Source organism: Vibrio sp. RW (assembly GCF_027587105.1).
In the GTDB taxonomy this organism is placed as follows: domain Bacteria; phylum Pseudomonadota; class Gammaproteobacteria; order Enterobacterales; family Vibrionaceae; genus Vibrio; species Vibrio toranzoniae.
This window is the reverse complement of record NZ_JAPPTM010000003.1, coordinates 230,424-288,094: the sequence shown is the minus strand read 5'-3', so window position 1 is coordinate 288,094 and position 57,671 is coordinate 230,424. Positions and strand designations below refer to the sequence as shown.

46 protein-coding genes and 1 pseudogene (1 of these 47 only partly in view) are annotated in these 57,671 nt (G+C 44.2%); 32 read left to right on the top strand and 15 right to left on the bottom strand.

Annotation, left to right across the window (positions count from 1 at the left end; genetic code table 11):
- Both putA and OCT63_RS04270 read right to left on the bottom strand, forming a co-directional pair.
- A protein-coding gene (gene putA, locus OCT63_RS04275; protein WP_161679568.1) for a bifunctional proline dehydrogenase/L-glutamate gamma-semialdehyde dehydrogenase PutA crosses the window boundary here: on the bottom strand, nucleotides 1-973 show its 5' end (the start). 2,165 nt of this gene lie to the left of the window's left edge; 973 of the gene's 3,138 nt are visible here — the first part of the coding sequence; it begins with the start codon at nucleotides 971-973; its stop codon lies beyond the left edge, outside the window.
- Between the two features lie 181 nt (nucleotides 974-1,154).
- Nucleotides 1,155-1,979, bottom strand: coding sequence for an AraC family transcriptional regulator (locus tag OCT63_RS04270; protein WP_161749379.1), 825 nt, complete (start codon nucleotides 1,977-1,979; stop codon nucleotides 1,155-1,157).
- A 481-nt stretch (nucleotides 1,980-2,460) separates the two neighbouring features.
- Here OCT63_RS04270 and OCT63_RS04265 point away from each other — a divergent pair, with 481 nt between their 5' ends.
- Both OCT63_RS04265 and OCT63_RS04260 read left to right on the top strand, forming a co-directional pair.
- Nucleotides 2,461-3,564, top strand: a complete 1,104-nt coding sequence (locus tag OCT63_RS04265; RefSeq protein WP_161671882.1) for a PEGA domain-containing protein — start codon at nucleotides 2,461-2,463, stop codon at nucleotides 3,562-3,564.
- A gap of 192 nt (nucleotides 3,565-3,756) precedes the next feature.
- Nucleotides 3,757-5,583, top strand: a complete 1,827-nt coding sequence (locus OCT63_RS04260; protein ID WP_269983277.1) for an SUMF1/EgtB/PvdO family nonheme iron enzyme — start codon at nucleotides 3,757-3,759, stop codon at nucleotides 5,581-5,583.
- 122 nt (nucleotides 5,584-5,705) lie between these two features.
- Here the strand turns inward: OCT63_RS04260 and pdxH are convergent, their stop codons facing one another.
- On the bottom strand, nucleotides 5,706-6,341 hold the full coding sequence (gene pdxH, locus OCT63_RS04255) for a pyridoxamine 5'-phosphate oxidase (protein ID WP_017057710.1): 636 nt from the start codon (nucleotides 6,339-6,341) through the stop codon (nucleotides 5,706-5,708).
- A gap of 166 nt (nucleotides 6,342-6,507) precedes the next feature.
- On the opposite strand from pdxH, the gene OCT63_RS04250 reads away from it, so the two are divergent.
- From OCT63_RS04250 to OCT63_RS04225, 6 genes are all read left to right on the top strand, one after another.
- Nucleotides 6,508-8,451 carry a sensor histidine kinase gene (locus tag OCT63_RS04250; protein WP_269983276.1) on the top strand — a complete coding sequence of 648 codons (1,944 nt, stop codon included), beginning with the start codon at nucleotides 6,508-6,510 and terminating at the stop codon, nucleotides 8,449-8,451.
- Between the two features lie 37 nt (nucleotides 8,452-8,488).
- Nucleotides 8,489-9,784, top strand: a complete 1,296-nt coding sequence (locus tag OCT63_RS04245; protein ID WP_269983286.1) for a sigma-54-dependent transcriptional regulator — start codon at nucleotides 8,489-8,491, stop codon at nucleotides 9,782-9,784.
- A 111-nt stretch (nucleotides 9,785-9,895) separates the two neighbouring features.
- Nucleotides 9,896-11,287: an HlyD family type I secretion periplasmic adaptor subunit gene (locus OCT63_RS04240; protein WP_060469148.1), complete on the top strand. Its 1,392-nt coding sequence runs from the start codon at nucleotides 9,896-9,898 to the stop codon at nucleotides 11,285-11,287.
- Between the two features lie 59 nt (nucleotides 11,288-11,346).
- Complete coding sequence (locus tag OCT63_RS04235; RefSeq protein WP_060469147.1) at nucleotides 11,347-12,015, top strand: transglutaminase-like cysteine peptidase; 669 nt, start codon at nucleotides 11,347-11,349, stop codon at nucleotides 12,013-12,015.
- Nucleotides 12,016-12,020: 5 nt separating this feature from the next.
- On the top strand, nucleotides 12,021-13,931 hold the full coding sequence (locus OCT63_RS04230; protein ID WP_161749376.1) for a bifunctional diguanylate cyclase/phosphodiesterase: 1,911 nt from the start codon (nucleotides 12,021-12,023) through the stop codon (nucleotides 13,929-13,931).
- A gap of 18 nt (nucleotides 13,932-13,949) precedes the next feature.
- On the top strand, nucleotides 13,950-16,064 hold the full coding sequence (locus OCT63_RS04225; RefSeq protein ID WP_060469145.1) for a type I secretion system permease/ATPase: 2,115 nt from the start codon (nucleotides 13,950-13,952) through the stop codon (nucleotides 16,062-16,064).
- A gap of 127 nt (nucleotides 16,065-16,191) precedes the next feature.
- Here the strand turns inward: OCT63_RS04225 and OCT63_RS04220 are convergent, their stop codons facing one another.
- The 4 genes from OCT63_RS04220 to OCT63_RS04205 form a co-directional block, all read right to left on the bottom strand.
- Nucleotides 16,192-17,862 (bottom strand): DUF342 domain-containing protein, encoded by a 1,671-nt coding sequence (locus OCT63_RS04220; protein ID WP_269983275.1) that lies wholly within the window; start codon nucleotides 17,860-17,862, stop codon nucleotides 16,192-16,194.
- 387 nt (nucleotides 17,863-18,249) lie between these two features.
- Nucleotides 18,250-20,421, bottom strand: coding sequence for a GNAT family N-acetyltransferase (locus OCT63_RS04215; protein ID WP_269983274.1), 2,172 nt, complete (start codon nucleotides 20,419-20,421; stop codon nucleotides 18,250-18,252).
- A gap of 93 nt (nucleotides 20,422-20,514) precedes the next feature.
- A complete protein-coding gene (locus OCT63_RS04210; RefSeq protein ID WP_060469142.1) occupies nucleotides 20,515-21,489 on the bottom strand; it encodes a ParB/RepB/Spo0J family partition protein in 975 nt (324 codons plus the stop codon).
- Nucleotides 21,490-21,494: 5 nt separating this feature from the next.
- Nucleotides 21,495-22,712 carry a ParA family protein gene (locus tag OCT63_RS04205; RefSeq protein WP_017057700.1) on the bottom strand — a complete coding sequence of 406 codons (1,218 nt, stop codon included), beginning with the start codon at nucleotides 22,710-22,712 and terminating at the stop codon, nucleotides 21,495-21,497.
- A 1,248-nt stretch (nucleotides 22,713-23,960) separates the two neighbouring features.
- On the opposite strand from OCT63_RS04205, the gene OCT63_RS04200 reads away from it, so the two are divergent.
- Entirely contained in the window at nucleotides 23,961-25,940 is a 1,980-nt protein-coding gene (locus OCT63_RS04200) for a replication initiator protein RctB domain-containing protein (RefSeq protein WP_060469141.1), read from the top strand.
- Nucleotides 25,941-26,331: 391 nt separating this feature from the next.
- On the opposite strand, the gene OCT63_RS04195 is transcribed toward OCT63_RS04200, so the two are convergent.
- From OCT63_RS04195 to OCT63_RS04185, 3 genes are read right to left on the bottom strand one after another with little or no spacing between them, the layout of a single operon-like run.
- Complete coding sequence (locus OCT63_RS04195; protein WP_269983273.1) at nucleotides 26,332-26,814, bottom strand: transcriptional regulator; 483 nt, start codon at nucleotides 26,812-26,814, stop codon at nucleotides 26,332-26,334.
- On the bottom strand, nucleotides 26,811-27,743 hold the full coding sequence (locus OCT63_RS04190; RefSeq protein WP_269983272.1) for an ATP-binding cassette domain-containing protein: 933 nt from the start codon (nucleotides 27,741-27,743) through the stop codon (nucleotides 26,811-26,813). Before OCT63_RS04190 ends, OCT63_RS04195 begins: the two co-directional genes overlap by 4 nt.
- 9 nt (nucleotides 27,744-27,752) lie before the next feature.
- Nucleotides 27,753-28,577 carry an ABC transporter ATP-binding protein gene (locus OCT63_RS04185; RefSeq protein ID WP_269983271.1) on the bottom strand — a complete coding sequence of 275 codons (825 nt, stop codon included), beginning with the start codon at nucleotides 28,575-28,577 and terminating at the stop codon, nucleotides 27,753-27,755.
- A gap of 360 nt (nucleotides 28,578-28,937) precedes the next feature.
- Here OCT63_RS04185 and OCT63_RS04180 point away from each other — a divergent pair, with 360 nt between their 5' ends.
- Nucleotides 28,938-29,132 carry a PA3496 family putative envelope integrity protein gene (locus OCT63_RS04180; RefSeq protein ID WP_004732575.1) on the top strand — a complete coding sequence of 65 codons (195 nt, stop codon included), beginning with the start codon at nucleotides 28,938-28,940 and terminating at the stop codon, nucleotides 29,130-29,132.
- A gap of 190 nt (nucleotides 29,133-29,322) precedes the next feature.
- On the top strand, nucleotides 29,323-29,877 hold the full coding sequence (locus tag OCT63_RS04175; protein WP_161679581.1) for an NADAR family protein: 555 nt from the start codon (nucleotides 29,323-29,325) through the stop codon (nucleotides 29,875-29,877).
- Between the two features lie 211 nt (nucleotides 29,878-30,088).
- On the opposite strand, the gene OCT63_RS04170 is transcribed toward OCT63_RS04175, so the two are convergent.
- Complete coding sequence (locus tag OCT63_RS04170) at nucleotides 30,089-30,847, bottom strand: substrate-binding periplasmic protein (RefSeq protein ID WP_269983270.1); 759 nt, start codon at nucleotides 30,845-30,847, stop codon at nucleotides 30,089-30,091.
- A gap of 88 nt (nucleotides 30,848-30,935) precedes the next feature.
- On the opposite strand from OCT63_RS04170, the gene OCT63_RS04165 reads away from it, so the two are divergent.
- Complete coding sequence (locus tag OCT63_RS04165) at nucleotides 30,936-33,344, top strand: response regulator (protein WP_269983269.1); 2,409 nt, start codon at nucleotides 30,936-30,938, stop codon at nucleotides 33,342-33,344.
- Nucleotides 33,345-33,461: 117 nt separating this feature from the next.
- Here OCT63_RS04165 and OCT63_RS04160 read toward each other — a convergent pair whose 3' ends face one another.
- The gene (locus OCT63_RS04160; protein WP_060469133.1) at nucleotides 33,462-34,190 is read right to left on the bottom strand and encodes a UTRA domain-containing protein; all 729 of its coding nucleotides are present in this window, start codon (nucleotides 34,188-34,190) and stop codon (nucleotides 33,462-33,464) included.
- Between the two features lie 211 nt (nucleotides 34,191-34,401).
- Here OCT63_RS04160 and OCT63_RS04155 point away from each other — a divergent pair, with 211 nt between their 5' ends.
- The 10 genes from OCT63_RS04155 to maiA all read left to right on the top strand — a co-directional run bounded on the left by OCT63_RS04155 (nucleotide 34,402) and on the right by maiA (nucleotide 44,230).
- Nucleotides 34,402-35,526, top strand: coding sequence for an ABC transporter substrate-binding protein (locus OCT63_RS04155; protein WP_269983268.1), 1,125 nt, complete (start codon nucleotides 34,402-34,404; stop codon nucleotides 35,524-35,526).
- 61 nt (nucleotides 35,527-35,587) lie between these two features.
- A complete protein-coding gene (locus OCT63_RS04150; RefSeq protein WP_269983267.1) occupies nucleotides 35,588-36,475 on the top strand; it encodes an alkaline phosphatase family protein in 888 nt (295 codons plus the stop codon).
- On the top strand, nucleotides 36,472-37,365 hold the full coding sequence (locus tag OCT63_RS04145; protein WP_269983266.1) for an ABC transporter permease: 894 nt from the start codon (nucleotides 36,472-36,474) through the stop codon (nucleotides 37,363-37,365). Before OCT63_RS04150 ends, OCT63_RS04145 begins: the two co-directional genes overlap by 4 nt.
- Nucleotides 37,365-38,150, top strand: a complete 786-nt coding sequence (locus tag OCT63_RS04140; protein WP_004732591.1) for an ABC transporter permease — start codon at nucleotides 37,365-37,367, stop codon at nucleotides 38,148-38,150. Before OCT63_RS04145 ends, OCT63_RS04140 begins: the two co-directional genes overlap by 1 nt.
- Nucleotides 38,150-39,169: an ABC transporter ATP-binding protein gene (locus OCT63_RS04135; RefSeq protein WP_004732593.1), complete on the top strand. Its 1,020-nt coding sequence runs from the start codon at nucleotides 38,150-38,152 to the stop codon at nucleotides 39,167-39,169. Before OCT63_RS04140 ends, OCT63_RS04135 begins: the two co-directional genes overlap by 1 nt.
- 1 nt (nucleotide 39,170) lies before the next feature.
- Complete coding sequence (locus OCT63_RS04130; RefSeq protein ID WP_269983265.1) at nucleotides 39,171-39,830, top strand: HAD family hydrolase; 660 nt, start codon at nucleotides 39,171-39,173, stop codon at nucleotides 39,828-39,830.
- A 415-nt stretch (nucleotides 39,831-40,245) separates the two neighbouring features.
- Nucleotides 40,246-41,319 (top strand): 4-hydroxyphenylpyruvate dioxygenase, encoded by a 1,074-nt coding sequence (gene hppD, locus OCT63_RS04125; protein ID WP_161685513.1) that lies wholly within the window; start codon nucleotides 40,246-40,248, stop codon nucleotides 41,317-41,319.
- Nucleotides 41,312-42,442: a homogentisate 1,2-dioxygenase gene (locus tag OCT63_RS04120; protein WP_161671897.1), complete on the top strand. Its 1,131-nt coding sequence runs from the start codon at nucleotides 41,312-41,314 to the stop codon at nucleotides 42,440-42,442. Before hppD ends, OCT63_RS04120 begins: the two co-directional genes overlap by 8 nt.
- A gap of 12 nt (nucleotides 42,443-42,454) precedes the next feature.
- Nucleotides 42,455-43,492 (top strand): fumarylacetoacetate hydrolase family protein, encoded by a 1,038-nt coding sequence (locus OCT63_RS04115; RefSeq protein ID WP_269983264.1) that lies wholly within the window; start codon nucleotides 42,455-42,457, stop codon nucleotides 43,490-43,492.
- Between the two features lie 54 nt (nucleotides 43,493-43,546).
- A complete protein-coding gene (gene maiA / locus OCT63_RS04110; protein ID WP_269983263.1) occupies nucleotides 43,547-44,230 on the top strand; it encodes a maleylacetoacetate isomerase in 684 nt (227 codons plus the stop codon).
- Between the two features lie 115 nt (nucleotides 44,231-44,345).
- On the opposite strand, the gene OCT63_RS04105 is transcribed toward maiA, so the two are convergent.
- Entirely contained in the window at nucleotides 44,346-46,346 is a 2,001-nt protein-coding gene (locus tag OCT63_RS04105; protein WP_269983262.1) for an acetoacetate--CoA ligase, read from the bottom strand.
- Nucleotides 46,347-46,545: 199 nt separating this feature from the next.
- Here OCT63_RS04105 and phhA point away from each other — a divergent pair, with 199 nt between their 5' ends.
- The 4 genes from phhA (at nucleotide 46,546) to OCT63_RS04085 (ending at nucleotide 48,936) form a co-directional block, all read left to right on the top strand.
- Complete coding sequence (gene phhA, locus OCT63_RS04100) at nucleotides 46,546-47,340, top strand: phenylalanine 4-monooxygenase (protein ID WP_060469118.1); 795 nt, start codon at nucleotides 46,546-46,548, stop codon at nucleotides 47,338-47,340.
- Nucleotides 47,330-47,668, top strand: coding sequence for a 4a-hydroxytetrahydrobiopterin dehydratase (locus OCT63_RS04095; RefSeq protein ID WP_060469117.1), 339 nt, complete (start codon nucleotides 47,330-47,332; stop codon nucleotides 47,666-47,668). Before phhA ends, OCT63_RS04095 begins: the two co-directional genes overlap by 11 nt.
- A gap of 245 nt (nucleotides 47,669-47,913) precedes the next feature.
- Complete coding sequence (locus tag OCT63_RS04090) at nucleotides 47,914-48,123, top strand: DUF3283 family protein (protein WP_046222971.1); 210 nt, start codon at nucleotides 47,914-47,916, stop codon at nucleotides 48,121-48,123.
- Between the two features lie 96 nt (nucleotides 48,124-48,219).
- On the top strand, nucleotides 48,220-48,936 hold the full coding sequence (locus OCT63_RS04085; RefSeq protein WP_017057670.1) for a YebC/PmpR family DNA-binding transcriptional regulator: 717 nt from the start codon (nucleotides 48,220-48,222) through the stop codon (nucleotides 48,934-48,936).
- 126 nt (nucleotides 48,937-49,062) lie between these two features.
- Here the strand turns inward: OCT63_RS04085 and OCT63_RS04080 are convergent, their stop codons facing one another.
- Nucleotides 49,063-49,320, bottom strand: coding sequence for a DUF2798 domain-containing protein (locus tag OCT63_RS04080; protein WP_269983261.1), 258 nt, complete (start codon nucleotides 49,318-49,320; stop codon nucleotides 49,063-49,065).
- Between the two features lie 83 nt (nucleotides 49,321-49,403).
- Between OCT63_RS04080 and OCT63_RS04075 the strand changes: the two genes are divergently transcribed.
- The 5 genes and pseudogenes from OCT63_RS04075 to OCT63_RS04055 all read left to right on the top strand — a co-directional run bounded on the left by OCT63_RS04075 (nucleotide 49,404) and on the right by OCT63_RS04055 (nucleotide 55,315).
- Nucleotides 49,404-50,324 (top strand): LysR family transcriptional regulator, encoded by a 921-nt coding sequence (locus OCT63_RS04075; protein ID WP_269983260.1) that lies wholly within the window; start codon nucleotides 49,404-49,406, stop codon nucleotides 50,322-50,324.
- The gene (locus OCT63_RS04070; RefSeq protein ID WP_269983259.1) at nucleotides 50,321-51,196 is read left to right on the top strand and encodes an NAD(P)-dependent oxidoreductase; all 876 of its coding nucleotides are present in this window, start codon (nucleotides 50,321-50,323) and stop codon (nucleotides 51,194-51,196) included. The genes OCT63_RS04075 and OCT63_RS04070 overlap by 4 nt, the downstream gene beginning before the upstream one ends.
- A gap of 361 nt (nucleotides 51,197-51,557) precedes the next feature.
- Nucleotides 51,558-53,080: pseudogene (locus OCT63_RS04065) on the top strand (M20 family peptidase).
- Nucleotides 53,081-53,173: 93 nt separating this feature from the next.
- The gene (locus OCT63_RS04060) at nucleotides 53,174-53,782 is read left to right on the top strand and encodes a DUF3299 domain-containing protein (RefSeq protein ID WP_060469113.1); all 609 of its coding nucleotides are present in this window, start codon (nucleotides 53,174-53,176) and stop codon (nucleotides 53,780-53,782) included.
- Between the two features lie 249 nt (nucleotides 53,783-54,031).
- Nucleotides 54,032-55,315, top strand: a complete 1,284-nt coding sequence (locus OCT63_RS04055; RefSeq protein ID WP_161685494.1) for a serine hydrolase domain-containing protein — start codon at nucleotides 54,032-54,034, stop codon at nucleotides 55,313-55,315.
- Nucleotides 55,316-55,642: 327 nt separating this feature from the next.
- Here OCT63_RS04055 and OCT63_RS04050 read toward each other — a convergent pair whose 3' ends face one another.
- A complete protein-coding gene (locus tag OCT63_RS04050; protein ID WP_161671905.1) occupies nucleotides 55,643-56,392 on the bottom strand; it encodes a hypothetical protein in 750 nt (249 codons plus the stop codon).
- Between the two features lie 316 nt (nucleotides 56,393-56,708).
- Between OCT63_RS04050 and OCT63_RS04045 the strand changes: the two genes are divergently transcribed.
- Nucleotides 56,709-57,608, top strand: coding sequence for a LysR family transcriptional regulator (locus OCT63_RS04045; protein WP_060469110.1), 900 nt, complete (start codon nucleotides 56,709-56,711; stop codon nucleotides 57,606-57,608).
- Nucleotides 57,609-57,671 lie beyond the last annotated feature (63 nt).

The following is a 57,671-nucleotide window of genomic DNA, read 5'->3' as shown; positions in this document are numbered from 1 at the left end:
CCCAACCTTTCACAAGGTCAGTGCGGTACAGTTTTTCGAATAATTTTAGAGAAAGCTCTAGGCGATCGGCTTCTTCCGCATCAATCGTAATCGCAACATCAAGCTCTACGGCGCGGCGCAATAGCTGCTCTAGCGTGTCGCACAGTTCCGTCAATACGCGATCTTCGTTCGCCACTTCATAACGTGGATGAAGTGCAGAAAGCTTGATAGAAACCGATGGTGCTGGGCTCGATTTTGAAGATACGTAGGTATCTCGACCTACGGCTTCAATCGCCATTAGGTAATCTTTGAAGTATTTGTTTGCGTCTGCCGTAGTCAGTGCCGCTTCACCTAGCATGTCGTATGAGTAGGTAAAACCTTTGTCACGCATAGACTTACCGTTCTTTTGTGCTTCAGCAATGCTGCGACCAAGAACGAATTGGTGACCCATCACCTTCATCGCTTGGTGCATCGCTTTACGAATCACCGGCTCAGAAAGCTTGTTCACTAAACGGTTTACTGCTTGACCCGCACTCTGCTCATTAGATGAAAGTCCAACCACCTTGCCCGTTAGCATTAGGCCCCAAGTGGATGCGTTAACAAAAACCGAGTCAGAATTCTTCAGGTGAGATTTCCAATCCGCAACACTGAGTTTGTCACGAATCAGCGCATCAGCCGTTGCTGAATCAGGAATACGCATCAAAGCTTCCGCCAGACACATCAGCAAGATGCCTTCTTGAGTATCTAAGCTGTATTCAAGCAACAAGGCATCGATCATCTGGATAGAAGTCTTATCCGTTCGGATAGATTCGATCAATGATGTCGTTTTGTCTGCGATTTGCTTCTTTTCAGACTCAGAAGGGGTAGCTAGTGGCAGGAGCTGCTCTAGCCATTGGGTTTCATCCACCATATACAATGGTGAGATAAGCGACCATAGATCATCAAGCGATTGCTCATTGAATTCTGGTTTTAACACATCAGTAGCTGTAAACATGCGTTTTCCTTAATCTCACACCCGAAAAGAGTTCGGGCTCTCTACAATGGCAGCAGTGTATTTTGAGTATATAAGGATTACTTGTCAAAAACTCCGGGTTTTTTGCCAAAAACTCGCTTTATTAACAAAACAAACACAACGTCACATATGAAACTTTAATATAACCTGGCGTTTCGTTCCATTATTTAACAGAAATTTGCTTTTTGTATTGAGATGGTGACATGCCTTGAAGGCGCGAAAAGGTGTGAGTAAAAGAGGATTGACCGGAGAAACCAGCAAGTTCTGCTACCTGACCAAGGCTAAGATTACCTTGTTCGATTAAGCGGCGGGCGCGATCGATACGCTTACCCAACACATATTGATGAGGAGTAATACCCATTTGCTCTTTGAATAGCATATGGAATTGGCTTTCCCCCAAGAACACACTGCCTGCTAACTGCGCGACTGAGATCTTATTTGCGAGGTGTTGCTCGATGTAACGATCCAATGCATCAAGATCAAAACGTGAGTCTTTTATTGAAGTTTCAAATGTTGAGATGTGTCTTTGCATCAACGCTATCACCGTATCATTACACGCACGACTCAACAGGAGATCATCAGGGCTGGCCTGCATCTCTTGCACTAGCATATGAATAAGCTTTTGAATTTGCGCGTCTAATTGGAAGTAGACATTCGATGATGCTAACTGGTTTATCTTCTCTAGCATCAAAGGGTCATTATCGGTTGGCATAGGCATATTAAGCACGAGAATATCCGATTGACCGACCACTCCCCCGAAAGCATGATCAGAGCTAGCCGTTACCACACAACCTTGCCCAGGCCCGACAAGATTACCTTTCCCGTTGATCTCAAACTCAGCCCGTCCTTTTAAACCAATGACTACCTGCGAATAATGGTGATCGTGGCAATCCATGTGAGATGGCAAAGTAATGATCTCAGCCGGACGAGGCGCAGTAAGGCCTATCGGAGACAAATCTAGGTTTGGCAAAGGTAAAGATTTTGGCATGGCATCAAAATACTGAAGTCGACATATTAATAATACTACTCTGAAATCTACTTAAGATGAATTTGTAAATGATCATGAGAGTCATTTCTTCACACTTTACGAAAAGATCACTACCGTGATCGTTGTGATCATGCCTCCGGAAAGATGATCATGAGTGTATAAACTACGGCCATTGTAGAACCAATCGTTCCGGTAAGTTTAGGGGCTTAAAAGTACTCACACAGACCGTCAAAGTGATTCATAGATGAGAACGTAACATCAGCACAATCACGCCAAAATTTTCTTATATAGCTCAAATAATTAACCTTTAACCCGTAAAAAGTGTATCCGAAGTACCGAAACTTGGCTTTTGAGTAGATTGGATGGCAATAAAACGGTATAAAGACGGGTACTGTGTTAATTGATAATAACTAGTGACTCACAACTAGAAAGTTGACACTTTATTAACGAGCCAATTTCAATCTATAAGTTGCAGGGACCTATGACTAACTTTCGAATTTCAGCGCTTTTACTTGCGCTATCCCCTCTTTGGGTATCTGCATCGTTATCCGCTGAAGAACTGAATCAAGTCGATCCCGTTTCAGCTATCGATGCAAAGCTAACAGAGAAAAACTCAGATATTGAGCGTATTTCAGCAACCAAAGTATCGGCGACTGAAAACTTAAAACAACTACAAAACCAAAACACCAAGTTGTTACGCGAAGGTGAAGAACTGAAGGCAAAACGCAACAGAGCTAAGTCTGTGCTAGACAAACAGTACAGTCGCTTGCTTGAAGATCCAGATACTGATTTGGTTTCTTTTCAGAAAAGCTACCAAGATGCTTGGGCAGCCGTGAAAGAAAACCAATCGTCTCAGCTAGATAACCAACAAGCGATGAACGAGAGCGAGATTCACCTTTCTCAAATCAAGCAAAAACAAGCTCGTCTAAATAATGAGCTGGCTAACTTGAGAGAATCAAAAGTTGCAGCTCGAGTTAAACGTATCGCCACAGAGCTTCGTGAAAGTGCTGTTCTTGAAACCAGCTACACCACCACATGTTCATCAACAATGACACTGGGTGAGTGTACTGCTCAAGGCAAGCACTTAACAAACCAAAAAGCAGTACAGACGTTTAAGTCTCAATTACTTGATCAGCTCACAGAAAGTGCACTCGCGAAACAAAATTTACAAGGTGTTCAGCTGAATATCCATGTTCAAGATAGCCAAGCGATCAAGAGTGGCTTCTCTGGTAACAATTCATACTTCATGCAGATGCAAGCTCAACTTCAAGCTAAACCTGAAGCGGTTGCAGCGTGTAACTTATTGAATGTCTCAACACGCTACTGTTTAACAGGCAGTGACGCAGCTGTAGTTAAAAAAAGTGACAAACAGTGGGCTAATGTGACGGTACGATCTGATCAATACAATGACTCAGTCACCATCAACGGCATTAAGTACGGCAGCACACCTATTGAGGTTGCTCTACCAAGCGGTCGTCACCAAGTAACTATTTCAAAAGAAGGTTATGAGTCTTACAACCGCACTGTAACCATCAGCGGCAGCGATACTATTTGGGTTAAACTCCTTCCTAGCAAGGAAAGTTAAATTCCCTCTCTATAATGAGAGAGAGCTCAGTCGATATAAAAAGCTAAGCTCGATATAAATAGCCGTGCCTATTTCACAAAGCTGAATGATGACTCGCCATTTTGTTGATAGTTATAGAAAGTAGCTACAGACGAAATGGCGTGTTAGTTTAGATTATTCGATTAACCTAACTTACGATTGAAGTAGCCCAACATGCGCCAAGGTTTCCCCACTCTACTATTTGCACTTGCTCCCTGCTTAATGACGCCTGCTGTTTTTGCTGAGACGCCACCAGCGATCGCAGCGTCTGTCACCGATATTGAAAGCTTACTTTTCGAAAAACATGCCGATTTAACGTCTGTTAAAAAGAAAATGTCTGAGAAACAAAACCTAGTCGACAATCAGGCACAGCAAGCCGCGCGTCTCGCTAAGTTATCAGCTCAAGCAGAGCAAGCACTCGCAAAGGCAAAAACTGACCTAGAGCAAGATTACTCGCGCATGATTGATGAGCCAGATTTCGATATTTCTCCAGCTCAAAACCGATTCCAAGACGCTTGGAAGGCCGTAAAAGAGAGCAAGCTTGCGATTTCAGACGCAGAACAGAAACAGCAAGGCTTAGCTATGGAGTTAGAAGCTATTCAAGCAGAGAAAACAGCTGTAGAGGCTTCAATCGCAAATCTAGGTCAAGACAAGTTAAGAGCAAGAGCTGAGCGACTAAGAAACGAGATAACTCAAGCCGAAGAACAAACGGTCAGCTTTACTAACCGTTGTAGCAATGACATGACATTGGCGCAATGTTCAGAGCAAACCGTGACCTTAGCGCTTCAAAAAGCGGTGAAACAATTTCAGAAAAGCCTTGTGGACAACGCGACTGAATCAAAAGCGGTGAGAGAACATCTCGCATCTGCTTCACTAAACATTCACGTTCTGCAGCACAAAGTAAAATCCTCTGGCTTCTCTGAAAATAATCGTTACCGAGCGGTTATTGCTGCAAACCTAGAAACGCGTCCAGACAAAAATACACCTTGCCGTCTACTTGATATTCAATCGTCCAACTGTTTCACGCAAAGCGAGCAACAAACCAACGATCAACAAAAAGAAGTCGCTTGGGTCAACTTAGTGGTTCGCTCAAATAAGTACAACGACAAAGTTTCTATCAACGGCGTGAACTATGGCAGTACTCCGGTTGAAGTGATGTTACCAACGGGCCCACACATAGTCACGATAGTGAAAGAAGGCTACCTTCCTTTCAATCAAGAATTGAAGATAACCCGCGATCACAACCTAAGAGCGGTATTACAAGCCAAACAGAACTCATTGAACGTTGGCACTAAGTTTGCCGACCCAATGGGGAGCAACCTTCAGAGCCCAGAAATGATTGTTGTCGGCTCTGGTCGTTACCTGTTGGGCGAACACAACGCCAAGCAAGTCACAATCAAACAACCATTTGCATTAGCAGCAACGCCAACCCGTGTTCAAGATTTTAAAGCGTTCGTTGAAAGTACTGGCTACCAGACAGACGCAGAGCTGATGAATACTTGTGATCAGTTCGTCAATGCCGAGATCACGACGGTTTCTGACAACGACTGGCAGAGCCCTGGCTTTAAGCAAGCGAATAACTCTCCTGTCGTTTGTGTGAGCCAAAACGATGCCAAGGCTTACACGCGTTGGTTATCTGACAACACAGGTTTCACCTACCGCTTACCAACGCCACAAGAATGGGAAGCCGCTGCAAGAGCAGGTCAAAATACCAACTTCTGGTGGGGCAATGAATTTCGTTCAGGTAAAGCCAATACCGGCTGGGCTGGTACTCCTTGGTCAAACGTCAGTACGTCCCCGGTTAAGTCATTCTTACCAACACCAACGGGCTTCTACGACATGGTGGGGAACGTATGGGAATGGACAGCCACTCAGAAAGGCTTAGCGAAAGGTGGCGCATGGAGCTTCTCGCCAGACGAAGCAAAAGTGTTTAACGAACTGTATGTACCACCGTCAACGGCCGCGAACTACTTAGGATTCAGAGTATTACGAGAGCTGTAAGCTCTCAGGGTTTACTTTAAATAGCCAAGTAGTGTCTCTATATCGAAAAAATACCGTTGATGTGAGTAAACACAAAATCAACGGTATTTTTATTTCGATGAAGCAAACTAAGGTTAATGAGACTAAGGCGCTAGGCGATCAATGTCCCAGCGGTTGTCTTGACGTGAGAACAAGAAGCGGTCATGCAGACGGTGTTCGCCACCCTGCCAAAACTCGATGCTATTAACGCGCACTCGAAATCCCCCCCAGAAAGAAGGGACTGGGATCTCTCCTTTCGCAAACTTCTGTTTTAGCTCTAGATACTTACCCTCTAGAATCCCACGAGCAGAAATACGACTACTTTGTTTACTGGCAATAGCGGCTAACTGGCTCTCTTTCGGACGAGACGAGAAGTACTTCATGTTTTCCATCGCAGTCAACTTTTCCGCCGTGCCGGTAATGTGAACCTGTCGTTCTAACGGGTGCCAAGGGAAATGCAGGCTGATCTTGCTGTTGTGCTCAAGTTGGTGCGCCTTACGACTACCTAAGTTGGTATAAAAAACGAAGCCATCTTTATCCACATTCTTCAGCAAAACAATTCGTTGGAATGGCTGACCATTTTCATCAACCGTAGCAACTGTCATGGCAGTAGGGTCAGTCAACTTAGCTTCAATGGCTTGCTCTAGCCATAGATTGAACTGCTCAATCGGGTCTGCGGCCAAGTCTTTACGTCTCAATCCACCCTTAGCGTATTCGCGACGAATGTCTGTCAGTTCCATTTGATTGCTCCTTTTAATTTTTTGTGATTTTGCGCCGTAATGCTTTGAAACACAAGTCTCAGCCTTGGTTTTGTCTCAAAGAAGGTTCGCTGTGTTAACGAGATCTCGGTACTCTAGACACCATATTGATAATCTTTATATAAACCGATTATAAGCTGAGATCCTAGTGACTAAGATACTGCCTAACCTGATGACCCCTTTTGTTTTACTCTCATTGTTATTGGGAACAGCAGGACTCACCGCCACTCACTTTTTAGCAGTGAAATTTCAAGAAAAAGCCGTTACACAACAACTTAACGAAGCTGCAAATAAAGCCAATCTGCAAATCGATTCTGAGTTGGATAAGTTCAAACAAATCCCAGATTTACTCAGTCACGATCCACGCCTACTTTCTTATTTTGACCAGTCACCACAGTCAGATAGGATGACCACAACACAACTCAATAAGCTGTTGTTTGAGTGGTCGAATCAAAGCCAGGCCGATACCATCTATATCCATAATCCAAGCGGCACAGTGGTCGCTTCAAGTAATTATCAAAAAGCGCAAACTTTTGTCGGTGAGAACTTCTCGTTTCGCCCCTACTTTGCCTCTGCGATTAAAGGCAACAATACGCAATATGTCGCGCTCGGTGCTCGCTCGAACGTGCGAGGCTATTTTTTATCTTCACCGCTGTATATCGCGAAGGAAGTTGTGGGGGTTATTACCGTAAAGGTGAGTTTAGAGAATCTCGAAAACATCCTAACCAGCGACGACTTTGAGATCATAGTACTCGACTCGAACCAAGTGGTTTTTCTTTCGAGCCAGATTCACTGGCTTTATCACTCATTACTGCCATTAAGTCAGCAGCAGCAACAAGATATCGTCCTTCAACGCCAATACGGTCAAAGCCAAATTTCGATTATCGAAGCCTTTCGCTCTTCAAGCGTTGCGAAAGAAGTTAACGAAGCAAATCAGAGCAATGGTATTCCAGCAAACCAAGTGCAAAAACACCTCACAGCGAATCAATTATTTAAGCTTGGTAATTTCAACCTTTACCCCACAGAAATTAGCCACAACCAATACCAAGTAATTGCTTTAAAAGAGACTAATGCTGAAATCCTTAAAGTTCTACAGATTGACATAATCTTTGTCGTCATTTACAGCTTGGTGGTGCTCATTGCTTGGTCGTGGCGTCAGACCTATGTAGCGAAAGTGGCGTTAACTCGACTCAACCAAAACTTAGAGCAAGCCGTTGATAAACGCACCCAATATTTAAAACAATCTAACCAGCAGCTTCAGCAAACCATCTTTCAATATCAAGAGTCTCAGCTAAAGCTTAAACAGACAGAGCAAGAACTGACACACACCGCCAAACTAGCCGTGCTTGGGGAGCTGTCAGCCAGCATTAATCACGAAATCAACCAACCACTTGCTGCCCTGAGAACCTACAGCGAGAACAGCGTAAAGCTGCTTGAAATGGGACGTTCCGACTTAGTCAAAAACAACCTAGATAAAATGATCGCTTTGAATGCATCTATTACAAAGATCATCACCCGCCTTAAAGTTTTCACCCGTAAGGTCACCAAACAGCAGCACCATAAAGCAAATCTTCATCAAGCGATAAACAACGCCACCACTATTCTCAGTACATTGATGATCAAGCACGGCATTACCCTTAGATTAAGTACAGTACCAAATGACATTAATATTGCCATTCACCCTACAGAGCTTGAACAAGTGTTGGTTAATCTCATTCACAACGCTATTCAAGCACTTCAACAGCAATGCCTTGAACAGGAAACCTTGAAAGAACAGCAAGCCCTGGGCCACCAAACAACGTTAAATTTGCATCAGCTGGCTAGCCCGCAAATTGGCGTTGAATGGCAACTGCAAAATGGTACATGCCGGCTGATCATTTGGGATAACGGAATTGGCATTACTGATGATAAACTTGAGCAACTCTTTGATCCATTTTTCACCACCAAACCAGAAGGCTTAGGGCTGGGACTCTCAATATCGAAACGGATTATTGAAGCGTATCACGGCACGATTAGAGCAACACAGCGAGCGCCCTCAGGCATGCTATTCTCGCTAGATATTCCACTTTATAAAAAGAGGGCTAACGCCTAATTTTGACCGACAGTTAAGGACTCGGCTCTTGCACTCTATGACCAAACTCTATTTTGTAGACGATGAACCCGCCATCCGAGACTCCGTAGAACAAGCGATGCTCATTGAAGGCATCGACATTGTCTGCTTCCCAAATGCCATTGAGGCGCTAAATAAAATTGAAGTGACACAGGCAGGCATAGTGATCACTGATATTCACATGCCAGTGATGAATGGTATTCAATTTACTCAAAAGTTGTTAAACCAAAACCCCAACTTTCAAATCATCGTACTCACAGGACACGGCGATGTACAAACTGCGGTGTCTGCAATGAAATCCGGCGCTTATGATTTTTTCGAGAAACCGTTTGTTGTTGATGCTCTACTTACCACAGTAAAAAAAGCCGCCGACAAACTCGCCTTGGTTGAAGAGAATAATCTATTAAGAAAAGAGTTAGCAATGCAGAATCAGGTGGGGCCGAAACTCATTGGCCAATCCCCTTCTATGCAGAAATTACGCCGTGAGTTAATCACTCTAGATTGCAAACAAAACCCGTTGTTGCTGTTTGTCGGTGACGTCGGAACGGGCAAAAGAATTACTGCGCAGTACACACATGACTTACACAGCCATCAAACGGCCGAGCTTTGTCCTATTGCCGCGTTCAATTTACCACGCAGTGATGAAGCGTCATTTCATCAATTTGTTTTGCAGCTATTTCTCAAATATCAGGGCGGAACACTCTATATCCATGAGACAGAGGTATTAACTCAGGAGCAATGGTTATGGTTAGCAAACCTAAAACCCACTCTACTTCGTGAAAACTCATGCAAGACCAATGCAACCTGTATCATTATAGCAAGCACAATAGTTCCAACTACAATTATAAATGCACTGCGCCGCTTTGATTTACTACCCTTGGCACAAAGGCCAGAAGATATTGGCTCTTTGTTCAAACATTTTGCTCGTGGTGCAGCAAGCCGCTATCAACTGCCGCCGCCAGTTATCACAGAAAAAGAGATTCAACGGCTAATAGCCACTCATTGGAGCGAAAATATTCGACAGCTTCGTCAACATGCTGAACTCAGAGTGTTAACTCAAGTAAAGCAGCCAGCGCTCGGCAATGATGAAAACGAGCAAAGTGATGCGCACCAATTTGATACGAGCATTGAGGAGCAACAACTATCATTAAACCAACGTACCGATAGCTTTGAGCAAATTATCTTGGTTGAGGCATTACATCGCCATCAAGGGCGGTTAAAAGAGGTACAACAAGAACTACAAGTGTCGCGAAAAACACTTTATGACAAGCTAAGAAAGCATCAGCTCGATAAAACGGATTTCAAAAACCGATAAGAATTGAAAGATATATAAATTCAAATATTTAAAGGTGCAAAATCTTAACATTTATCAAAAGTAAGAATACACTCAATGAGCTTGTACTTTATTTAGTAACCAAGGACTGTCATGAGCCAGAAGAATTACAGCAAACTGAACGACACCGAACTTGAGTATGCCGATGATAAAACAGCGGCACTGCTACTCAATACGCCCACCAGTGCGCGTATCATGCTGTGGATGATCGTGTTGTTTTTTATTGCTGCTATTGCTTGGGCCTCTTGGGCTGAAGTCGATAAAGTCACCGTTGGTCAAGGCAAAGTTATTCCTTCGTCCCAAATCCAAGTTGTCCAAAACCTTGAGGGTGGCCTAGTAAAAGAGATATTAGTTAGAGAAGGTCAACGCGTTAAAAAAGGTCAACAGCTTCTCTTGATCGATGACACTCGATTCCGTTCTGACTTTCGTGAACGCGAACAACAAGTCGCCAACTTAACAGCCAACGTGCTGATGCTTTCTGCTTCATTTAGCAGTGTGATCATCAACGAAGAATTCTCCGTCGAAAACTGGGAGCAAAGTGTCTCACTCGACTACGGTAAATTAGCCTTCCCTCCAAAGTTCTACGAGCTTCATCCAAAACTGGTTAACCGCCAAAAAGCAGAATATCGCCAAGACCTGAACAATCTAAAAAATCAACTTTCCGTTTTTGATCAACAGGTTGAGCAGAAGCAACAAGATCTTATTGAAATAAAAGCTCGCGTCGATAACTTAAGACAGAGTTACCGATTCGCCCGCCAAGAATTAGAAATAACAAAGCCGCTTGCTGACGAAGGGGTTGTGCCAAGAATTGAACTGCTCAAGCTTCAAAGGCAAGTAAACGATACTCGTCGAGAAATGACCTCTAGTGAACTCAAAATTCCTCTACTGCGCTCCGCAATCAAAGAGGCCATGCTAAGTCGTATTGATGCAGCGCTGAGCTTCCGCTCAGAACAACAAGAAAAACTGAACCAAGCACAAGACAAACTCTCAGCAATGACCGAATCTTCGGTTGGCCTGGAAGACAGAGTCAATCGTACCGTGGTGGTATCCCCCGTCACAGGCACAGTAAAAACATTGGGCATTAATACCGTTGGTGGAGTCATTCAGCCTGGTATGGACATTGTTGAGATTGTACCAACTGAAGACTCGCTACTAGTTGAAGCAAAAATAGCTCCGCAAGACATCGCTTTTCTTCGCCCAGAATTGACCGCTATTGTTAAATTTAGTGCTTATGACTTTACTAAATATGGTGGATTAGAAGGCGTGTTAGAACACATCAGCGCCGATACTACACAAGATGAAGAAGGCAACAGTTTCTACATCGTGCGTGTACGTACTGAAAAATACAGTTTCGGGCACAACGAAGAGCTGCCTATCATTCCGGGAATGACGGCCTCTGTCGATATCATCACAGGTAAAAGAACCGTGCTTGAATACATGTTGAAACCGATATTAAGCGCTCAAAACAACGCATTAAAAGAGTAAGGACGTTTGATGTTTAATAACGCCTTGCAGCATACAACGAATAGACAAGAGCAAAGACTATGAAGTCTCGAGCCTCGTTATTGTTGCTAGTACTCACCTCTTTTACCTCTGTGGCGCTCAATAAGAGTGATCAACGATGGATAGATGCCGTCTCTGAAACCTACGGAGAGAGAGCAGGAAAACGAGTGGCAACGTGGCGTTCAAATATTGCGTCATACGAAGGGTTGAGGGAGACAGAGAAACTCGAATCCATTAATCGGTTCTTCAACCAAATGTACTTTGTCGATGACAGAGTACTGTGGGGTAAAAACGACTACTGGGCGACACCACTGGAGTTTTTAGGCAGTAATGCCGGTGATTGCGAAGACTTCACTATAGCAAAGTACTTTTCTTTGCTTGAACTGGGTGTCCCAGATAAGAAACTACGATTGGTGTATGTAAAAGCACTTGAGTTAAACCAGTTCCATATGGTGCTGGCGTACTACTCTACACCCAGTGCGGAGCCACTCATTCTGGACAACTTAAATCCTGAAATAAAACGCGGCTCTAAGCGACAAGATCTACGACCGATTTACAGCTTCAATGGTAGGAACCTTTGGTTAATCAAGTCGGCAGCAGGCAGCGGTAAGTTAGCAGGTAAATCTTCAAGGTTGAGCTTATGGAACGACTTACGTTCTCGTGAACGCTCTCTAAAATTAAATAAACCCATTATAAATTACGATGAGTAAGTACAATGACTTTATATAAACAGCTTGTGGTCGGGATGGTTGCGGTGTTCATACTGCTGATGACATCAGTTTTTATGATCGAATTCAATACTACCCGTGGATACTTAGAGGAGCAGCAACGCTCTGAGGTAAGTAATACCATTAATACTGTTGGGCTGGCCCTTGCCCCTTACCTAGAAGAAAAGGACAAGGTGGCCGTAGAGTCTGTCATCAACGCCCTGTTTGATGGCAGTTCTTATTCAGTCGTTCGATTGATTTTCCTAGACAGTGGTGATGACATTCTCCGCTCATATCCTGTTAAACCTACAGGCGTACCGCAATGGTTTACTAATCTGAATCTGTTTGAACCTGTTCATGATCGCCGTGTGATAACCAGTGGCTGGATGCAGCTGGCGGAGGTCGAGATTGTCAGCCACCCAGGTCCCGCCTATGATCAACTTTGGCAAGCATTCACCCGCTTATTGACCACCTTTGGCGCGATCTTCCTGCTGGGTTTAGTTTCTATCTCTTGGATCCTTAAACGAGCATTACGTCCGCTCTCTATGATCATTGCTAAAATGGATCAGATTGCGAAAAATCAGTTTGGCGAACCACTGGCCCGTCCTAAGACAAAAGATCTAACCTTAGTTGTCGATGGTATCAACCACATGTCGACTCAAGTTGAATTGGCCTTTAAAAATCAGGCGAAAGAAGCACAGAAGCTGCGTGAAAGAGCGTATATCGACCCTGTATCTCAATTAGGTAACCGTGCTTACTACATGTCCCAACTAACTCAGTGGTTAGAAGAATCCAGTTTGGGCGGTTTAGCAGTACTAAAGGCCGAGTTCATTAGCGAAGAGTACGATGAAAAAGGCTACCAAGAAGGTGATGCCTTGGTTCACCAATTGGCCGAACAGTTGCAAGCTTCAATTTCATCACCAGATATCACCATTGCTCGTATTTCTAGCGACGAGTTCGGCTTCATTATGCCAAACATCGATGAGAGCGAACTTAAACTCGTCGCGAGTAGCATTGTAAACTGCATTCAAGGCCTTGGCTCAGATCCAACAGGTATGGCTAATCCACACCTTGCATTGGGCGTCACCTACAGCAACACCCGTAAAACCAGTACTGAAATCATGTCGTTAGTCGATAACGCGCTCTCAAGTTCCAAGGCTAACCGTGAGCTTGCTTATGGTTATGTCACAGCAGACGACCATGGCGCCGTGATGGGTAAACAACAATGGCGTATGCTAGTTGAAGAGGCGATCATCAACGACCTAATTACTTTCCGTCTCCAAGCGGCAAACAATGCTTTTGGTAAAACGTATCACCAAGAGGTGTTTTCTGCGATTGAGAAAGAGGGGGTTCGTTATGGTGCCAACCAATATCTATACGCACTAGAACAACTTGAAATGAGCCACATTCTCGACCAATACGTTATCGAGAAAATGATTGAAAAGCTCAATGCAAACGAGGTGACGAGCCCGATTGCTATCAACATTTCACCAAGCAGTATATCTCAACCAAGCTTCATCCGTTGGATCGGTAAAATGCTTGAACAAAATGCTTCAATCGCTCACCTGCTGCATTTTGAGATTCCAGAAAACTGCTTCATTAATGTTCCGCACTACACAGCGCTGCTGTGTAACACCATTCGCAACACTGAAGCCATGTTTGGTGTCGATAACTACGGACGTAACTTCCAATCGCTGGATTACATCAACGAGTACCGTCCAAGCTATGTGAAGCTAGATTACCTGTTCACGCATAACCTTGATGATGAAAAACAGAAGTTTACCTTAACATCAATATCTAGAACCGCTCACAACTTAGGCATAACCACCATTGCGTCTCGAATAGAAACTCAGACTCAGCTAGATATCCTGTCTGATAACTACGTAGAAGTGTTCCAAGGCTTCATTGTTGATAAATAGTTGTAAGGGTTATATCGCATGCAAGATCCACTATTAAACTCACTGATCTACGTTAGCCGATATTACGGATTAGCTAACTCACCCGAAGCGTTGATCAATGGGCTGCCACTATCAGACGGTAAGCTAACCCCTTTCCTATTTCCACGTTCTGCTGAACGTGCGGGGTTAGTGGCAAAAGAGAACCGCTCCGACTTAGAAAATATCCCTCACCTGATTCTGCCTGCCGTTCTATTGCTAAAGCAAGGCGAGGCATGCGTTCTCAACAGTATCGACATTGAAAAACAAGAAGCTGAAATTATCACAGCGGAGAGTGGAATGGTGCCTATCATCATTCCTGTCGAAGAGCTGAAAGAGCAGTTCATTGGTCGTTACTTCCTAGTAAAGAAACAGTTTCGCTATGACGAACGATCACCCGAAGTGTTAAAGACTCGTAAAGGACACTGGTTTTGGAGCACCATTTGGGAGTCTAAAAACATTTATCGTGATGTGTTGATCGCCTCTATTCTGATCAACATCTTCGCCATTGCTGCGCCAATGTTCACGCGTTTGGTGTACGACAAAGTGGTGCCCAACCTCGCATTTGAAACGCTCTGGGTGTTGGCGAGCGGTATTTTTGTGGTCTTCCTTTTTGACCTGCTTTTAAAATTAATGCGAAGCTACTTTATTGATGTCGCTGGTAAAAAATCCGATATCCTAATTTCCTCAAAATTATTCAGTAAAGTATTGGGCATTCGTATGGAAGCAAAACCAGCTTCTGTTGGCGCTTTCGCAAAAAATCTGCAAGAGTTCGAATCAATTCGTGAGTTCTTCACCTCTGCAACCATCGGCTCGTTAATCGACTTACCCTTCGCAATCATGTTTTTGGCTTTAATCTGGTTGATGGCAGGAAACCTTGTGTTTGTTCCTGTCACAGGTGTAGTCATTCTGGTCATCTATGCACTGTTAATCCAGGGCCCATTGCGTCGCACGATAGAAGAAGGCTCTCGTCTCGCTTCTCAAAAATACGCGAACTTGATTGAGAGTTTGGCAGGACTAGAAACCGTTAAACTGTTCAGTGCTCAAAGCCAGTTTCAATTCCGTTGGGAAGAAGCCGTTGCTCACATGGCGAATTGGAACATTAAAAGTCGCCGCATTACCGACAGTATCCAAAACACCGCTGGCTTTGTTCAGCAAAGTACCAATGTCGGGATGATCATCTTTGGTGTGTACCTAATTGCAGAAGGTGAACTCACCATGGGTGGATTGATTGCAGCAACGATGTTGAGTGGTCGTGCGATTGGTCCTCTGGTCCAATTATCACTACTTTCAACTCGTTATAACCAAGCAAAATCATCGATGACCTTGATCGAACAAGTAATGTCGATGCCAGACGAGCAAGAAGAAGGTAAGCGTTATATTCACCGTCCTATTATTCAAGGTCATATTGCGCTAGACAAAGTGACTTTCCACTACCCAGACGCTCCAATGGCTTCTATAAGGGATTTGACTCTGAATATCACTCCAGGTGAAAAAGTGGCCATTATTGGTCGTATTGGTTCAGGTAAAACGACTTTAGAGCGCCTGATTATGGGCCTATACAAGCCCACAGAGGGCCATGTCCGTATTGATGACACAGATATGGAACAACTACACCATGTCGATGTACGACGTAATATAGGCTGTGTACCACAAGACAGTAATCTATTTTATGGCTCAGTAAGAGACAACATTACCTTGGGGCGTCCTTTGGTGGATGACCGTGATGTGATGGATGCAGCTAATCGTGCAGGTGTGACAGCTTTTACTCAGCAAGATCCTGCTGGGCTAGAGCGTCAGGTCGGCGAGGGGGGAGGATTGCTATCAGGTGGCCAACGTCAATCTGTCGCGATTGCTAGAGCCTTCCTAGGACGACCACCGGTCTTATTGATGGATGAGCCAACCAGTGCCATGGATAACCGCTCAGAAATGCACATCAAGCATCAGCTTAGCCAATTGTTACCAAGTGAGACCTTGATTCTAATCACTCATAAGACTTCAATGTTGGACATTGTAGATAGAGTGATTGTCATGGAAAAAGGAAGCATTATTGCCGATGGTCCAAAAGCGCAAGTTTTGTCAGACCTCAAACAAGGAAAAGTAAGAGCAGCAAGCTAAGCCGGTCTCAAATAAACGACCCAAAATTTAAGACATAAGTAAAAATAAAGAGAGGGAGCATCAGCTCCCTCTTTTTATTTATTCAATTAGATAGAAAAGTAAATCTGCCTTATTCAGCAGTGTTCAGTCACAAGGAGATATCTTCTTGTTCCATCTTGAACGTACATTGGATCTCGTATTGATTGAATGAGAAGACACTTCCGCCATGCGTTCGTTTGGTTGTGACCGTCTCATCACCAAACTGAATCGTGACTCGGGTATATACTTTTTCATGAGCCTCGACTGTACACTCAGCAAGGTTTGTTTCAAATTCTGCCTCTAGCGTGTCCAGCTGTGACTTGGTGCTTTCAATCGCGTGATTGTTCTTTTCTCGTTGCTGTTCAATGGTCAACGCTTGCTCTTCGCTTCTCTCAGCTTTTGGTTGCTTTTTGAATTCTAGCTCTTGGCGAATCACATCCATGGTTTGTTCTTGGGCGTGTTTATAGGTTTCCTTCAACTCGGCTATCTTTTGTCGGTATCCATCGTAACGTGCAAAGCCGTGAACCTTGGTTGCGGTATCTCCCTCAACCCCTAAGAAAACACATTCCACTTTTCCGCCGACTTTAGCAGCACCGCCACTGAGTGTACCGTGCTTCTTCAAAGCATCCATCACGATAAGATTCTTGCCACATCGAATGTCATTACTCATGCTATGTACGCCAAGTCGAATATCATTCACCGTTTGTAGCTCCGCATTCTGCGCATAACTTGCGGTGATGGAGCCTTTGCTAAATACCTTGCAGCTTTTAGGATCGCCCTCTTTGGTCGTGTGGCCAATAATTCCTTTCGCGACTTTAATATCTCCTTGAGCTTGAACTTCTGCCGATTCGATAAAACCACCGACAGTAATACTTCCCGTTGCCTTAACTATCATCCCCGGTTCAATATTTCCAGAAACAAACACATTACCTTTAAATTTAACGTGTCCGGTTGATACATCAACATTGCTAATACACAGGGCGTCATCGACTTCAATGGTTCGTTCTTTGATAATGGGTAAACCAGAGTATGAAGCCAATAATAAATTGGGATCGTCAGGAGAAATATAAGTGCCCTTTCCAGGTTTGATTAAAATATCTTGTCCTGGGAGCGGTGGGATAATTCGACCTTGGACCGTAAAACCAGCAATACCTTTGGTGGCTGGCGTTCGCTTCATCAATTGGTCATCTTTACCAACGGTAATAGTCTCGCCCAAATCTCGCATATCAATCTTGCCAACATCTTCACTATGAGGTTTCAATACTTGGCGGGTAATATCTTCAACCAAAGCGGTAAACTTAGCATCTTTCCCCTTCACGGGTTGAGTGCCCTTCGCTACTGGCTGAGTAAACTTTTCACCAGGCTTAAGCTTGCCACTCATCATCAGCACTTTTCTGAGCGCTAGCTTATTAATGCCTTTTGTTATGTGTGCCTGAGCTAAGCTGTGAATGATGTCGCTGCCACGTAATACGTTCCCATTATATGGCCCAGTAACCACAAGAGTGGCGAGCATCTCATCATCAGACACTTCAACCGCAACACTTGCATTACGAACTTCGGCAATCAAAACGCCTTCGTACGCTTCACCCTTGCCTTCTTTAGCAAGAACAACAAAACGCAACACCTCTTCTTCGAAAATAAAATAGTTAGATGCGCCTAACGCTTCCAAGGCTGGTGATAGTGTCTTGTTGTCAAAGTTTGCGTCAACCACTATTCCCGACGGAAGACACGCAATCACTTGTTGCTTATCTTCTGATAATGTAACGATTTTATCCCACATTCGAATTGAGTATCCCTAATGACTCAGTTATTAATTAGTCTATATAATTCGTTCTAACCTTAAAATCACCACACTTGAATAATCAGCGTTACATCACTTACTTTTGATTCTGCAAAGATGACTTATAAATAATATTGAGCTATTTAATCATTCGCTCCTCTATTACAGATAAAGAGAGGCAGGTTTCGTTGGCAAGCAACCACGTGAACAGGCTGCCTAACCAAAATAGCAATTGATAAGCGCGGAGCCGGAGTAGCAAGGTTGGTGATTTTGACAAAGATAAAAAACACCAATACAGTTTAACGCGACACCTATATTGATGCTTAGTTTACAGTGTAAATCTCTTATTCAAATTTACACTGTAAATCAATTTAAAATTCAGCCCCTCTATTTACAGTGTAAATTTGACACTAGAAAATTGATATCTTGTCGAAACTGAATCTCGGCTTGCTTGCGCCCAACAAGATTGAATTGGTCGATACAAGTCCCCCACTCTTTTTGTTGCACAACCTTTGCGATGAGTAAATCAGAAACAGCAGAGTCTTGAACTCTAAAAGACGGGGCTTGAAAACCAACGGAATCACGAGCGTTATCTAGCAAAATTAATTTCAATACGCTAAAGCCAATACTGTCATAACTATTGCCGCCCTCTACATAATTCCTGACTAATTGAATTTCCAACTCGCTCACTGCACGTACACTCTTAGGCAATAATGCACGTACACTCTTAGGCAATAATGCACGTACCATATCAACTTCAAGAGAAGACAAAGAACCCGACACGAGAAAACAATAACTATTTTCAAAATGGCTTTGCAGTTGCTTAATCCAAGCCCGAGCATTTCCGTGAAGCGGTTTAACCATTAGTACCGAGTGACAGCCACTTGCCTGATCGCGCTGGTGGCCAATATGAACAGGTACAAAATCGTTATCGCGCCAGAATGAAATCAACTCACTAGTGGCACCGAAGCTTGTCGCTAGATAATCCGCTTGGCTGGTTTGCTCTGATAATTTAGCCAACATCCAACGGCCAATGCCCAGACCTTGATGACGAGTTGAAACTGCAATGCGCATCACTCGAAGGCAGCGACTAGTCGCCGCTTCTCTGCAGCCAAGTTGGTTTGCCAGTAATACAGGAGCAAGGTGTCCTTGAGGCCTGCGTTTTCCAATTTGAATCTGAGCAATCAAATCTTTATCTAACCCACCCTCTTCCGTCACCAACATACAACCTAAGCACTCACCTTGTAGCCATACTGCGTACAAATGAATTGCAGGATTATCAAGAAACTGCATTAAGTCATTGGGTGACGTCTGATAATGAGCGTCAACTAACAGAAAAAAGCACTGTTGAAGCTTTACTGGGTTAATCAAACAATCGGCTTTTGACAACTTGATCAAGTTTAAGTGACTCATTGCATCACCAGAAACATCACCTAAATTAGCAATATCGCTAGCAACCAAATCACTAGGCGGAACATCGTTGCTAAGCAGGAAGCAGTCAAACAGCCAACACTCTAGTGGATCGTTATTGTTCCATCGGATGGGTTGTTCAAGTTTGTACCCCTTCCAACCCGGGCGATGTTCCGATAGCCAAGCCTCAAACTTAATTCCGAACCCTCGCCCACTGCCTTCGTATCCGTGAACCGTAGTTGAAAAAACCAAACGATGATAAATACCAGCCATAGATTTGAGCATAGGGATTGGAATAGCAGCCGCCTCATCAACCAACAACAGATCGCAATCAGGCTTAGATTTGAGTAATTCATCTGGCGCAACAAACCTTAAGCTTCCACCTTGATGGCTAATGTGGGTAGCGTTAATCAATTCGCAAGCGTCGAGTCGCTGTAGCGCATGAGAAAAAACGGGCTCGATGGCTCTAACAGTAGGTGCTGTAACAATAATATTTAACCCATGGCGCTCAACCAAAAGCTGTGACGCCGCAATACCAAGTGTCGAACTTTTTCCACGACCTCTATCGGCGGTCAGAATCAAGGGGCGCTTCCGACGGCCAAACATAACTTTTTTAACCAACTCAATCGCCGTGTTTTGTTGTTCAAATCGACCAATATCATTTTTCCGATCCAGTTTTGGAGGAAATAAGCTAGCACCTTGCATGACGCCCGAAGCTTCATCACTCTGCGAAACAGGGATCAGTTTGTCGAAGTGTCCTTTTAACCAACGTTGACCAAACCCCGAACTTCCGTTGAACTCAGATTTATCGACGCTTGGTGGCAGCACCAACAATAATCCGCCACCAATTAACGAACCCAGTGCAGCGCTAAAACCGTTCGCGTCAAACTGCTCTCTAAAGTCACAAACAAGAACATGGCATTCCCGGCCAAGAAGTTGCTGACCTTTTTTTACCGATGCATGAGTCACACCGTCAAAAGGAACGCCACCAAGCTGGAAAATGGTTTGAGATTTAGCATCTTGAAGGAAGGTGGAAATAGAAGTATTTTGCCAATCTAAATCACCATTAAAGACCACGCCATAGCGGTGATCGTTATGGTGGGCAATGTCAGACAGTGTGTGCAGAAAAGTGTTGGTTGGATTTGTCATAGTTAGCGTCCAGATTCATCTAAACACAGTTTATCACAGCCAAATAAAAAGCCGCATAAAGCGGCTTTAGAGTGATTAGAAAATATCGACAACTTAGTTGAGCTTCGATTCCACGAAAGTTAATATTTCTTGCATTGTTGCATCATCAATTTTCTTAAGGTTCAATGCCAAGTTTGAACCTTTGCGGCTGTAGGAAGCTCGGCCTTTAATAAACTCTACTTTTGGTGATGCTTTCTTCGCAGGCGCAGGGGATAGCTCCAGAATCCAACCTTCCAATGTCTCAGTGACATCTTTAGTTAAGCGAGTAACACCTTGCGCTTCACTTCTCTGCCACACAAAGCCTTCAGAAGCATTGCACTTAGCCAGTAATGTTTGTTGTTTTTCACTATCTAGCCCACCAAATTGTTTATGCAACTTAACAATCGTAGGACGACCAAGATCACTCACATTTGGGTAAGCTTGAAGTAACTCAAGTGGTAAAGCCGCAGCTTTCAATGCGCCACTCACCAAAGCTTCACTGCACTGGAACATTTTCGCGAGTGCCTTTTGATCTTCAGCTTCGCCTTTATCAAGCTTCGCTTGCATCTCTTTACCCTTCTCATATAAAGACAAAGGCTTATGAGCATTTGCGACATCTGATAAGAACTTAGCGTGTTCGCCGTTAATGTTTTCAGCAACATAGATTAGAAATTCTTTGTCAGCCAAAATACATGACATACGACGACGGCTACCATCAAGAACTTCAATCGTGCCATCTTTGTTCTTACGACCAACCGCTGGATATTGCTGACCGCGCTCTTTTAATGTTGTAAGAACATCAGAAAGCGCATGTTCATTTAAGAAAGACTGCTCACGAGCATTATCCTCAAAAACGACCGTTCTAGTTTCTACATCACAAGCAGGGATTCGAACTAGTTCAAATGAAACTAAGTCTTCTCCAGCAACAGAAAGCTCAATCACTTGAGCCTGTTCTTTAGCGGCGGTTTGTGCTTCCTGCGGCGTTGCTACGCGACGCTTGTTTGCTTTACCAAATAGCTTTGCATTTAAGTCAGATGTTTTAATTGCCATTCTTGTTATCCCTGATTAAGTGAAGGCCAGTTGCTATGTAATACACGCTCTAATTCTAGAGCACTTTTTTGTACCGCATCTTGAGCGACTGCCAGAGTTTTCTTACCACCCTCAAAGTCGCTAACCGTAAGATCGAACACCGTGCTGTAGGTATCGGCACAAGTTTCAAACGCACGGCTTCTTGGAATGGTGGCCATCATTACTTGGTCATTCAGCAGGTAGTTCATTTCAGTTAAAACCGAAACCTGCTTCTTATTGTCGTCTTCAAACATGGTTGGCATTAGACGAACAAACTCAAGCCCTTTCCAATCTTCCGGGAACATCTCGTACACAGTTGGTAAGTGTTGGAAAAAGTTAACCGTTGAAGCCCAGTCTAAACGCTTTGCAGCACATGGGATCAGAAGTGCGTTCGACGCATACATTGCGTTCCACACAAGAGGGTCTACGTGCGGGCCAGTATCGATCATAATTACATCAAAATCATCGGCGATTTTATCGATAAGCTTCTCTTTTAGAAGACGAACGATATCAAGTGACTGATCTTGAGAAAGGCTTTGCCATGCTTCAGCGTTAAACATCGCATCTTCAGGAAAAGCTGAAATGGTCTTAAGGTTTGGGTATTGAGTTGGCAAGAGCACGCTTTTTCGAAGAAACTCTAGGTCAACATCTTGGTCCTCAGGCACGTTGTCCAACATGATATCAACGGCAGAATAGATACTGTCGTGCTCTGCACCACTGATTTGTGGGTTTAAGAACAGACGTAATGAACCTTGTGGATCCAAGTCAATCAAACAAATACGGTAGCGCTTGTCTAAATTCAAAGACAAACAAGCCGCTAAGTGAACCGCTGTCATTGATTTACCCGTACCACCCTTCTGGTTTTGTACGTTGATAACCCAAGGTTTGTTGTCTGTATGCTGCTTACGTTGATGGAACTTTGGCACTTCAGCCGCGTCCATCAACATGTGTGCTTCAGTCAATGAAATCGAGTAATGATTAGCGTTGTTCTTTGTAAACTGGTGACCATCTGCTTCAAGCTTAGTAATAGCCTCATCCAATTTTCGACGAGTTAAGCCTGAACGAGTTTCCATCATAGCTTTAGACATTGGAGGAAAATGTTCATCACTTCGCTCTTCCAGAATAATCTCAATTCGGTCAGCCTGAACTTGTTGAGTTTGTTCGGCCAGCTGATAGAGCTTATCGATCGTTTGTTCTCTTTTCATTGCCAGTTTCCGTAATGATTAACTAATCATAAAATTGTACAGCAATTAACAGCAAATCCAACAAAAACATGAACATTCATTTATGAGTTAAATCACATAAAATAGACTATGTTATTACAATTAGATGAAACATCGATTTAAACAAACACAAAAAATGGGCGTTTTACCATGCATAATCGTGCTATTTCTTTATTAAATTTAAAATGTTACAGCATCACTTATTTACAATGTAAATGTATTTAAAAGGGGAAAACAGCGGAACGATTGAAATACAACCATAGATTACGGTTCGTGTTAGTTGCATTAAAAATAGAAGGAATCTCAACCAGGCAATGCAAAAATCACAAAGGGGTCAATCGAATGAGAAGTAAACCTAACAACTAAGCATCATAAATAAAGAGTGGAGGAGAGTAGCCGGAAGAATGATCATGGGGTACATCACTGACTTGATAATTGATAAGACGATATTATGAAGCATGATCAAGGGATAACCTCATCAATATTAATCCAAGTTAATGTTCGTTCTAAACGATCAACTTACGGAAAAATGATCAAGTAAATGTAGTACCGGAAGCATATAATTTGAGAGCTAAGTTACGGACAAATGCTTTTGTAATGGGGATTCAAGACTTATCAAGGCTCACAGCTTGGAAATTCAATCTGCACAGATAAATAATACACAAACATGACAATTTCATGATCATGCTTCCTATCTAGCGCGAGTTATCTTTATATGCATCATAGCGAGCAGCTAACACGCAATAATGACTAAGTTTTGCATTTGTAAGAGTGTAAACAATAGAAAAATACACTTACTTGATCATTGTTCCGATAAACTAGCCGCTAAAAATATCCACACCGTCGACTAACAAGAGCATGATCAATCTGAGGCTGTGGATAAGCTGTACAAGTACAATGATCATGCTTTCTAAGTAATAATGATCATGCTTACAATGACTTAATGATCATCGTTCTGATTGTTTGTGATCATGCTTTCTTTGGTTTAATGATCATAGTTTCGTGTTCTTTATGATCATGCTTTCCAAAAGGATTTATTTTAATTCTTTTAATTCAGATGCTTATAAGTAAATCCAGGTCCAGATCATTAGATCACTTAATCATTTAAGATCATATTAATCAAAAAGATCAGTTATTTAAAAGCCAATAAATTCTCTTTATTTATGATCATTCTTTCTTTATCATTCAGGAACTATAGTGATATTACGGTTAGTGTGATACGGATCAAAAATGAAACCAGAAGAAAAATTGTTAATTAAGGCACGAAGCCACAAAGATGGTCATTTATTTGAGGTATCAGAAACAGCCGTAGAATGGATAGAACAATACCAACACTTCAAAGGTGTCACCAAGAGCATAGTTGAACTTCTTAACTTAATTTCACTTCGTGGTTTTAGTAGTAAAGATGGTTATGTCTCTACCACAGAGATTATTGAATCAACCGATGGTCAAGTCACTCGTGCTGCCTTACAACAAAGGTTAAGAGCGGCGGTAAATATTGGTCTTTTTAAACAACTTCCAGTTCGCTTTGAAGAAGGCCTTGCGGGTAAAACCATGCTGCATCGCTTTGTTAACCCAAATCAATTGATATCGGTACTAGGCGCTACTAGCCTAGTTACAGAAAGTGTTAAACAAAATGAAAAGCAAAAGCGTTCCAAAGCTCTTGCTCAAACCAAAGTAAACAAACGTTTATTGAATGAACATGGGCTTAATACCCCACCAACGATGAAAGACGAAGCCGATCAATTCATTGTTTCTCCAACAAATTGGGCTGGGATTATTGATCAGGCACTAGCACCACCAAGAACGCGTAAGAGCTACCAGAAATCGATGGTTTCGATCTCTGGTACTCGAGCTGTGATCGAGACACGATCTTCTAAGAATATTATGACGGTTGATGATCTGATGACACTTTTCGCGTTATTTACGCTAACCGTTCAGTACCATGATCATCACCAAGATGATTACCATCTAGACGCGAAACACACTCCGAACAAAACACCACTCTACATCACTGATATTTTGTCTTTACGCGGCAAGAAAGACAGTGGCCCTGCACGTGATTCGATCCGCGATAGTATTGATCGTATCGAATTTACGGATTTCCAACTGCATGAGCTGACCGGTCGCTGGCTTAGTGAGAACATGCCAGAAGGCTTTAAGAGTGATCGTTTCCGATTCTTAGCTAGAACCATTACTGCATCGGAAGAAGCGCCTACAGAGGGCTCTGACGGCGAAATTCGTATTAAACCGAATCTCTACATCCTCGTTTGGGAACCTTCGTTCTACGAAGAGTTATTGACTCGTGATTACTTCTTCTTATTTCCGCCAGAAATTCTGAAGCAGCATACCTTGGTTTTCCAAATGTATTCTTACTTTAGAAGCCGAATGGCACGTCGCCATACGGATTGCATGTTACTGAGTGAACTGAATCAGAAGCTAGCTCGTAACATCGATTGGCGTCGCTTCTCTATGGATTTGATTCGCGAACTTAGAAAACTGGGTGAAGTTGGAGAGCAGGAAGATACCTTCCTGGTAAACTTGTGGGGTTATCACTTGACGATCACATCGTTGATCGAAAAAGGCAAAACGACCGACTATCAAGTTGATATCAAATGTAACGTGGAAGAAGTACTGCGTTATTCAAGAGCGCGTACCACCAACGCCGGTAAACGCAATATGGCGCCAACGCTACCGAACCCATTACGCAACGAGATGGTTTCCAAGCAGAAATTGGAAGAGCTTTCTGAAATTATTGATGGTGAGTTTGAGCCCATTCAACGTAAAGCACCGTCGCCAAGAGGAAAATTGGGACGTCGAGTGAAGCAGCGTAAACACTCTGTTGAGATCAACGCTGACGAGATCATGATTACTCTCTCTAGATATACCTCTGCAGAAGCTCTAGAACGCAGTATAACGGCTTTATCAGCGATGACAGGGCACTCACATGCCTCAATCAAAGAAGAGTGCTCAGAGCTTATTGAGAAGCTTGATTGGTTGAGGGTAGGGGAGGATGTTATCCCATACGAAACACTGAGTAAGCTGATTGAGCTATACAACGATCGCGATAGTACCAGCAATCGACACTTGTCGATTGAACGTCTTATTTCTGGCTTGGCGGTACGTCGTAAAGTGTGCAAGCAAGTACACGAAGGTCATTTAGACGAGAATGTGTTTCTAGCGCTTGATGAAATGGCGATAGGCCATTAGACACTATAATTATAAATGGCGAGCTAATTTTTGTCGCGGTGAATAGGTAAGTCGATCATCATTCGATGCTGATAATAACCACACCTAATACTGACAAAGCGATGACAATATAACGCACCTAGTTGATTATTATTTATCCCGAATAGACAACCTTTGTCCTTTCTTATGATTAATAGATTGGCTCATATTTTGTTACATCATACTGAATAGATTTTTGCGAGTTCCTCAAGGGACTCGCTTTTTTTTGTTTGAAATTCGCTTAATCATTAAAATTCAATGAATTGGAAAATTCGGCCATGAAGCATGATCAAGGTTAGATCATGTTTGTCATGATTCATACGGCTTGATGGAAAGCACTTAATCAGTTGATATTTGATCGAGAAAGGGCGGGTCAATGAAGTTGACGTTGAACACTGCCTTGATCATCGTTCTGGAGCTGACTGGCCATAAAGCGGACATGCGATTCGATCAGTTTTTCTGATTCTTGTTGCCAGCGCGGTTCTTGTTGCTGATTAGCAAACTCCAAAGCGAGTACACACAAGTGTTGTACTCGCTGTGTACACCATCCTTGTAAGTCCGGTTCCGCTTTCGTGTCACAAGAGACTGCCTGAAGCTTGCCATAAGCAAACATTAGGTATTGATATGCTTTTTCTTGGTGATGCGGGTTTTCGTCTGAGTTTCGATAGAAAGCAAAGATCCTCAGGCATCCATCTAACCAACATGCGATGCCTTTGCTCTGTTCATCCGTGATCAAAGGCCCCCAGAGAGCATCTGGAGGCATTAAGATCAAAGGTTCCAATATTTCCACTTGATCATGCTTTCGGTCTTTGTACCAATCTCCGATTCGGTCTAACCAAGTGCCTAGCTCATTCATGCAACGTTATCCCACTGTTTTACAAAGTGATTATCAGAAATCTTCTTAATATTATGCTGTATTTCACTGCTCTGTTCTCGAATACGATCTGCGTCTATGGAATAGTTTGGCTCATTTTTGACGAGTTCGCCAAATGGTAGATCGGGATCCGGCACCGCAGAAATCAACAGTTTCGTATATGGGTGCTGTGGATTCGTTAAGATCGACTGGGTTGCTCCCCATTCAACGATCTGGCCTTTGTACATCACCGCTGTCTCTTCTGCGATGTAGTGTGCGGTAGCGAGGTCGTGGGTAATGTACAAGAAGCCAATTCCTAACTCTTTCTTCATTTTTTGCATTAGATTGAGCACGCCAAGTCGAATTGAAACATCTAACATCGAGGTTGGTTCATCGGCAAGGATGACTTCAGCTCCAACCGCGAGCGCTCTGGCTAGGTTAACCCGCTGTCTTTGGCCGCCGCTAAGCTCGTGAGGGTATTTCACCAATGTTTCGATGGGTAACTCCACCAGCGTTAACAACTCCTTTAGGCGCTCTTCTAGAGCTGATTTACTGGCGACTTGCTTATGAATCTTAAGCGGGCGCGTTAAGTGGTGCTCAATGGTATGAGTTGGATTGAGGGAACCAAATGGATCTTGAAATATCATTTGCACGCGGCTGCGGTAATCCAAAGTATCTTTACGGCAGTTTAGCTGAGAGATGTCTTTGCCATTGAACAGGATCTCTCCCTCTGTCGCTGGGTAGACCTTAGTCATTATTCGTGCACATGTACTTTTCCCGCAGCCTGACTCGCCAACCAATGCCAACGTTTTTCCGGCATAGATATCGAAACTCACGCCATGCAGTGCTCTGAATATTTCTTCTTTACCAAAGCCACCACCCACGGTGAACTCTTTGACAAGGTTTTTTACTTGGATAATTGGTTGTGACATAGAGCTCTCCTAGCACGCCGTAGCGTGAGTTTGTTGGTGAATATTCGGGAATGAACTCCATAGCTTTTGGGTGTAGGAGTGTTGAGGGTTGTTACGAATCTCATAGGCTTGATTGATTTCAACAATTTGGCCGTGACGCATGATGGCAATGCGGTCACACAGTTGGCTCATTAATGCCAAGTCATGGGTGATGAAGAGTATCGAGAATCCAAATTCCTCTCTGAGTTGGTGTATCTGTTGCAGGATCTCACGCTGTACAACCACATCCAGTGCCGTTGTCGGCTCGTCCATGATGATTAACTTGGGGTTGAGCGCAAGAGCAATGGCTATCACTAAACGCTGGCGCATGCCGCCACTAAACTGGTGGGGAAACTCGGTCAGTCGGTGACGTGGGATATTCACTAGGTCGAGTAATTTTTCTGCGCGATCTTTGGCTTGTTCATTGTTCATGCCTTTATGATGACGCAGCACATCCGCAAACTGCTCTTCGATGGTTAAAACGGGGTTGAGCGAGTTCATGGCGCTCTGGAATACCATGGCGATCTCGCTCCAACGCAAGGTATTCAAATGGTTGTCCGACAAGTTCAACAGATCTTGTCCGTCAAAGACTATCTGACCTCCAGAAATGAAAGCTGGCGGCTTATGCAGGCGGTTAATGGCAAACGCGATGGTACTTTTTCCACAGCCAGACTCTCCGGCTAACCCAAAAATCTCGCCTTTGCCTATGCTAAAGTTGACGGACTTGACCGCGTTGAAATCACCGTCGTCGGTGATGTAGTCGACACATAGATTCTTCACTTCGAGAAGTGGTGTATCCGAATTTTCCACAGACATGATAAATACTCACTTATGATATTGATAACTATTATCATTAACATGAAGTGAATTTAGTAAAAGCGATGAGCACAAAAAGAATGAAGTGCCTCGAAATTTATCTTGGGTTATTTCAAGAATTTTCAGAAGAAACGAAGAGTTGAAAGAGAGGAAAATGAGAGTTGGATCAAACCATATTTATTATGGGTAATTTTTTAAATGTAATTGCAGAAAATGCCTTTGGCAAAGTTTAAATGAGGTATTTATTAATTAGGTTTGTGAAGCGTCGGAATCATCACATTTCAGTACAGAACTTCTTAACAAGCGAAATCACATTTGCTACAGATTACTTGTCCATTACATGGTGTTTCGGAGGAAAAAATGTCCATTAATTCTATCAACCATGATGAAATGACAAATATTGCAAATAAGTGGGATGCTGAAGAAGAAGTATCTTTCAAACCAGAAAAGAAAATGAAGTCTGCTGAAGCTCGTCGTCGTATCGAAGCTCTAAGAGAAATCAGAGAAAGCGGTTTTAGTCTGGAAGAAGCGAGGGAACTAGGCCTTATTCATTAATAATCTCCATTGCATTTAGAAGGGTGGCACAACGCCACCCTTTAATTTATAACCATTTTTCTTTAACTCCTACCTATATTCAATCAACAAATTTTCTCTCTAACCCACTGTATCACTTCGCTATTCCCTCTTTGAAGTTACGACCTTCAGATTAAAAAACCGCACATGGCGTACTCTTGAACGAAGTCGTTTGACAGCAATATGCAACGCCACTAGTTTTAAAGTTGAAGTAAAAATATGTGATGTCCTTGGTAAGGAAAAGGCTATGTCTAATTCTGTGTCCCAAAATAAAGAAGTGTTGTTTTATGAACCTGAAGATCCGAACGGGTACCTTTCAAATTTTGCGGCTTGTCCTATCAAAGTTGATGATAAAGTTTGGGCAACCAGTGAACACTACTATCAAGCGATGAAATTTGCCTCTGAAGCGCTGCGCAATACCATTTTTGAAGCCAGCACTCCTGCTGAAGCATTCTCTTTGAGCCGACATTATGAAGAGCAAGTTCGTGAAGATTGGTATGACATTCGTGTCGAAGTCATGCAATTCATTGTGACCGAGAAGTTTAGACAGAACCACAGATTTGCGCTGTTTCTTGTTAACACTGGAGATTCAGTGATCAAAGAGCATTCTCATAAAGACCACTTTTGGGGCGACGGGGGTGATGGAACTGGCGAGAACCGTTTAGGCGAGATCTTGATGGAGGTGCGTCAACAACTTCGAAATCAACAATTGCATTTGATCTCTTAGCATTAATCACTAATAGCTCTCCTATGTAAATGACAGTTCCTTAAAGGCCGCTCTGCAATTTGGTATATAAGCTGAGCAGGGCGGCCTTTCTTGTTTTGGTGTGAATAGTGTTTTGGTGAGAATATTGTTTTAGTAACAACACTATTTTTGACGAACACTTGTTATCAGAGGGCGCTAAAGTACGCTACCAAAGCTACACATTGTACTGGTGTTATAAATAACTCTGCACAATGTCATTGAGTTGCCCATCGTCTTTCATCTGACCTAGACGTTGGTTAATGAAAGATTGCAGCTTAGGATCCATCTCAGGGTCGAACGCCAAATGGATTGGGAAGTTATTGATAACAGAACCAAACCCTTGCATCTGGTAGTCCTCAATACGTAGCTTCTGCTCGTTTAGGTTGTATTTGATTCGTGATTCCATCTCCACAAACACGGTATCGCCTGGTGTTCGATTCAGGACACGAAAAGCGGCAGCGTAATCTTTAACTCGGATCTCGTTGAGCTTACCTTGTTGGATGTAAGGCTCTAAGTTTGGATACTCAAAGCCAATCAGCAATACCACTGCTTTTCCGCTTAAATCGTCAATGGTATTAAACTCAAACGGCTTTTTACCGCTACTGAGCAACACGTGTTTTACATTGTAAATCGGGTCTTCCGACAAGTTAACGGATTGGATGTTTCCCCAGCTAGGGCTGCCGTAGGTTAACCAGTTGGGGTTCTCTCTCACATTGAGCTTATCGATCATTCGATTAAAAGGGTAGGTGTGATAGTTGATCTCATATTGGCTGCTATCGAATACCGCCTTAACAATATCTGAAACGATTCCTCTGTGAGATGAATCGTCAGTTTCGATCTGAAAAGGTTGCGCTTGGCTCGCAATAATGTAGTAGTGAATAGGTTCGCTTGAAAAAGCATAACTGCTTGAAAACAAACTCACTATGGATGCAAAGATAAGATGTTTTTTCATAACCTTCCCTAGTTATTTGATGAATGACTACTATTATACTAGTTGAGTAATTGTAGTTTACTGGGATAACAATAGTGGTAATTTTTGTATGGTAAAAAAAGGAAAGCGCTATATTGGGCTCTCTCGACAGTTGATCGGGGTAATTGTCGTCATTAGCACCTTATTCACAGTCATCGTGACAGGCTTGGGGCTGTATGTGGAGTATCAAAACCGAGTGTCTTTTATCAGCTCTCAGATCGAACAGGTTAAAGCTGGTTACCTCTCCGGTTTAACGGCTAGCTTGTGGGTTGAAGATCGAGATCAATTACTTGTGCAAGCTGAGGGCATCTCACGCCTACCTTCTGTAAGCTACCTACTCATTGAAAATCCCGATGAAAAAATTTTAGAACTGGGGAAAATGTCCTCTGAGCAGTCTTATTCTCAGTCATGGGAAATGGTCCATCAGATGGGAGATAAAAGCTACCCTCTTGCGACTTTAACGGTGCAATCGGACCTCGGTATGATTTTTGATCACTTTGAAGAGCAGGTTTTGTTATTGATAGCTTTTGAAGCCGTTAAAATATTTCTGTTATCTTTGGTGTGTTTAACCATCGTTTATCACCTCGTCGTAAAGCGCTTGATCACCATGTCTAATCAGATCAATCAACAGCAATTAGAAGACAACAAGCCACGCTACTTAACGCCAACCGAATGTACATATAAAGACGAAATATCCACGCTAGAAGTCAGTTATAACCAATCTATTGAGCGTATCCGTAAACAGTATCAAGAGTTGGTGAAAGCCAAAGATACAGCAGAAGTTGCCAACCGAAACAAAAGTGAATTTCTTGCTAACATGAGCCACGAGATCCGAACTCCGATGAACGGAATTATCGGTCTTTCCTCCCTGCTTTCTGAAATGGATATGCCTAAAGAACAAAAAGAGTATGTCGACATGCTCAATACCTCTTCATTGACACTTCTTGACCTTATTAACGACATTCTCGACTACTCGAAGATTGAAGCGGGTCACCTCGAGTTGCAGCAAGAACCAATGAAGATGATGGGTATTGCCGCGGATGTTGAATCGACGTTTAGAGTGAAGGCTGAACAGAAAGGGCTCAGGTTCCAGTTGGCGATTGACCCTAAAATTCCAACCATGGTTATCGGTGATGGCACTCAGTTAAGACAAGTGCTGAATAATTTAGTGGGGAATGCAATCAAATTTACTGAGTATGGCCATGTCACGCTCTCGCTTCGTTTAGAACAAGTGATCGAACCTGAGCAAAAGCTAAGGGTGAGGTTTGAGGTCATCGACAGTGGTATCGGCATCGCAGAAGACAAGCAAAAATCGGTGTTCGATAAGTTTCAACAAGCTGACGGCAGTACCACGCGTATTTATGGTGGAACCGGGCTTGGTCTAACAATATGCGATAAGATCGTTAGCTTGATGGGCAGTCAATTAGAGTTAACTAGTGAAGAGGGTAAGGGAAGTACATTCTATTTTGTTGCTGATTTTGATCCGTGTTTGGACGTCGATGAGAGCAGTATCGATTTCAACAAACTCTCAGTGTTATTGGTTGATGATAGCCAGTTGAACATGCGCATTACTTCCACACAGCTTCAATCCTTTGGCGTCGCATCTGAATGTTGTGAGACGGCAAATCAAGCGCTTGAGTTAGTTTCAGAATCTATGGACAAGTCAGCACCTTATGACTTGGTGCTTATTGATAAGGTGATGCCTTCTATAGATGGCTTCCAGCTTGCTACTCGTTTGATAGAACGTTTTGGTAAAGAATGCCCTAAGTTGGTGATGATCTCTGCCGATCCCAGAAAGCAAGATGAAGTGCACGCTAAACAAGTGGGGTTTGTAGCCTACATTGCTCGTCCTTATCAAGATAACCAGCTTAAATGGACCATTAGTGAGGTGCTCGCAAGAGCGGTGGATTCCTCAACTTTTACCTATCCAAACAGAGGTGAGGTCGAGTTCAAAGACAATGAACTTGTACCATTAACCAAATCAGCAGCCTCTGTTCCACCTAAACAAGCAGAGAAACAAGATCCAATCAAAGAAGAACCAAAACCAGCGGCGATCGCGGCCTCTTTTCGTGGCAAAGTCTTAGTTGTGGAAGATTCGAGAGTGAATCAACAAGTAGCCAAGATGATGCTTAAGAAGCTGGGCCTTGAGGTTGACATTGCCGACAACGGAGAAGTAGGTGTCGAGAAGTTTAAAGTCAATGACTACGTGATGATCTTCATGGACTGTCAGATGCCTGTTCTTGATGGTTTCGAAGCAACTAAGCAGATTCGAGTACTGGAGGAGGGCTCTTCACAACATATCCCTATCGTCGCACTCACGGCCAACGTTGTGGAGAGAGATAAGCATTTGTGTTTTGATGTTGGTATGGATGAGTTTATATCAAAGCCTGTCAATCAAGGTAGGTTGAGAGATATCGTAGAGCGGTTCTTGTCTGAAGCTCCTGAATCAACCAACAAACATGAACAGAAAATTGTCTAGGTTAGGGGGGGCTTGCTAAGCAAACCCGTTAAAATAAAACTTCGACTTAATCCGTCGGAGTTTTTGTTTGGGCTAACTAGTACATCACAAACCAAAGCCTCTCTAATCAATATTGCACTAACCAATGCTGTCGATATGAATCACTACCGAATCGGGTCTCCAATACTCCAATTCGCAGTCCATCAACTCACCATCTTGTTTGTAGTTCACTCGGCAGATCTTTAGAACAGGCTGACCCTCAGCCAAGTTCAGTGCCTTGGCGACATGCGCAGGAGCAGAAGTTGGAATCACATCAAAGCGCGATCGTTTAGTCTCGTAGCCATATTTTTCTCGGTAGATGCCTGTCAGCGACATAGTGAGGTTTTCCGACAATACCTTTTCAAATAGGGGCGCTTTCAAAACGTTTTCGACGAACAGTACCGCTCTGCCATCAATAAAGCGCAATCGCTCAATGACGTGTATCGGGGTGATCTGTTCTATCTCTAATGCTTTGGCGTAGTTGCCCGCGGCCATCTCTGTGCGAGTGCTCAGCAGTCGTGTTTCTGCTATGCGATCTTGTTCCCGAATCATTTGATGAAAGTGAGAACGAGACAAGGGGTTGTAGCGAATACGTTCGGGCGACACATACCAACCTCGGCGCTCTTCTCGGTATATCAAGCCTTCGGTTTCTAATGACACCAGCGCATCTTTGAGTGTGATTCGTGTGGTGGAAAACAGTTCACTGAGTTCCCTTTCTGAGGGCAGCTTTTGCCCCTCGGTGAAGATACCGGATTGAAGTTGCTCTCTAATACTTGCCTTAATTCTTCCTAGCTGTGTCCCTGAGTGCCCTGTACCCAATGTTCTCATTGCTGATCTAGTCCATAAGTTCGTGTGCTTAATAAGGTAAACCATGGAGTTAACAGGAATGTGACAGTAAACAAGGGCTTGCTGTCATATGCGTGAAATATAACTGCCATAGAAATGCACATGAACTGTCAAATAAGTTGCGCGAAAGCGTCACACTCCGGCGATAGCATACAAAACGAACTTACTGACCTAGTCCAGAAGGATAGAGACAATGAAAACTTTGCTTAGCCGTTCAACTGTATCGCCAGCCAAACTGAGTGGTTTACCTGAAAAATTAATCGGTTCACCTGCAAAACTGATAGGCGCAACGCTAATAACGGCAACACTTTCAATGCCAGCGATGGCGAAGGATGCTGATCTTGAGTCACTGATTGAAGCCGCTCAAAAAGAGGGTGCGGTTTACAGTGTGGGCATGCCAGACAGTTGGGCAAACTGGAAAGGCACATGGGCTGATCTGAAAGCAAACTACGGTTTGAAGCATCAGGATACAGACATGAGCTCGGCACAAGAGATCTCGAAATTTGAAGCAGAGAAAAGAAACGCAACCGCAGATATCGGTGACGTTGGTTTCGCATTTGCTCGTGTCGCTGTGAAGAAAGACGTGACTCAGCCTTACAAGCCCACCACTTGGACTGACATTCCAGACTGGGCGAAAGACAAAGATGGTCACTGGGCTCTGGCTTACACCGGCACTATCTCGTTCATTTCAAACAACAACCTTGTTGAAGATGCACCTAAATCTTGGAGCGACCTACTAGAAGGCGACTACAAAGTCACAGTCGGTGATGTTGGCGTAGCCGCGCAAGCAAACAACGCGATTCTAGCGGCTGCATTTGCTAACGGTGGTGACGAGTCGAACCTAAAACCAGCGATTAAATTCTTTAGTGAACTAGCGAAGCAAGGTCGTCTGTCTTACACAGATCCAAGCATCGCGAACCTTGAAAAAGGCGAAGTAGAAGTCGCGATCATGTGGGACTTCAACGCATTGAACTACCGCGACACGATCGACCGTGAGCGCTTTACGGTAAGCATTCCACAAGATGGTTCAGTGATCTCTGGTTACACCACCATCATCAACAAGTACGCGAAAAACCCGAATGCGGCGAAATTGGCTCGTGAATACATCTTCAGCGACCAAGGCCAAATCAACCTAGCAGAAGGTTACGCGCGGCCAATCCGTAGCAACATTACGCTGCCGAAATCAGTACAAGACAAGCTGATCTCGAACGAGCAATACAGCAACGTTCACCCAGTAACTGACTTCTCAGCATGGGAAAAATCAGCACGTCGCCTACCACGCCAATGGCAAGAAAGCGTACTGATTCACCAGCAATAACCCCGCTTAACACGCCACCTGTAACGGGTGGCTTATAGACACAAGCAATAGAGAATAGACCATGAGCAATAAGGTTATCCTTGTTGTTCTAGATGGACTGAATTATCAGGTCGCCCGTGATTGCATGGGCTACCTGAACGGTCTTCTAGAACTTAGTGACTCGAAAAACAGTAATCACAGCGTTTCCCAAAATCAACAGGGCACTTCGCAAATCATGAGCACGCAAAAAAATAAGCTGCGCGCCACACTTTACCCAATGCAGTGTGAACTGCCGTCCATGTCACGCCCATTGTATGAGTGCATTCTTACAGGTATTCGCCCTGTCGAGAGTGGCATTGTTAACAATCAAATCGTGCGCTTGTCGAATCACGAGTCGATCTTTAGCTTGGCTAAATCGCAGGGTAAAGTGACGGCTGCCGCGGCATATCACTGGGTGAGCGAGTTGTATAACCGAGCGCCATTTGATGCGGTGCGTGACCGTTTTACCAACGACGAAACCATGAACATTCAACACGGCTGTTTCTACCATTGGGACCACTACCCAGATGAAGCCTTGTTCTTGGATGCAGAGCACCTGCGTGTCACTCATCAGCCTGACTTCTTGTTGATTCACCCAATGAACATTGACGATATTGGACACAAGCATGGGTTGGATTCTCGCCAATACCGCAACAGCGCACGTGGCGCGGATATCTACCTGTCGAACTACCTTGAGAAATGGGTAGACGATGGTTATCAAGTGATCATCACCAGTGACCACGGCATGAACAATGACTTGTCTCACGGTGGCATTCTGCCTGAAGAGCGTGAAGTGCCATTCTTTGTGATTGGCGATAAGTTCACACACCAAGAATGTTCAGTGAAACAGACCGACATCTGCGGCAGCGTGTGTCAGCTACTCAACCTTGAACACGATAAATCTTACACTCAGGAATTGTTGGCCCTATGAGCAGTTCTGTCATCACGCAGAGCGATGGCTCTGCGCTTCAACTCAAAACCAAATCTTTGTTTCAACGCTTCAAGCCCGCTTTGTGGCTTGCGCCTTTCGTATTGTTTTTCTATCTGTTCCAACTGGCTCCCATGGTTTGGGTGCTGATCAACAGCTTCTTCTACGACGATGAGCTCTCTCTCGAAAACTACTCTGAAGTGTTCGATTCTGCCTTTATGATGCAGGCTTTTGGCAACAGTTTATGGTTGTCGATTTGGTCGAGCATTGTTGGCTTGGCGATTGCGACTCTGCTCGTTTCTTCACTGCGCCGCGTTGATTCTAAAATCCGCGATGCGGTGATTGCCTTCACCAACATGAGCAGCAACTTCTCTGGCGTGCCTCTGTCGTTCGCCTTCATCATCATCTTGGGCACCAATGGTGCGATAACCTTATTGCTCAAGCAGTACGGATTGCTGGGTGATTTCGACCTGTACGGCAAGTGGGGCCTGTTGGCGATCTACATCTACTTCCAGATCCCACTGGCGGTTTTATTGCTTTATCCAGCGTTCGATGCGTTGAGCGACAATTGGCAAGCAGCCTCAGCACTGCTTGGTGCAAGAACCTGGCAATACTGGGCCAAAATTGCGCTGCCTGTTTTATCTCCTGCCTTGTTCGGCACCTTCATCATCTTGATTGCTAACGCGATTGGTGCGTATGCGAGTGTGTATGCGTTGACCTCGGGCAACTACAACGTAATTACGATTCGAATCGCTAGCTTGGTATCGGGTGACTTGTTCCTAGAACCCAACCTAGCTGCGGCAATTTCCGTGATTTTGATGGCGATGCTGGCCTTTATCACTGTGATTAACCAATGGCTGATTAGTAAAAGCTACGCAGGGAAGAGAAAGTAATGAACACCGTAAATACTCGCTTTCACAAAACGGTTGTCTATTCGATTGTCGGCATCATGATGATCCCGATCTTGGCGACCTTCATCTACTCGATCTCTTCACGTTGGGGGGCGACGATCCTACCTGATGGCTTTACTCTGGATTGGTACATCAATCTGCTGACGGATCCTCGCTTCTTACAAGCCTTTGGCCGTTCGCTGTTTATTTGTGTGGCGGCGCTGTCATTGAGTGTGGTGTTGGTTCTGCCTGCGATTTTCGTGGTGTTTTACTATTTTCCGAAACTCGACAAGGTGATGAATATCCTCATCTTATTGCCGTTTGCGGTGCCGCCAGTGGTGTCGTCGGTGGGGTTGCTTCAGCTGTATGCCGATAGCGAAATCTCACTGATAGGCACACCATGGATTCTGATTGGTACTTACTTCACCATCGCGTTGCCATTTATGTATCGCGCGATTGCCAACAGCTTTGAAGCGATCAACCTACATGACTTGATGGACGCTGCTCACCTGCTTGGCGCAAGCACTACTAAGGCGTTCTTATTGATTATTCTGCCAAACCTTAAAAAAGGCTTAATGGCGTCACTGTTCTTGTCGTTCTCGTTCCTATTGGGTGAATTCGTGTTTGCCAACATCTTGGTCGGTACACGTTACGAGACGCTGCAAATCTACCTATACAACATGCGCCAAACCAGCGGTCACTTCACGTCAGCCCTTGTGATGACGTACTTCCTGTTTATTTTCTTACTGACTTGGTTGGCAAGTCGTTTCAGCCAAGGAACCAAATAATGAGCTATGTAAATGCGAAAAACCTCACCAAGCGTTTTGGTGACAACACAGTATTTGAAGACATTGAATTTTCCATCGAGAAGGGGGAATTCATCACACTGCTTGGCCCAAGTGGTTGTGGTAAATCAACGCTGCTGCGTAGCTTGGCAGGCTTGAATCCGGTCGATGGTGGTGAGATCTGGGTGAATGGTGAAGAGATCACTCACCAAGTGCCACAACAACGTGGCATCGGCATGGTGTTTCAATCTTATGCGTTGTTTCCGAATATGACGGTTGAAGGCAACATTGCGTTTGGCCTCAAGATGAAAAAGCTTGCTGCTGATGAGATTAAGCGCGAAGTCGCGAAAGTGATTGGGCTGGTGGACTTAACGGGCAAAGAGAAATTCTACCCGCATCAGCTATCGGGCGGTCAGCGTCAGCGTGTGGCCTTGGCGAGAGCATTGGTGGTGAAGCCACGTATTCTGCTGCTTGATGAGCCACTTTCAGCCCTGGATGCGAAGATCCGTAAACATCTGCGCCAACAGATCCGAGATATTCAAAAAGAGATGAACCTGACCACGATCTTTGTGACTCACGATCAAGAAGAAGCGATGATCATGTCTGACCGTATCTTCTTGATGAACAAAGGCGAGATCGTCCAAGCAGGCACACCCGAAGAGATCTACACTCAACCGGCCAATGAGTTCGTGGCGGGGTTCATGGGACACTACAACTTGGTGCAAGCGAACAAGGCTAAACAGTTGTTCAATATTGAAACCGAGTGGAAGGTGGCGATTCGACCTGAATCTATCTACGTTAAAGAGCAAGGCCGACAATATGGCGAGCATATCTCTGCGCCGAAAACCGGCACCATTCGCAATCACCAGCTGTTGGGCAACGTGATTCGTTACCAAGTAGACGTTGATGAGTGTGAGCTGACGGTCGACCTACTTAACCGTTCTTCTGAACGACTATTGGCAAACGGCAGCCAACTTGAACTCCTGTTTAACCTTAACGAAATTCAACCTGTGAGAGCCTAAGATGTTCAAACCTTTGTATGTATTTGATATGGATGAAACGCTGATCAATGCCGATGCCGCGATGCTCTGGAATGAGTTCTTGGTTGAAAAGGGCATTGCCACTGTGCCGAACTTTATCGAAGAAGATCAGCGTTTAATGGGCCTGTATTCAGAAGGTAACCTGAACATGCAAGATTACCTCACGTTCGCCATGCAGCCACTCGCCGATATGCCAACAAAACAAGTTACTGCTTTGGTTGAAGAGTGTGTCGATCAGCATATTTTGCCTAAGCAGTTCAAGCAGTCTAAGGCTTTGATTGAGCAGCTAGCGCGCGACAACATCGACATGTTGATCATCTCAGCCAGCGTGACTTTTTTAGTGGAAGCGGTCGGCCGCAAGATTGGTATCGAGAACGCACTCGGTATTGATTTGATTGAAAACCAAGGTCGCTTCACGTCTCAGATCTCAGGTGTACCAAGCTACCGTGAAGGTAAAGTGACGCGTTTAAAAGAGTGGTTAGACAATCAAGAAACCAACTACTCAGACATTCACTTTTATACGGATTCAATCAACGATTTACCTTTGTGTGAACACGCTGACTTTGCTTACTTGGTGAATCCATGCCCGCGTTTGAAAGCAGTGGCTGATCAACCGAATTGGTCGATTCTAAACTGGGATTAAACTAAATCTTATATTCGAATTAGGTTCGTTCTAGATTTCATCAAGCCGCTGACTACAGCGGCTTTTTTGTATTCAATGCATTTCTGTAAGTTATGCCTGTGCGAATAAAAGCTTACCTGTAACAAGTTATTCACATCCTATGTGAGGTTGTAAATTAAACCACCGCCTTTCAATCCCTTGATAGCACTCACTTTCCTGTTTTAGTTGTTCGTGTGTAACAATTAATTTACAAGTTGACGAGTTTTCACCGTGACCGTCCATTTTCTTCGATGCATTCCATTATCTCGGCTTGTGGGCCAAATTTAATTAAGGACAAAAAATACACAACACTTAATCGTGTAATAGAAAGCACGAATAAAAAGTCACTTAATAAAAAACACGTAATACAAAACCAATAGGTACAAGGAGAAAGTTCATGGTGGAGTCATACAACCCGCTTGGCACGGATGGATTCGAGTTTGTTGAATACACGGCCGTTGACCACAAGGGAATTGAGCAACTTAAAGCGCTGTTTGTGTCGCTTGGTTTTGCTGAAATCGCCAAGCACCGTTCAAAAGAGGCTTGGCTGTATCGACAAGGTGACATCAACTTTATCGTTAATGAACAACCACACAGCCAAGCTGAAGCGTTTGCTAAAGTGCATGGCCCATCAGTGTGCGGCATGGCGTTTCGTGTCAACGAAGCAACGGCTGCAATGGAACAAGCGTTTAAGGGCGGTGGTGAAGAGTACAAGACAGAAATTGGGCCAATGGAGCTGAGCATTCCTGCCATTTATGGCATTGGTGAAAGTTTGCTTTATTTTGTGGATCGCTATGGCAAGCAGAGCATCTACGACGTCGATTTTCGATTCTATGATGATGCCGAACAGCGCATGGCCGAAGCCAATGTTGGCTTGTATGAAATAGACCACCTCACGCACAACGTGAAGCAAGGCAACATGGACGTGTGGTCTGGGTTTTATGAGCGTATCGGTAACTTCCGTGAAATTCGTTACTTCGACATTGAAGGCAAGCTGACAGGTCTTGTGAGCCGTGCGATGACCTCACCATGTGGAAAAATACGCATCCCTATCAATGAGTCTTCCGACGATAAATCACAGATCGAAGAGTTCATTCGCGAATACAACGGCGAAGGCATCCAGCACATCGCGCTCGCTACGAATGACATCTACAAAACAGTGAAAACCTTGCGTGATCGTGGCATGGACTTTATGCCAACCCCAGATACCTATTATGAGAAAGTCGACGATCGTGTGAAAGGCCACGGTGAAGACACTGATCTACTGCGCGACCTACGCGTTCTGATTGATGGCGCACCGACCAAAGACGGCATCTTGCTGCAAATTTTCACGCAGACGGTCATCGGCCCTGTATTTTTTGAAATCATCCAGCGTAAAGGCAACGAAGGCTTTGGCGAAGGTAACTTTAAAGCGCTGTTTGAATCGATTGAAGAGGACCAGGTTCGTCGAGGAGTATTAGACGATGCATAAATGGATCTCGTTCCCTCATCGGGAGGGGGTGTGTTCTAAACAAGCGCATGCCGATTTTCCCGAAGAGGCAATCTATGAGCGAGAGGCGGGCCGAAGTGGTTTTTTCGGCCCTGCGGCTCACTTTCATCATCAACATGCCCCAACAGGTTGGTCGGAGTGGGAGGGCGATCTGCGCCCTCGCGCTTTTGATTTTACGCTGGTGGATAAAGCCAGTCAGATAACCCCTTGGGCTGTGCCTCATCTTTTGCACAACGCGGACTGTAAAATCCGTGTTTGGCGTATGGATGAGAAGATGGATTTCTTGGTACGTAACTCCGATGGCGATGAGCTACTGTTCATTCATCAAGGCAGTGCTGATCTCTATTGTGACTATGGCCACTTAGAAGTGAGCGAAGGGGATTACGTGATGATCCCGCGCTCGACCAACTGGCGCTTGGAGCCAAGCGAGCCGATGTTCATCTTGATGATTGAGAACACCGACGCGGCTTACTCCTTGCCAGAGAAAGGCATGGTTGGCAATCACGCGGTGTTTGATCCTGCGGTACTCGACATCCCGTCGATCAACGAGCAATTCCGCGCTCAGTATTCAGAAAACCAGACTCAGGTTCAGGTGAAGCGCCACGACAAAGTCAGCGTGATTACTTATCCGTTTAATCCATTGGACGCAATTGGCTGGCATGGCGATTTAGCGGTGGTGAAAGTGAATTGGCGCGATATCAGACCGCTGATGTCACATCGCTACCACTTGCCACCGTCTGCACACACCACCTTTGTTGGCGCAGGCTTTGTGGTGTGCACATTTGTACCACGCCCGATTGAGAGCGACCCTGGTGCGCTGAAAGTACCGTTCTATCATAACAATGATGATTACGATGAAGTGCTGTTCTATCACGCTGGTGACTTTTTTAGCCGCGACAACATTGAAGCGGGCATGGTGACCTTCCACCCTGCGGGCTTCACTCATGGGCCTCATCCTAAAGCCTTTAAGGCTGGGCAAGCGCATAAGAAGAAGTTTACCGATGAAGTCGCGGTGATGATCGATACTCGCCACGCGCTGCAGTTCTCTGACGAACTCGATAGCGTTGAGAATAAAGAATATGTCTATAGTTGGCAAGAGAAGTAAGGGGCAACAAGGATGAAATTAGCAACCAAGAAAAATGGTACTCGTGATGGTCTATTGATGGTCGTGAGTAGAGATCTCAAACAGTGCGTGCCTGCCACCGAAATCTTCCATGCGATGCACCTGGCGCCCACTATGCAGGTCGCTTTGGATAACTGGGACAGCGTTGCACCTCAGTTAGAAGAGTTATACACCTCGTTAAACAACGGGCATGTGACTGGCAGTGAAGTCTTTGCACCTCAGTATTGTGAATCGCCATTGCCACGCGCTTATCAATGGGCGGATGGCAGCGCCTATGTAAACCACGTTGAACTGGTGCGTAAGGCGCGTGGTGCTGAAATGCCAGAGAGCTTCTGGGTTGACCCGCTCATGTATCAAGGCGGTTCAGATGCCTTTATTGGTCCTCGTGACAATATTGAATTTGCCAGTGACGAATGGGGTATCGATTTTGAGGGCGAAGTCGCGGTTGTTACTGGAGATGTGCCAATGGGCGCTAGTGCCAAGCAAGCGCATGATTCGATTCGTCTGCTGATGTTGGTGAACGATGTGTCTTTGCGTGGCTTGATTCCGGCAGAGCTCGCTAAGGGTTTTGGTTTCTTCCAGTCTAAACCGTCTTCGGCGTTCTCTCCGGTTGCGGTCACACCCGATGAACTTAGCGAACAGTGGAAGGGTAGTAAGGTACATTTACCACTAATATCGACCTACAACGACCAGCCTTTTGGTTGCCCGAATGCCGGTATAGATATGACTTTCAATTTTGCAGAGTTGGTCGTGCATGCTGCGAAAACTCGCTCACTGTCGGCCGGCGCAATCATTGGCTCGGGCACGGTGTCCAATAAGCAAGGCACAGACCACGGCACCTCAATTGCCGAAGGTGGTGTGGGCTACTCCTGTATTGCCGAAGTGCGCATGATAGAGACGATTCGAGATGGTAAGCCTTCAACTCAATTCATGTCGTTTGGTGACTCGATTCGCCTAGAGATGTTCGATGCGGCTGGTGACTCGATCTTTGGCGCGATTGACCAAAAAGTCAGTCAATATCGACCACGTTAATTCCAATGACAAGAGTAAAGTGACAGAGAGGGACGTTATGAACGAGGGCTCTTTATGAACAAGAAGATCATACTCTATGGTTATTGGCGCTCTTCGGCGACCTATCGAGTGCGTATTGGGTTGAACCTAAAGCAACTTAGCTATGAGTCTAAATCGGTACATTTGGTGCGTAATGGCGGCGAGCAGCATGATCCACAATATCGCGAGCTCAATGCCAGTGAATTAGTGCCAGTGCTGGTGGATGGTGATGTTCAACTCAATCAGTCGCTGACGATCTTGCAATACTTGGACGAAAGCTATTTGTGTGAGAGCAGCCCAGACACCTTGTTGATCCCTGAGCAATCACCACTGCGCTATCAAGCGTTGTCGATGGCTCAGGATATTGCGATGGAAATTCATCCTCTTAATAATCTGCGCGTGTTGCAGTATTTGGAGAGAGAATTATCGTGCGAGCAAGAGGCAAAAATGGATTGGCTTCACTGTTGGATGAGCCAAGGTTTCCGTGCTCTAGAAGAGAAGTTGGCGAAGCACAGAGAAGCATACGGTGAGTCGGTGTATAGCCTCACGGACTCGCCTTGTATCGTCGATATTTGCTTAGTGCCCCAAGTGTATAACGCGCTGCGCTTTGATGTTGATATGTCGCCTTATCCGATCATTAATTCGATTGTCGAAGCGTGTAACCAGTTGCCCGCGTTTATCGATGCGATGCCAGAGAACCAGGCAGATGCGAACGGATAGCTACAGATTAAGACTTAGCAGTCACTAACATAAAAGGCCCCCACGATGTTCATTCGTGGAGGGCCTTTTCGTTGGAAGTTACCTTCTTCTGTTTGGATCTTTTGAGATAGGAGCGCTAAAACGAAATCACACGCTTGATTTCATCGAGTACATCGGCATTGGCTATCGCGCCGATGTTCTTGACGGGTTTACCATTCACGACCTGTTTCACCGCCAATTCCACCAGTTTTCCTGAGCGTGTTTTCGGTACATCGCTGAGCGCAAAGATCTGGCTCGGCACATGCCTTGGTGAGCACGATGATTTGAGCTTGCTCTTGATGGCAGCCAATAGTGTTTCATTTAGAACCACACCTTGCTGCAGCTGAACGAACAGCCATATCTGCTCATTGCGGTCGATGTCTTTGCCGACTGCTATCGAATCAACAATGCCATCAATGGTGTTCACTTGCTGGTAGATCTCGGCAGTACCAATTCGCACGCCACCGGGGTTGAGTGTGGTATCGCCTCGCCCGTAGAACAGATAACCGCCATGCGCGCTCTGCGCGACCTCGTCACCGTGGTGCCACACATTATCGAACCTATCCCAATAAGTGCTGTGATAGCGCTCTCCGGTGTCATTCCAGAAGCCAACAGGGAAGTTGGGTAAGGAATTGGTACACACCAACTCGCCGCGCTCTTGGTTGACCTTGTGACCAAACGAATTGAACACCTTGATGTCGACTCCGAGCCCTGCCTGTTGGCACTCACCGCGATACACAGGCGAGATTGGGTTCCCTAGCACAAAGCAGCCACAAATATCTGTGCCGCCAGAAATGGACGCTAAATGCAGGTCTTGTTTGATGTGTTTGTAAACGTAATCAAACTGCTCAGAATAAAGCACAGAACCCGTCGAGCACAGTGTTCTTAAGTGAGGAAGATAATGGCTGTCGATTGGTGAAAGCTCCGCCTTTTCAATCGCTTCTAAATACTTAGCTGAAGTGCCAAACAGCGATACATCCGCACTCTGCGCTAAGTCCCACAGTACATTGGATTGCGGGTAAACCGGGCTACCATCAAAGATCACCAAACAAGCACCGCTAGCGAGCGCAGAGACGTGCCAGTTCCACATCATCCAACCACAAGTGGTGTAATAGAACACGCGATCGTTTGGCTTAACATCGCAATGAAGCTGATGCTCTTTTAGGTGGTTGATGGTGGTGCCACCGACAGAGTGAACAATGCACTTTGGCTTGCCTGTGGTGCCGGAAGAGTAGAGTACAAACAATGGTTCATTGAAGCCGACACGCACAAATCGTACAGGTTGTGGCTGATAATGATTGATGATGCTTTGCCAGCTTCGGGTCGACACATCATTTTCAAAGTCATTCCTTCCCAAATATCCGATCCGACACACCTGTTTTAGCTCGGTTAAGTGCTCGATGATTTCACGGTTCTTGTCCGTCATATCGAATGTTTTGCCATTGAAGGTGTAGCCATTACAGGTGAACAACACCTTAGGTTTCACTTGGCCAAATCGCTCAATCACACTCTCGACACCGAAATCAGGAGAGGTCGATGTCCAAATCGCGCCCAAGCTGGTGGCTGCCAACATCGCTATTACGGTTTGAGGAAGATAGGGCGTATACGCAGCAACCACATCACCTTGCTTCACTCCGCTATCGACAAGCCATTGCTGAATGCTAGAGACCGCTTCACACAGGGTTTTCCATGTATAACTCTGCTGTTCGCCACGCTCATTCTCAAACCAAATTGCAGGCTCATCAGGCATCGACTTGGCCAAACGCAGCAAGTTCTCGGCGTAGTTTACCTGCGCATTCGGAAACCAAACTGCATCGCGATTCGATTTAGTTTGCTGCCAGCGGCTCTCACCTTGCACTTTGATGTCATCACCTTGCGAGCCGACCACTCCACAAAACTGCCATACGTTCTGCCAAAACGATTCCGGCTGATCCACAGACCATTGATGGAGTTCGGCATAGCTTCTTAGCTCCCTCTCTAACTTCAAGCCTTGCGGTTTTAATTCAGACAGGTCGAGACTGTCGATAAATCGGGTTACGTTGGCATCGGCGATACGTTGCTCGCTTGGTTGCCAAATGGACTTATTGCTTTCGTGCATTCCTTTACCTTTAACAAAAAGTTAACGATTTCAGTCTGGTATTTAGGTTTTATAAAGTCAAAAGATCAGAAAAATAAGCGTTTGATAGAGTTGTGTAAACAAAATGTTACACATCTACCTGTTTAGAAAAATAGTGAAGATTGGCGCTTACAAAGAGTGGAGATAGGCTTAAAGGGAGACATTCGTTAGGAGGTGTGTAATGACTCAATATCATTCTAAGCCCGTGAGCCAAGAGGGATGGGTTGAGTGGAGCCTCGAAGAAGACGCCATTTGGCACGACTTGGTGAAAAGGCAACTGGACGTAATTAGTGACCGCGCTTGCGATGCTTATTTGCACGGTTTGACCTTGCTTGATCTACCGTTAGATAGGGTCCCTCAACTCCCAGAGATAAATAAAGTGCTAAAAGAAACAACAGGTTGGCAGGTTCAGCCTGTTCCTGCATTGATCGATTTCGACCGTTTCTTTGATTTACTCGCGAATAAGAAGTTCCCCGTTGCGACATTTCTGAGAACGCGAGACGAGTTTGATTATTTACAAGAACCTGATTTCTTCCATGAAATTTTTGGCCATTGTGCAATGTTGACTAATACTGATTTCGCGGCTTTCACTGAACATTATGGAAAACTAGGCCAAGCGGCGACATCCAAGCAGCGCGCCTATCTTGCCCGCTTGTATTGGTTTACGGTCGAGTTTGGTTTAGTCAAAGAAGGGCACAAGCTGAAAATCTATGGCGGTGGCATTCTTTCCTCTCCGGCAGAAACCATTTACGCGTTGGAAGGGGACTTGGCCGTTCGTGAGCGGTTCGATCTACAAACCGTTTTAAGAACCCCTTATCGCATCGACATTATGCAGCCGAAATATTATGTGATCGAAGAGCTATCTGAGTTATTCGAAATCAGTCAGAAAAACCTATTACAGCAAGCAGATCTCGCGATTGATGCGGGGTTACTACCACCACTTTTTGAACCCAAGGAACCAACACATGTTGAATGAACAAAAATGCGAAGCCTGCAGTATCGACGCGATTGCCCTAAGTAAAGATGAGCAACAATCTTTACTGTTTGAGTTGTCTGATTGGCAGATCATGGAAAGAGACGGCATCCCGCAGCTTGAGAAGGTGTTTAAGTTTAAGAACTACAAACAAGCCTGGGCATTCAGCAACAAAGTGTCAGAGTTGGCAGAAGAAGAATTCCATCATCCTTCGATTTTATTGGAGTGGGGCAAAGTCACCGTAACTTGGTGGAGCCACTCAATCAAAGGACTACATAAGAATGATTTCATCTGCGCCTCACGCTGCGATGTGTTCGCGGTGAGTGATTAGTTTTGTAGATTTGGGGTTACTCTCTTGCAGCCTTTGTGATGTGATTACCTCATGATTCGGCTCATTAGGTGAGCCAAATACTCACTACTTTCTCATCAAGCTACTTCTCTCAAAGTAGCTTGATGTGCATCAGCGACTTGCTGCTTTCTCGCCCTACACCCCCCACTATTGCTCATAGTATTGGTTTTATGAGCCTGCTCTATGATATATTTCTCGGCCAAGTGTATTACAGACGAAGGCTAATAATGTCTATCAACCTTTCACTCCTTCCACCCAGTGAGAAAAATAAAATCGAACTGGATAAGCAAGCATCGTTTCTTGTATGGAAACTGAAGCAAGCGAAATGTGGCCCTGAAGCCATTGTTGAAGAAGCAATGAAGCTAAGTGACCCTGATGAAAAGGTGTGGTTTGAGCAGTCTGTAGAAAAATACAAACGGGTAATGGGTGTCGCATAAACGCAGATAAACCTTGCCCAGCAATGCTGTAGAATTGAAATGACACAGTAATTTGCTAGAATTTTCACCGTTAATTGAATCAGAGAGAAGATCCCGATGGGAAGAAGTTTTGAAGTGCGCAAGGCCTCAATGGCGAAAACTGCAGGCGCAAAAATTAAAGTTTATTCTAAATACGGTAAAGAGATTTACGTACTGGCTAAGAACGGTAGCTCTGACCCAGACATGAACCTACCTCTTAAGCACCTGATTGCTAAAGCGAAGAAAGACCAAGTACCCGCTCACGTTATCGACAAAGCGATCGATAAAGCAAACGGCGGCGGCGGTGAAGACTTCCAACCTGCTCGTTACGAAGGCTTTGGCCCTGGTGGCACAAGCGTAATCGTTGACTGTCTAACTGACAACGGCAACCGTACGTTCCAAGACGTTCGCCAATGTTTCGTTAAGACTGGCGCGAAAATCGGTGTTGAAGGTACTGTTTCTCACATGTTCGCTCACCAAGCTGTATTCCAGTTCAAAGGCGAAGATGACGAGATCATCCTAGAAACGCTAATGATGGAAGACGTAGACGTGACTGATGTTGAGCTAGAAGACGGTGTTATCACTGTATTTGCTCCAACGACTGAGTTCTTCAAAACGAAGACGGCACTAAACACTGCGTTCCCAGAGCTAACGCTAGACGTTGAAGAAATCACTTTCGTTCCTCAAACGACTACGCCAGTAGCTGAAGAAGATTCTGAGAAGTTCCAGAAGTTCTTAGACATGCTTGACGACTGTGATGATGTTCAGCAGGTTTACCACAACGCTGAGCTGTAATCTTTACAGTAAGAACAGTTATTAAAAAACCGAGCCTAGTGCTCGGTTTTTTTATGTCGGTAACAATGATTAATTACCTTGATCATTGTTCCGGTGGTTCTATAAATAACTTTGTAGTTCATGGCGTTATTCATCGCATAAAATTACTTTGGCTATCGTTTTTGATCTCGGGCGACATAGCCACTCGGCGAGCTTTCTGACTTGTGGTAACAAGGTTAGGCTCAGTGTGAGTGCACACGGCCAAGCAACCAAAAAGCTGTCTAACCAAATTGGTGGCCATGCTTGGCTGAAGCCCATCTTATAACCCGATATGATCCCTGACATCATGACAGCCATGACCAGTGAAGACAGTATCGCGGTGACCCAGTGAAGCTTGTTGTTCATCCGCTCTCCTTAGTGATTTTATTATTGGAATGTATTAAGGTTACTCCTATCCATAAATGAGAAAAATAGGCACATATAGAAGTATGAGTTCCATATTTGGAAATATTGATGATCTATTCCTGTTTTGTACTGTGGTAGAAGAGGGGTCGTTGTTATCGGCATCTAAGCGACTTCAGTTGCCTGTGTCGACCATGTCGCGCCGGTTAACCGCCTTGGAAGAGCGCCTGAGCATCCGTCTTTTGGAAAAGAAAGGACGGGAGTTGGTGGCCACTAAAGATGGAGAGGTGGCCTTCTCAGCGCTGAGCAGTGGCATGGAATCTCTGCATCAAGGCTTTAGCTGCTTGCTTGAAGAGCGTGATGCAATCCAAGGTAAGATAAAGCTCGCGGTGCCTCATGCCTTTTATAGTGGATTTCTTCGTCCGACTGTCGAGCAATACCTCACTCAGTATCCGAACGTGCAGCTCAATCTTATTCTGAGTCAGCAGCAAGTGGTCCCTGAAACTGATCGCGATCTGTTGATCACATTTCAAATATCTGACATGGACGGAATGATTGCGCGACAATTGTTTAAGGCCAAGCACGGTTTTTTTGCGAGTCCAGAATATTTGGATTCCCACGAGGCTATTAAAAAGCCGGATGATCTAGAACAACAATCGTGGATTAGTGTGGATGAAGTTTTTGACATGCCGCTGTACAAATCCGACCGCTTAGAGCAAATGGTGACGATTAAACCTAAGTTTATTGTTAATGACATTCATGCAGTGGCAGCTGCAGCGCAAAAGGGATTGGGTGTCGCCTCATTACCTTTTCGTCATGTTTCCCCTGAAATGAACCTGATTCAAGTGCTCCCCGAGTATCATCGGGGTGATCGCCAAGCGTATTTAGTGTACAAAGAAAGAAAATATCAGCCGAAGGCATTGACCTTGCTCATCGACGCTTTGATTGAATGTTTTCAATCAGTTCATAGTGATGAGTTCAGTCAAATGAAAAGGAGAAAGAAATGAAAGTAAGTTTTATCGGGCTAGGTGTCATGGGTTTCCCAATGGCGGCCCACCTAGTCAAAGCCGGTTTTGAGGTGACGGTATTTAACCGCACTCATAGCAAAGCATTAGACTGGGCTGATAAACACCAAGGTAAAGCCTCTGAGAGCGTGGCTGAGTGTGTGGCCGAAGCGGACGTAGTATTGGTTTGTGTAGGCAACGATGACGACGTGCGTAGCATGACAACCTGCGAAACAGGCGCACTGGCGGCAATGAAGCCAAACGCGATTCTTGTCGACCACACCACAACGTCAGCGGTCCTGTCTGAAGAGCTTGAAGTCGCTGCGAAGAAAGCAGGTGTTCGCTTTATGGATGCACCAGTGTCTGGTGGCCAAGCGGGCGCAGAAAATGGCGTGTTAACCATCATGTGTGGTGGTGAGCAAGCGCTATTCAACGACCTTCAACCTGTATTTGAAGCTTACGGTAAATCGTCAGTTCTGATGGGTAAAGTCGGCCAAGGCCAACGCGCGAAAATGGTTAACCAGATCTGCATCGCGGGTGTATTGAACGGCTTATCTGAAGGTTTAGTGCTTGCTGAAAAATCAGGTTTGGATATCCCAACTCTGGTTGATTGCCTTAAAAACGGTGCAGCAGGTTCATGGCAGATGGAAAACCGCGCTACCACAATGGCGCAAGATAAATTCGATTTCGGCTTCGCCATTGATTGGATGATCAAAGACTTAGGTTTTTGTTTAGATGAAGCAGATCGCCAAGGTATCCAACTGCCGTTGACGGAAAAGACTAACAACGCATACAAGGCACTGTCTGCTGAAGGACAAGGCCGTATGGATACCTCAGTTTTGATGAAAGCCGTGGTTGAAGAGACGAAGAAGTAGCAAGACAGAAGTAATAGAAGCTTCGCTTAGATAACTAAAATAGTCGCTGATTAGCGGCTATTTTTTTGCCTAAGATAACTTAGAAATACAAAGAAGCGTTTGTTCTGAAACTCACCGTCGAACAAAATCTTGTTGCAAATCTCATATCACAAGATGAGCTTGGATCATTTCCGAGACTGTAAAAACTTTTCGCCCCTACAAAGTCATGTCTAATTTTACTCATCCCCTTAAAAACTGTTCCCGACGTCTTCTGATGGGTGTAGCCCATCGCTAGAGATTGGTTTGGTCTGTATTGTTGGTTAATAATTACCGCATAAACCAAAACACAGATTTACTTTTCATCTAATTAAGGCTTCAAATCATGACAAAACCATCAAAACTCTTTACCAGTATCGCTTCTGCTTTGGCATTGACCGCTAGTGTTTCAGTATGGGCTGATGAGCAAGACTTTAGTTCGATGCAAATGCAAGGTGTCGAAAAAGTCGACATTCAAGTTGATATAGAAGGCGCTGCGCAACGTTTATCGCAAGCGGTTCAGTTTCAAACTATCTCTAACCAAGACCGCAGTGATTTTGATGAGCAGGCTTTTCGTGACTACCACCAGTTTCTTGAAGAATCGTACCCATTAGTGCACAAAACGCTTAAGCGAGAAGAAGTCGGTGACCCGCGTCCTTTCAGCTTAATTTACACTTGGGAAGGTAAAGATCCATCACTTGCTCCCGCTATCTTTATGGCGCACCAAGATGTTGTACCAATTGCGGAAGAGTCTCGCGATGAGTGGAAAGAAGAGCCCTTTTCAGGAGTGATTAAAGACGGTTATATCTGGGGACGCGGCTCTTTAGATGATAAAAACCAACTTCAGGCACTTTTAGAAGCTACTGAAATGAAGCTAAAAGAAGGCTTCCAACCTGAACGTACCATTTTGTTTGTTTTTGGTCACGATGAAGAAGTAGGTGGGCCTGAAGGCGCGAAGCACGCTGCTGATATCATTGAACAACGTTATGAAAAAATCGCGTTTGTTATGGACGAATCTGCTCCATTGGTCCCTGGAATATTCCCTGGCATTCGTGAAAATACAGCATTAATCGGTATTGCCCAAAAAGGCTTCGTTAGTCTTGAGATTGCTATCAATGGTGTTGGTGGTCACTCATCACAACCGGGCGAAGAATCGAATATTGTCGCGTTAGCAAAAGCAGTTGAGAAAGTTGAAGCAGCGCAATTCCCTTACAAAATTCATGATGCGGTGAGATATCAATACCGTTACATGGGTCCAGAGCTTCCAGAAGCGCAACAACCTCTGTACAAAGCCGTAGCTTATGGTGAAAACGATACAGTGACAGATTTAGAGGAAAAGTTTATTGACGTCATGTCTAAAAATCAGGTTACTCGCGCCATGCTTCACACTACAACGGCAGTAACTATGTTTAATGCCGGCATTAAAGATAACGTGTTACCGCCAGCAGCCACCGCTGTTGTTAACTTTAGACCAATGCCGGGTGACACTCCTGAGGTGATTATTGAACATGTGAAGAAAGCGATAGGCGATGAAAGAATGACCATTCGTGATATATCAGCATCAACGCCTGCAACGAATGTTGCGGATCCAAGTGGCCCTGGCTACTCCATGTTAGAGAAGACCATTCGTCAAACTTGGGGTAATGATCTGATTGTCTCACCGTTCTTTGTTATTGGTGGTTCAGACTCTAAGCACTTCCAAGCCCGAGATTTTGCCCCTGATGTATATATACAATGACGGCGATACAATTAGAAAGCGTAAAAGAATTCGAAGGCTTTCACGGCGTGAACGAACGTATCTTAGTTGAAGAATACGGCCGCTCTATTGGGTTCTTCTACCAACTAATGGATAACCTCGAAAATCTGTAATTCAAATATTATTGAATGATATAAACGAGACAATGGCTAAGATTTTCTTAGCCATTTGTTTATTGGCTCTTATTCTTATTAGAAAATATTGACATGAAAAATACATTATTAATGGTTATGGCTTGCTGTTTTAGTTTGTTCACACAAGCGGCTGAAACGATATCTTGGGAGTCATTAAGACCTGTGCAGAATCAGTATCAGGTTCTTTCTCCTGGGAATAAGGCACTACTTTCTGAGATTTACGCCTACGAGGCTGTTCAAAAAACTCGTCAGTTAAGTCCAATGGAAAAAGATGGATACAATCAACGCGTGGTATTGGCTGAAAAGTTTGGCTTAAACGTACGTGAGCTGCTTGTACAAAGAACACAACAAACGAACGATATTGTTCCCGACCTTAGTATTAACGATATGAAATTAGCCGGGTTTTTAGTCCCGCTCGAAATGGAAGGCTTAATAGGAACGCAGTTCATTTTAGTGCCAACTGCAGGGGCTTGCATTCACACACCTCCCCCACCTGTAAACCAAACGATTTTGGTCGAATTTCCCGAAGGCCATGAATTGCAAAGTTTATACACACCAGTATGGGTGACAGGGAACATTAAAACAGGGGCGGTTGATACGTCAGTTGCACTTTCTGATGGCAATCAAGATATTCAAACTGGATACGTCATTGATGCGTCGGATATTGAGCTTTATCACTAAATTTGATCAACTAATTTAGAATATGGTGACTAACGGGGGAATAGTAAGGTTCAGTCGACTCACTATGTGCCGTCTAACTCACTTCTTTTCATGCTCCCCACTTTGATCTTTGATGGAAGCAATCCATCGGAGGCGATGAGGCGTTATTCCGTTTTCCTTATACCGTGTCTGTATTTATACAGGCAACTGGCTCGCAGATTTTGCATTCAGTTCGCCCTACAGCACTTATATACCCATAGGAAAACCAATATGAAAAACCTAATCGCTATATCCATAGTAACGGCTCTATCTGCAAGCTCAGCGTTTGCCAATGAGAGCGTTAATGAATTATCTACAAATACAGATGTTTACAACACTCATGACTTTTTCTTGAAAAAAGGCAATCGAGTTAAGCTTCAGTTTCCTATCGAGCAATCCAAGTTTGCTTGGCAGAACCTAAGTCGTTTCTACCCTACCGCTCAAATTGAACGTGATGGACCTGTTTATCAATTCCCATATCAAATTGATCAAAATATTGGTGAAATATCAGCGACTGTACACGGTGAGAGTAAAACTCTAAATGAACACCTAGATTCCTACCCTGTCGATGCTTTTCTTGTTGTTAAGAGTGGAGAGGTTGTCTTTGAGCGTTACAACACGATGCGAAAAACAGACAAGCATAATTGGTTTTCAAATTCAAAAATCACAGTAGGTATCGAGCTGGCTAAATTGGTCAACGAGGGGAAAGTTAACCCGAGTGATCCTATTTCTAAATACATTCCTGAATTAAAGGGATCTGACTGGGATACCGTATCCGTTTCTGATACTGCAAATATGGCGACAGGCTTGAACGCAACAGAGCACGATGAGCCAGAGGCTGACTCACGTATAAATCCAGAACAACCTTGGTTTAAATGGGCGGTTTCCATTGGTGTGTTTGAAGGTGAAGGCAACCAAAGCCCACTTGAAGTGCTGGCTGAAATGAAGCGAAGAGCACCGGGCGGAAAAACATTCGAATACAATTCAATTAATACGTTTGTTCTAGCACGACTTATTGAGAACGTTCGTAACTTACCCATGAATGAGATTGTCAGTCGTGATATGTGGCAGAAGATGGGGGCCAATAATGACGCTTATACTGTTGTTTCTCCACAAGGGGGATACCCTTTAATGTTTTTCTCAATGAATACCACAATTGAAGATATGACTAAATTCGGTATGTTACTTACTCCGTCAGCCACAAAGTTGGGCAATGGTGGTGTTAGCAAAGAAGTCATTACGTTAATTCAAGACTCTGGTAAACCAGAAGCTTACGGTGGTGGTTATGTGGGTAAGATGATGGAAAACTCTTTCTACAACGACACAAACATCAAAAATGGTTATCAATTTGATGCAATCTTTGAGGACGGCGATTTATTCAAGGCAGGTGTTGGCGGTCAAGGTATGTATATTTCACCAGAAAAAGACTTAGTTATATCTTTCTTTTCAACCAGTAACGGTAAAAACCAAGAAGAAACTTATGCTCGTGAGATTGCTAAATATTTTAGCCGCTAATTATGTACGGTGATTGCCACCTAATGTGGCCAATCATTGATAGGTTTGTACATTGAATAAGTTTTATTTTTTTCTAACGCCAGTCGCCTGACTGGCGTTTTGTTTGTTGAGCTTGGTTATTGATTCCCTGTGAGTGCGTGATTAAGTATCACGATATCTTTAGGTCATTCATCTACAGAGCGATCCATTATCGCTTGTGGTAAGGCCGAACTGAATAGTAAATCGTGGCTATTTTGATAAAGAAGAGTGAAAGAGTTTAAGGAAAACAAAACTAAAAAAGGCGAATCTCTCGATTCGCCTTTGAACGTATTGTGGATTTTGGTCGCTTTAGAAGAATACTTTGTATTGGAACCAAACCACGGTGTCGTCAATGTCTAGTTTTTGATTGGTTGATTCCATGCTTCCATAAGTATTTTCAACCTTGACTTGCCCCCAACGTGTTTTGTCTGCCGAAAAAGGAGTTGCTGCGAGTAGGGTGGTTTTAACAGTACTCGTTTCAATATCACCATCCATGTACGTAAATTCTGGGTAGGCTGCAAAGTAAGTACCATCGGCGCCCGGCTTCCAAACTGCATAAGCAGCAGCCATACCACCTACGATGCTATTGTCTGTCACACCGAAGGCACTAGTTGTGCTGTCTGAATATTCACCGCCCATCACTGCTGCGCGGCCAAAAAAGGTCAGAGAGTCTATTGGAGTTCTAAAAATAGCAACACCACCGACTGCAGCAGTAGTAAAACTTGCGCTATCAATGATATCTAATGATGCAGCTACACGAGGTGTGATGGCATTATTTACGTTGAACACATGGAAGTATTGAGCTCGGCTGTCTTTATATTTACCTTCATTATCCATTGAGCCTTCCAATGTGACCATAGACATCTGCCCATTGTCATAAGTATATGATAGAGCGCCCGATAGCTTTAGATCACCTATGTTGTTGGTTGCCACATACATATTAGTACTAGCGCGAGTCATATCGGACGGGTCAACTTTTTGAGTGTCATCAGCAAATGCTGAAATAGAAATGGTAGCAAGTAAAGCCGTAGACAAAGCGGTCATTTTGAGTGTAGTCATGGGGAGTTCCTGAATTATTTAAGTTAAGTTGCTGAAGCAATGACGCAACTTTACATAAGGTTTTTAGACTCATTAACTCGCTAGCGATGGGCTTAAACCATCATTGTCATCCAAACAGCGTCGGGAAAGGGGGTGAGAGCGGTTTCTCATGGTAAAAAATATATTAGTAAAGTGTATTTTGGAAGATATCTAGAATTGAAGTTAGAGCATGTTGATAGAAATGTGTTGTTTGATAAGAGAAACAGACGCTGTATTGGTTAATATAGATTCTGGTGGTAAGATTTATTATCGAATATGAGGGCTCGCAGGGCATAACATGAACTTTAGTCTTGAACAATTAAATACTTTCGTTGCGGTATATGAACAACAAGCTTTTAGTAAAGCGGCGATAAAATTAAACAAGCACCGAACAACGGTTGCACAAGTCATCACGAGTTTAGAAGACCAGTTAGCGATCACCTTATTCGATAGGTTGAGCCGCAGTGTCGAACCCACTGAAGATGCAGTACTCCTTTATCATTACGCAAAGCAAATACTAGAGCAGGCAAAAACGCTTGATAGATTTGCATTGAGTCTTTCATTTGGCGGGTTAGAGTCGGTGACGATTGCTTATGCGAGCTTTTTACCTCATCACGTTGTTTCTAAAATTCGTCGACAGCTTTATGAAGATTTCCCATCCATGAGCGTTAATTTTTTGGTCAGAACGAAACCAGAAATAAAAGCAGGAATTGAAGACGGAAGTATTCATTTTGGGATTGTGAACATATATGAAAGCAAAGTGATTAATAGTATTGATTTTACTTTTTTGGGGAATATGCCTTTTGTTCCGTTTGCTCATGCAGAAAGTGAACTATCTGCTAAGCCAACAAACGAGACACTCTCAACGATGAAATCTTTACGCCAGTTTGTACTGAAATCTATGGTCGACGATAACATGACGGAGAAGGCTGTTGTTTCTTCGAAACATGAATATGTTGATCAACTGGCTGTCATTGTTAAGCTTGTCCAAGATAATTTTGGCTGGGCTCTTTTACCTAAGTCTATCATTGAGTCTGAATATGAGACTGAAAACTTGGTAGAGGTAAAATGTGACGAGATCAAACAAGAAATAATGATTCCCATATCCCTTTGGTGTCCACATTCAAAACAGATTGCTCAGGTAAAAAAATCGATCATCAAAGTTGCGGATTATTACATAAATAAATCAGTATACTGAAAAACGGACATTTTATTGAGATGAGTTCATAAGGCAATAGAAGTACTTATCTTGATGAGCTAA

Excerpts from the sequence above, each read along its gene's own strand:
- OCT63_RS04190 (WP_269983272.1), bottom strand. The coding sequence starts at position 27,743 with ATGTCACAACCAATTATCCAAGTAAAAAACCTTGTCAAAGAGTTCACC.
- OCT63_RS04260 (WP_269983277.1), top strand. The coding sequence starts at position 3,757 with ATGCGCCAAGGTTTCCCCACTCTACTATTTGCACTTGCTCCCTGCTTA.
- OCT63_RS04120 (WP_161671897.1), top strand. The coding sequence starts at position 41,312 with ATGCATAAATGGATCTCGTTCCCTCATCGGGAGGGGGTGTGTTCTAAA.
- OCT63_RS04225 (WP_060469145.1), top strand. The coding sequence starts at position 13,950 with ATGCAAGATCCACTATTAAACTCACTGATCTACGTTAGCCGATATTAC.
- OCT63_RS04210 (WP_060469142.1), bottom strand. The coding sequence starts at position 21,489 with ATGGCAATTAAAACATCTGACTTAAATGCAAAGCTATTTGGTAAAGCA.
- OCT63_RS04220 (WP_269983275.1), bottom strand. The coding sequence starts at position 17,862 with ATGTGGGATAAAATCGTTACATTATCAGAAGATAAGCAACAAGTGATT.
- OCT63_RS04160 (WP_060469133.1), bottom strand. The coding sequence starts at position 34,190 with ATGAGAACATTGGGTACAGGGCACTCAGGGACACAGCTAGGAAGAATT.
- OCT63_RS04060 (WP_060469113.1), top strand. The coding sequence starts at position 53,174 with ATGAAAAATACATTATTAATGGTTATGGCTTGCTGTTTTAGTTTGTTC.
- OCT63_RS04180 (WP_004732575.1), top strand. The coding sequence starts at position 28,938 with ATGTCCATTAATTCTATCAACCATGATGAAATGACAAATATTGCAAAT.
- OCT63_RS04155 (WP_269983268.1), top strand. The coding sequence starts at position 34,402 with ATGAAAACTTTGCTTAGCCGTTCAACTGTATCGCCAGCCAAACTGAGT.
- OCT63_RS04080 (WP_269983261.1), bottom strand. The coding sequence starts at position 49,320 with ATGAACAACAAGCTTCACTGGGTCACCGCGATACTGTCTTCACTGGTC.
- OCT63_RS04135 (WP_004732593.1), top strand. The coding sequence starts at position 38,150 with ATGAGCTATGTAAATGCGAAAAACCTCACCAAGCGTTTTGGTGACAAC.
- OCT63_RS04095 (WP_060469117.1), top strand. The coding sequence starts at position 47,330 with ATGTTGAATGAACAAAAATGCGAAGCCTGCAGTATCGACGCGATTGCC.
- OCT63_RS04205 (WP_017057700.1), bottom strand. The coding sequence starts at position 22,712 with ATGAAAAGAGAACAAACGATCGATAAGCTCTATCAGCTGGCCGAACAA.
- OCT63_RS04055 (WP_161685494.1), top strand. The coding sequence starts at position 54,032 with ATGAAAAACCTAATCGCTATATCCATAGTAACGGCTCTATCTGCAAGC.
- OCT63_RS04140 (WP_004732591.1), top strand. The coding sequence starts at position 37,365 with ATGAACACCGTAAATACTCGCTTTCACAAAACGGTTGTCTATTCGATT.
- OCT63_RS04090 (WP_046222971.1), top strand. The coding sequence starts at position 47,914 with ATGTCTATCAACCTTTCACTCCTTCCACCCAGTGAGAAAAATAAAATC.
- OCT63_RS04145 (WP_269983266.1), top strand. The coding sequence starts at position 36,472 with ATGAGCAGTTCTGTCATCACGCAGAGCGATGGCTCTGCGCTTCAACTC.
- OCT63_RS04170 (WP_269983270.1), bottom strand. The coding sequence starts at position 30,847 with ATGAAAAAACATCTTATCTTTGCATCCATAGTGAGTTTGTTTTCAAGC.
- OCT63_RS04085 (WP_017057670.1), top strand. The coding sequence starts at position 48,220 with ATGGGAAGAAGTTTTGAAGTGCGCAAGGCCTCAATGGCGAAAACTGCA.
- OCT63_RS04265 (WP_161671882.1), top strand. The coding sequence starts at position 2,461 with ATGACTAACTTTCGAATTTCAGCGCTTTTACTTGCGCTATCCCCTCTT.
- OCT63_RS04115 (WP_269983264.1), top strand. The coding sequence starts at position 42,455 with ATGAAATTAGCAACCAAGAAAAATGGTACTCGTGATGGTCTATTGATG.
- OCT63_RS04165 (WP_269983269.1), top strand. The coding sequence starts at position 30,936 with ATGGTAAAAAAAGGAAAGCGCTATATTGGGCTCTCTCGACAGTTGATC.
- OCT63_RS04230 (WP_161749376.1), top strand. The coding sequence starts at position 12,021 with ATGACTTTATATAAACAGCTTGTGGTCGGGATGGTTGCGGTGTTCATA.
- OCT63_RS04240 (WP_060469148.1), top strand. The coding sequence starts at position 9,896 with ATGAGCCAGAAGAATTACAGCAAACTGAACGACACCGAACTTGAGTAT.
- OCT63_RS04130 (WP_269983265.1), top strand. The coding sequence starts at position 39,171 with ATGTTCAAACCTTTGTATGTATTTGATATGGATGAAACGCTGATCAAT.
- pdxH (WP_017057710.1), bottom strand. The coding sequence starts at position 6,341 with ATGGAACTGACAGACATTCGTCGCGAATACGCTAAGGGTGGATTGAGA.
- OCT63_RS04195 (WP_269983273.1), bottom strand. The coding sequence starts at position 26,814 with ATGAATGAGCTAGGCACTTGGTTAGACCGAATCGGAGATTGGTACAAA.
- OCT63_RS04235 (WP_060469147.1), top strand. The coding sequence starts at position 11,347 with ATGAAGTCTCGAGCCTCGTTATTGTTGCTAGTACTCACCTCTTTTACC.
- maiA (WP_269983263.1), top strand. The coding sequence starts at position 43,547 with ATGAACAAGAAGATCATACTCTATGGTTATTGGCGCTCTTCGGCGACC.
- OCT63_RS04045 (WP_060469110.1), top strand. The coding sequence starts at position 56,709 with ATGAACTTTAGTCTTGAACAATTAAATACTTTCGTTGCGGTATATGAA.
- OCT63_RS04070 (WP_269983259.1), top strand. The coding sequence starts at position 50,321 with ATGAAAGTAAGTTTTATCGGGCTAGGTGTCATGGGTTTCCCAATGGCG.
- hppD (WP_161685513.1), top strand. The coding sequence starts at position 40,246 with ATGGTGGAGTCATACAACCCGCTTGGCACGGATGGATTCGAGTTTGTT.
- OCT63_RS04150 (WP_269983267.1), top strand. The coding sequence starts at position 35,588 with ATGAGCAATAAGGTTATCCTTGTTGTTCTAGATGGACTGAATTATCAG.
- OCT63_RS04075 (WP_269983260.1), top strand. The coding sequence starts at position 49,404 with ATGAGTTCCATATTTGGAAATATTGATGATCTATTCCTGTTTTGTACT.
- OCT63_RS04050 (WP_161671905.1), bottom strand. The coding sequence starts at position 56,392 with ATGACTACACTCAAAATGACCGCTTTGTCTACGGCTTTACTTGCTACC.
- OCT63_RS04270 (WP_161749379.1), bottom strand. The coding sequence starts at position 1,979 with ATGCCAAAATCTTTACCTTTGCCAAACCTAGATTTGTCTCCGATAGGC.
- OCT63_RS04200 (WP_060469141.1), top strand. The coding sequence starts at position 23,961 with ATGAAACCAGAAGAAAAATTGTTAATTAAGGCACGAAGCCACAAAGAT.
- OCT63_RS04105 (WP_269983262.1), bottom strand. The coding sequence starts at position 46,346 with ATGCACGAAAGCAATAAGTCCATTTGGCAACCAAGCGAGCAACGTATC.
- OCT63_RS04215 (WP_269983274.1), bottom strand. The coding sequence starts at position 20,421 with ATGACAAATCCAACCAACACTTTTCTGCACACACTGTCTGACATTGCC.
- OCT63_RS04245 (WP_269983286.1), top strand. The coding sequence starts at position 8,489 with ATGACCAAACTCTATTTTGTAGACGATGAACCCGCCATCCGAGACTCC.
- phhA (WP_060469118.1), top strand. The coding sequence starts at position 46,546 with ATGACTCAATATCATTCTAAGCCCGTGAGCCAAGAGGGATGGGTTGAG.
- OCT63_RS04185 (WP_269983271.1), bottom strand. The coding sequence starts at position 28,577 with ATGTCTGTGGAAAATTCGGATACACCACTTCTCGAAGTGAAGAATCTA.